This window comes from Myroides marinus, assembly GCF_900109075.1.
Lineage (GTDB): Bacteria > Bacteroidota > Bacteroidia > Flavobacteriales > Flavobacteriaceae > Flavobacterium > Flavobacterium marinum_A.
The window spans coordinates 1-57671 of the sequence record NZ_FNYS01000002.1 but is presented as its reverse complement, the minus strand read 5'-3'; the positions used below and the strand labels follow the sequence as shown (position 1 = coordinate 57671).

At 36.2% G+C, this 57671-nt stretch carries 55 protein-coding genes, 2 tRNA genes and 1 riboswitch (1 of these 58 running past the window's edge); of the genes, 18 read left to right on the top strand and 39 right to left on the bottom strand.

The annotated features are described in order from the left end of the window. The 8 genes from BMX53_RS02605 to BMX53_RS02570 form a co-directional block, all read right to left on the bottom strand. A protein-coding gene (locus tag BMX53_RS02605) for an SDR family oxidoreductase (RefSeq protein WP_074744489.1) crosses the window boundary here: on the bottom strand, positions 1 to 508 show its 5' portion. Its footprint begins 248 nt before the window's first position; only the first 508 of its 756 coding nucleotides appear in the window; its start codon is at positions 506 to 508; its stop codon lies off the left edge, out of view. A gap of 70 nt (positions 509 to 578) precedes the next feature. Continuing rightward, positions 579 to 1190, bottom strand: coding sequence for a DUF1684 domain-containing protein (locus tag BMX53_RS02600; protein ID WP_074744487.1), 612 nt, complete (start codon positions 1188 to 1190; stop codon positions 579 to 581). A 115-nt stretch (positions 1191 to 1305) separates the two neighbouring features. Next, positions 1306 to 1779, bottom strand: coding sequence for a Dps family protein (locus BMX53_RS02595; RefSeq protein WP_038987183.1), 474 nt, complete (start codon positions 1777 to 1779; stop codon positions 1306 to 1308). A 177-nt stretch (positions 1780 to 1956) separates the two neighbouring features. Then, entirely contained in the window at positions 1957 to 2421 is a 465-nt protein-coding gene (locus tag BMX53_RS02590; RefSeq protein ID WP_038987184.1) for a hypothetical protein, read from the bottom strand. A gap of 63 nt (positions 2422 to 2484) precedes the next feature. After that, positions 2485 to 3198, bottom strand: a complete 714-nt coding sequence (gene mtgA / locus BMX53_RS02585) for a monofunctional biosynthetic peptidoglycan transglycosylase (RefSeq protein WP_074744485.1) — start codon at positions 3196 to 3198, stop codon at positions 2485 to 2487. Positions 3199 to 3354: 156 nt separating this feature from the next. After that, positions 3355 to 4071 (bottom strand): 3-ketoacyl-ACP reductase, encoded by a 717-nt coding sequence (locus BMX53_RS02580; protein WP_038987186.1) that lies wholly within the window; start codon positions 4069 to 4071, stop codon positions 3355 to 3357. A 66-nt stretch (positions 4072 to 4137) separates the two neighbouring features. Beyond that, entirely contained in the window at positions 4138 to 4908 is a 771-nt protein-coding gene (locus BMX53_RS02575) for a DUF3050 domain-containing protein (protein WP_074744483.1), read from the bottom strand. Positions 4909 to 4991: 83 nt separating this feature from the next. Further along, the gene (locus BMX53_RS02570; RefSeq protein ID WP_038987188.1) at positions 4992 to 6170 is read right to left on the bottom strand and encodes an acyl-CoA dehydrogenase family protein; all 1179 of its coding nucleotides are present in this window, start codon (positions 6168 to 6170) and stop codon (positions 4992 to 4994) included. Between the two features lie 509 nt (positions 6171 to 6679). Here BMX53_RS02570 and BMX53_RS02565 point away from each other — a divergent pair. From BMX53_RS02565 to BMX53_RS02555, 3 genes are all read left to right on the top strand, one after another. After that, on the top strand, positions 6680 to 7777 hold the full coding sequence (locus BMX53_RS02565; RefSeq protein ID WP_074744481.1) for a TlpA family protein disulfide reductase: 1098 nt from the start codon (positions 6680 to 6682) through the stop codon (positions 7775 to 7777). A 184-nt stretch (positions 7778 to 7961) separates the two neighbouring features. Further along, entirely contained in the window at positions 7962 to 8588 is a 627-nt protein-coding gene (locus tag BMX53_RS02560) for a chloramphenicol acetyltransferase (RefSeq protein ID WP_074744479.1), read from the top strand. 1 nt (position 8589) lies between these two features. Then, positions 8590 to 9093, top strand: a complete 504-nt coding sequence (locus BMX53_RS02555) for an NUDIX hydrolase (RefSeq protein ID WP_074744476.1) — start codon at positions 8590 to 8592, stop codon at positions 9091 to 9093. 186 nt (positions 9094 to 9279) lie between these two features. On the opposite strand, the gene BMX53_RS02550 is transcribed toward BMX53_RS02555, so the two are convergent. The 14 genes from BMX53_RS02550 to BMX53_RS02480 all read right to left on the bottom strand — a co-directional run bounded on the left by BMX53_RS02550 (position 9280) and on the right by BMX53_RS02480 (position 27051). After that, positions 9280 to 10116 carry a DUF4349 domain-containing protein gene (locus tag BMX53_RS02550; protein ID WP_074744788.1) on the bottom strand — a complete coding sequence of 279 codons (837 nt, stop codon included), beginning with the start codon at positions 10114 to 10116 and terminating at the stop codon, positions 9280 to 9282. 495 nt (positions 10117 to 10611) lie between these two features. Next, the gene (gene metF / locus BMX53_RS02540; protein ID WP_074744472.1) at positions 10612 to 11568 is read right to left on the bottom strand and encodes a methylenetetrahydrofolate reductase [NAD(P)H]; all 957 of its coding nucleotides are present in this window, start codon (positions 11566 to 11568) and stop codon (positions 10612 to 10614) included. Further along, a complete protein-coding gene (gene metH / locus BMX53_RS02535; protein ID WP_074744470.1) occupies positions 11565 to 15296 on the bottom strand; it encodes a methionine synthase in 3732 nt (1243 codons plus the stop codon). Before metH ends, metF begins: the two co-directional genes overlap by 4 nt. Before the next feature lie 43 nt (positions 15297 to 15339). Further along, positions 15340 to 16536 (bottom strand): trans-sulfuration enzyme family protein, encoded by a 1197-nt coding sequence (locus BMX53_RS02530; RefSeq protein ID WP_074744468.1) that lies wholly within the window; start codon positions 16534 to 16536, stop codon positions 15340 to 15342. A 442-nt stretch (positions 16537 to 16978) separates the two neighbouring features. After that, positions 16979 to 19384, bottom strand: a complete 2406-nt coding sequence (thrA, locus tag BMX53_RS02525; protein ID WP_074744465.1) for a bifunctional aspartate kinase/homoserine dehydrogenase I — start codon at positions 19382 to 19384, stop codon at positions 16979 to 16981. Between the two features lie 12 nt (positions 19385 to 19396). Continuing rightward, a complete protein-coding gene (locus BMX53_RS02520; RefSeq protein WP_074744463.1) occupies positions 19397 to 20362 on the bottom strand; it encodes an alpha/beta fold hydrolase in 966 nt (321 codons plus the stop codon). 16 nt (positions 20363 to 20378) lie between these two features. Further along, entirely contained in the window at positions 20379 to 21518 is a 1140-nt protein-coding gene (locus tag BMX53_RS02515) for a trans-sulfuration enzyme family protein (RefSeq protein WP_074744461.1), read from the bottom strand. A gap of 1 nt (position 21519) precedes the next feature. Beyond that, positions 21520 to 22794 (bottom strand): O-acetylhomoserine aminocarboxypropyltransferase/cysteine synthase family protein, encoded by a 1275-nt coding sequence (locus tag BMX53_RS02510; RefSeq protein WP_074744459.1) that lies wholly within the window; start codon positions 22792 to 22794, stop codon positions 21520 to 21522. A 459-nt stretch (positions 22795 to 23253) separates the two neighbouring features. After that, complete coding sequence (locus BMX53_RS02505) at positions 23254 to 23961, bottom strand: tRNA1(Val) (adenine(37)-N6)-methyltransferase (protein ID WP_074744457.1); 708 nt, start codon at positions 23959 to 23961, stop codon at positions 23254 to 23256. 72 nt (positions 23962 to 24033) lie between these two features. Next, positions 24034 to 24390: a type II toxin-antitoxin system PemK/MazF family toxin gene (locus BMX53_RS02500; RefSeq protein ID WP_074744455.1), complete on the bottom strand. Its 357-nt coding sequence runs from the start codon at positions 24388 to 24390 to the stop codon at positions 24034 to 24036. A gap of 9 nt (positions 24391 to 24399) precedes the next feature. Continuing rightward, a complete protein-coding gene (locus BMX53_RS02495) occupies positions 24400 to 24618 on the bottom strand; it encodes a hypothetical protein (protein ID WP_074744453.1) in 219 nt (72 codons plus the stop codon). 107 nt (positions 24619 to 24725) lie between these two features. Then, positions 24726 to 25478 carry a GLPGLI family protein gene (locus tag BMX53_RS02490; RefSeq protein WP_074744451.1) on the bottom strand — a complete coding sequence of 251 codons (753 nt, stop codon included), beginning with the start codon at positions 25476 to 25478 and terminating at the stop codon, positions 24726 to 24728. Between the two features lie 21 nt (positions 25479 to 25499). Further along, a complete protein-coding gene (locus BMX53_RS02485; RefSeq protein ID WP_074744449.1) occupies positions 25500 to 26252 on the bottom strand; it encodes a GLPGLI family protein in 753 nt (250 codons plus the stop codon). 10 nt (positions 26253 to 26262) lie between these two features. After that, the gene (locus tag BMX53_RS02480; RefSeq protein ID WP_038987204.1) at positions 26263 to 27051 is read right to left on the bottom strand and encodes a GLPGLI family protein; all 789 of its coding nucleotides are present in this window, start codon (positions 27049 to 27051) and stop codon (positions 26263 to 26265) included. A 95-nt stretch (positions 27052 to 27146) separates the two neighbouring features. Here BMX53_RS02480 and BMX53_RS19370 point away from each other — a divergent pair, with 95 nt between their 5' ends. After that, a complete protein-coding gene (locus tag BMX53_RS19370) occupies positions 27147 to 27281 on the top strand; it encodes a hypothetical protein (protein ID WP_262492896.1) in 135 nt (44 codons plus the stop codon). A 198-nt stretch (positions 27282 to 27479) separates the two neighbouring features. Here BMX53_RS19370 and BMX53_RS02475 read toward each other — a convergent pair whose 3' ends face one another. The 3 genes from BMX53_RS02475 to BMX53_RS02465 form a co-directional block, all read right to left on the bottom strand. Beyond that, on the bottom strand, positions 27480 to 28013 hold the full coding sequence (locus BMX53_RS02475) for a P-loop NTPase family protein (protein ID WP_074744447.1): 534 nt from the start codon (positions 28011 to 28013) through the stop codon (positions 27480 to 27482). A gap of 67 nt (positions 28014 to 28080) precedes the next feature. Then, positions 28081 to 28611 (bottom strand): ribosome maturation factor RimM, encoded by a 531-nt coding sequence (gene rimM / locus BMX53_RS02470; protein WP_074744445.1) that lies wholly within the window; start codon positions 28609 to 28611, stop codon positions 28081 to 28083. A gap of 12 nt (positions 28612 to 28623) precedes the next feature. Continuing rightward, positions 28624 to 29151, bottom strand: a complete 528-nt coding sequence (locus tag BMX53_RS02465) for a 30S ribosomal protein S16 (protein WP_074744443.1) — start codon at positions 29149 to 29151, stop codon at positions 28624 to 28626. Positions 29152 to 29687: 536 nt separating this feature from the next. On the opposite strand from BMX53_RS02465, the gene BMX53_RS02460 reads away from it, so the two are divergent. The 5 genes from BMX53_RS02460 to BMX53_RS02440 all read left to right on the top strand — a co-directional run bounded on the left by BMX53_RS02460 (position 29688) and on the right by BMX53_RS02440 (position 36718). Beyond that, positions 29688 to 30305 (top strand): hypothetical protein, encoded by a 618-nt coding sequence (locus BMX53_RS02460; RefSeq protein ID WP_074744441.1) that lies wholly within the window; start codon positions 29688 to 29690, stop codon positions 30303 to 30305. A 267-nt stretch (positions 30306 to 30572) separates the two neighbouring features. After that, positions 30573 to 35093, top strand: coding sequence for a DNA polymerase III subunit alpha (dnaE, locus tag BMX53_RS02455; RefSeq protein ID WP_074744439.1), 4521 nt, complete (start codon positions 30573 to 30575; stop codon positions 35091 to 35093). 111 nt (positions 35094 to 35204) lie between these two features. Beyond that, a complete protein-coding gene (trxA, locus tag BMX53_RS02450; RefSeq protein ID WP_006257591.1) occupies positions 35205 to 35522 on the top strand; it encodes a thioredoxin in 318 nt (105 codons plus the stop codon). Between the two features lie 838 nt (positions 35523 to 36360). After that, a tRNA-Asp gene (locus BMX53_RS02445) sits at positions 36361 to 36437 on the top strand. Between the two features lie 204 nt (positions 36438 to 36641). Continuing rightward, positions 36642 to 36718 (top strand) — tRNA-Asp (locus BMX53_RS02440). Between the two features lie 162 nt (positions 36719 to 36880). Here the strand turns inward: BMX53_RS02440 and BMX53_RS02435 are convergent. The 8 genes from BMX53_RS02435 to BMX53_RS02400 all read right to left on the bottom strand — a co-directional run bounded on the left by BMX53_RS02435 (position 36881) and on the right by BMX53_RS02400 (position 45631). Further along, complete coding sequence (locus tag BMX53_RS02435) at positions 36881 to 37414, bottom strand: GNAT family N-acetyltransferase (protein WP_074744437.1); 534 nt, start codon at positions 37412 to 37414, stop codon at positions 36881 to 36883. A 273-nt stretch (positions 37415 to 37687) separates the two neighbouring features. Further along, complete coding sequence (locus BMX53_RS02430; protein WP_074744435.1) at positions 37688 to 38497, bottom strand: DUF4465 domain-containing protein; 810 nt, start codon at positions 38495 to 38497, stop codon at positions 37688 to 37690. Between the two features lie 53 nt (positions 38498 to 38550). After that, complete coding sequence (locus tag BMX53_RS02425) at positions 38551 to 39648, bottom strand: DUF4465 domain-containing protein (protein ID WP_074744433.1); 1098 nt, start codon at positions 39646 to 39648, stop codon at positions 38551 to 38553. Between the two features lie 26 nt (positions 39649 to 39674). Beyond that, complete coding sequence (locus tag BMX53_RS02420; RefSeq protein ID WP_074744431.1) at positions 39675 to 40640, bottom strand: PKD domain-containing protein; 966 nt, start codon at positions 40638 to 40640, stop codon at positions 39675 to 39677. Between the two features lie 14 nt (positions 40641 to 40654). Further along, the gene (locus tag BMX53_RS02415; RefSeq protein ID WP_074744429.1) at positions 40655 to 41791 is read right to left on the bottom strand and encodes a YncE family protein; all 1137 of its coding nucleotides are present in this window, start codon (positions 41789 to 41791) and stop codon (positions 40655 to 40657) included. Next, positions 41788 to 43857, bottom strand: coding sequence for a TonB-dependent receptor (locus BMX53_RS02410; protein WP_074744427.1), 2070 nt, complete (start codon positions 43855 to 43857; stop codon positions 41788 to 41790). Before BMX53_RS02410 ends, BMX53_RS02415 begins: the two co-directional genes overlap by 4 nt. Positions 43858 to 43969: 112 nt before the next feature. Continuing rightward, a riboswitch (cobalamin riboswitch) is annotated at positions 43970 to 44150 on the bottom strand. Positions 44151 to 44207: 57 nt separating this feature from the next. Continuing rightward, a complete protein-coding gene (locus BMX53_RS02405) occupies positions 44208 to 44648 on the bottom strand; it encodes a MepB family protein (RefSeq protein ID WP_074744424.1) in 441 nt (146 codons plus the stop codon). Between the two features lie 170 nt (positions 44649 to 44818). Beyond that, positions 44819 to 45631: a hypothetical protein gene (locus BMX53_RS02400; protein ID WP_074744423.1), complete on the bottom strand. Its 813-nt coding sequence runs from the start codon at positions 45629 to 45631 to the stop codon at positions 44819 to 44821. Positions 45632 to 45920: 289 nt separating this feature from the next. Between BMX53_RS02400 and BMX53_RS02395 the strand changes: the two genes are divergently transcribed. The 7 genes from BMX53_RS02395 (at position 45921) to BMX53_RS19220 (ending at position 51068) form a co-directional block, all read left to right on the top strand. Further along, complete coding sequence (locus tag BMX53_RS02395) at positions 45921 to 46346, top strand: hypothetical protein (protein WP_074744421.1); 426 nt, start codon at positions 45921 to 45923, stop codon at positions 46344 to 46346. Next, entirely contained in the window at positions 46343 to 46711 is a 369-nt protein-coding gene (locus BMX53_RS02390) for a BlaI/MecI/CopY family transcriptional regulator (RefSeq protein WP_038987221.1), read from the top strand. Before BMX53_RS02395 ends, BMX53_RS02390 begins: the two co-directional genes overlap by 4 nt. A gap of 3 nt (positions 46712 to 46714) precedes the next feature. Then, a complete protein-coding gene (locus BMX53_RS02385; RefSeq protein WP_074744419.1) occupies positions 46715 to 47917 on the top strand; it encodes a M56 family metallopeptidase in 1203 nt (400 codons plus the stop codon). Then, on the top strand, positions 47904 to 48719 hold the full coding sequence (locus tag BMX53_RS02380; RefSeq protein ID WP_083394378.1) for a hypothetical protein: 816 nt from the start codon (positions 47904 to 47906) through the stop codon (positions 48717 to 48719). The genes BMX53_RS02385 and BMX53_RS02380 overlap by 14 nt, the downstream gene beginning before the upstream one ends. 138 nt (positions 48720 to 48857) lie before the next feature. Then, positions 48858 to 49331, top strand: a complete 474-nt coding sequence (locus BMX53_RS02375; RefSeq protein ID WP_074744417.1) for an energy transducer TonB — start codon at positions 48858 to 48860, stop codon at positions 49329 to 49331. Positions 49332 to 49409: 78 nt separating this feature from the next. Then, the gene (locus BMX53_RS02370) at positions 49410 to 50204 is read left to right on the top strand and encodes an energy transducer TonB (RefSeq protein ID WP_074744415.1); all 795 of its coding nucleotides are present in this window, start codon (positions 49410 to 49412) and stop codon (positions 50202 to 50204) included. A gap of 60 nt (positions 50205 to 50264) precedes the next feature. After that, positions 50265 to 51068 carry an energy transducer TonB gene (locus BMX53_RS19220; protein ID WP_074744413.1) on the top strand — a complete coding sequence of 268 codons (804 nt, stop codon included), beginning with the start codon at positions 50265 to 50267 and terminating at the stop codon, positions 51066 to 51068. Positions 51069 to 51108: 40 nt separating this feature from the next. Here BMX53_RS19220 and BMX53_RS02360 read toward each other — a convergent pair whose 3' ends face one another. Continuing rightward, positions 51109 to 51639: a GNAT family N-acetyltransferase gene (locus tag BMX53_RS02360; protein WP_074744411.1), complete on the bottom strand. Its 531-nt coding sequence runs from the start codon at positions 51637 to 51639 to the stop codon at positions 51109 to 51111. 157 nt (positions 51640 to 51796) lie between these two features. Between BMX53_RS02360 and BMX53_RS02355 the strand changes: the two genes are divergently transcribed. After that, positions 51797 to 52933, top strand: a complete 1137-nt coding sequence (locus BMX53_RS02355; RefSeq protein ID WP_074744408.1) for a hypothetical protein — start codon at positions 51797 to 51799, stop codon at positions 52931 to 52933. Here the strand turns inward: BMX53_RS02355 and BMX53_RS02350 are convergent. From BMX53_RS02350 to ruvC, 5 genes are read right to left on the bottom strand one after another with little or no spacing between them, the layout of a single operon-like run. Further along, on the bottom strand, positions 52926 to 53294 hold the full coding sequence (locus BMX53_RS02350) for an MmcQ/YjbR family DNA-binding protein (RefSeq protein ID WP_074744407.1): 369 nt from the start codon (positions 53292 to 53294) through the stop codon (positions 52926 to 52928). The genes BMX53_RS02355 and BMX53_RS02350 overlap by 8 nt on opposite strands. A 2-nt stretch (positions 53295 to 53296) precedes the next feature. Further along, the gene (locus BMX53_RS02345) at positions 53297 to 53668 is read right to left on the bottom strand and encodes an MmcQ/YjbR family DNA-binding protein (protein WP_038987228.1); all 372 of its coding nucleotides are present in this window, start codon (positions 53666 to 53668) and stop codon (positions 53297 to 53299) included. A 3-nt stretch (positions 53669 to 53671) separates the two neighbouring features. After that, the gene (locus tag BMX53_RS02340; RefSeq protein ID WP_074744405.1) at positions 53672 to 54442 is read right to left on the bottom strand and encodes a cyclase family protein; all 771 of its coding nucleotides are present in this window, start codon (positions 54440 to 54442) and stop codon (positions 53672 to 53674) included. A 4-nt stretch (positions 54443 to 54446) separates the two neighbouring features. Then, complete coding sequence (gene hemW, locus BMX53_RS02335) at positions 54447 to 55580, bottom strand: radical SAM family heme chaperone HemW (RefSeq protein ID WP_074744403.1); 1134 nt, start codon at positions 55578 to 55580, stop codon at positions 54447 to 54449. Continuing rightward, positions 55580 to 56137 carry a crossover junction endodeoxyribonuclease RuvC gene (ruvC, locus tag BMX53_RS02330; protein WP_038987231.1) on the bottom strand — a complete coding sequence of 186 codons (558 nt, stop codon included), beginning with the start codon at positions 56135 to 56137 and terminating at the stop codon, positions 55580 to 55582. Before ruvC ends, hemW begins: the two co-directional genes overlap by 1 nt. 443 nt (positions 56138 to 56580) lie before the next feature. On the opposite strand from ruvC, the gene BMX53_RS02325 reads away from it, so the two are divergent. Beyond that, on the top strand, positions 56581 to 57528 hold the full coding sequence (locus BMX53_RS02325) for a hypothetical protein (protein WP_074744401.1): 948 nt from the start codon (positions 56581 to 56583) through the stop codon (positions 57526 to 57528). Positions 57529 to 57671 lie beyond the last annotated feature (143 nt).

Below are 57671 nucleotides of genomic sequence, written 5' to 3'. Positions count from 1 at the left end.
TGCTGATAAGTTCTGCAGCAAATGTCTTAGTGAAGGACTGTACTGCAGCTTTTGCAGCAGAGTACACACTAGAATTCTGCATTCCTACTTCAGTTACTATTGAGGTGTTAAGTATGATAGCCCCATTGTTAGACATAAGCGGTTGTGCCTGTTGTACTGTGAATAGCGTACCTCTCACGATTGTATCGAACATCTCATTGTAGTGCACTTCATCTATGTATTCTAAAGGAGCATATTTGCCAAAACCTGCATTGACGAAGACTATATCTAGATGAGTGACGTATTGCTTTAATTGACTAGCTAGAGTCATAATATCTGTCATTTTACCTGCATCTGACACGATACCTATCGTGTTACTACCTATTTCTTTAGCAGTACTTTCTACAGTTTCTTTATTCCTTCCAGTGATTACTACTTGAGCTCCTTCTTGATGTAATAATTGAGCAGTAGCCTTACCGATACCACTAGTTGCTCCAGTGATAAGTGCTATTTTACCTTTTAGTTTCATTTCTAATTGATTTAAAACTCAAAAGTATGATGACTCTTATCCCTTCACAATCCGTTTCTTGCTCTTGTTATTATTCGTACTTATAATCTTTCACTCCAGCATTGATATCCGCATTGATAAAGTTCTGTTCTGGCGGAATCGGGCAAGAGAACTTAGGATTATATACACAGTATGGATTATACGCTAGATTAAAGTTAAGTGTGATAGTATCCCCCTCAGGTATCTCTAAGTCTAGGTATCGACCACCACCATAAGTAGTCACACCTGATGTAAGATCTGTAAATGGTAGGAATAATCTATTAACATATTCAGGTTTGCCTTGCAGAGTTAAGTCTTGGAACACATCTACTTTAAATTCTTTACCCGAAAGAGTGAAGCTAACCTCCCCAAACTTCTTATAAGTAGGTCTTCTAGACGTAGTCGTAGGCATCTCAAAAGGCTTTTCGTCTGGTGTACGTACTAGTTTACCCTCTAAGACAAAATCTTCTGTTATAGGGAAGAAATCAAGCTCTTTAAATTTCTTTAAAGCATCTTTAGGTAGAGGAGAAGTATCAGAGTCACTAAACTCTTTGTTCATATTCTTTTGAAACAGGACAGCCTTTTCAGATTCATTAGCTGGAGTATTATTGCTACAGCTGATTCCGAAAAGAGCGATAAGCGCTACGGCAACTAATTTTTTCATAATAGATTGTTGTTTGAAGTAAAAGTAACAAAAAAGGTTTGCCCGAGAAAGGCAAACCTTGTTATTATCCCAGATTGAGCTAATGCACAACCTAAGAACTATGTTGTTTCACTAATTATCCTAAGTGTGAACGTAACATCCACGCTGTTTTTTCGTGAGCCTCCATCAGACCGATTAAGAAGTCTGCAGTACTCTTATCATTTGATTCTTCGATAGCATCTATATTTTGTCTAATGAAGCTAACGATGATTTCGTAATCTATTAATAACTCACTGATCCATGATTTACTATCAGTACTATCAGTAGATCTCTCTTCTGTTAAGTGAGTAAGTTTTAAGTAATCTTTTAATGAAGAAGGAGCATAGTGACCTAATGTTTTGATACGTTCAGCTACTGCATCCACATTTACTGCTAATTCAGTATATAATTCTTCGAAGTACACGTGTTTAGAGTGGAAGTCTACACCAGTTACATTATAATGAGCATTTCTAGCTTTAGTATATAAGATAAACTCATCTGCTAATAATTTAGATAATACTTCTGCATTGAATTGACGTGCGTTGTCTGTTAATCCGATATTTGTTTTCATAGTTTCTTAATTTTTATTACAATGTAAATTTACGAAAATGTATGATTAATTACATTGTACTACAATTGTTTATGTTTATAAAACTATCGAAAAGTTTTATTGAAAATCTATAGTATGACATAAGCACAAATAAAAAAAGGAGCTCTTTCGAACTCCTTTCTCTGTATTGCTTAAATACTATTTTTTAATTTTATCAGCTGCTTCTTTCACAGCGTCTTTTACTTCAGCAGCTTTTTCTTGAGTTGCTTCTTTAGCTTCTTTTACAGCCTCTTTAGCATCAGCTACTTTCTCTTGAGTAGCTTCTTTAGCTTCCTCTACTGCTTTACCAGTTTTTTCGCTTACCTCTTCGAATTTAACTTTAGCCTCATCCCAAGTTTTTTGAGCAGCATCTAGAGCTTTCTGAGCTTCTTCTTGAGCTTTTTTGTCTCCTTTTTCGATAGCCTCTTGTACTTTAGCTTTAGCCTCAGCTAGTTTAGTTTCAGCTTCTGCTTTCGCAGCTTCGAATTTAGTTAACTCAGGAGTTTCCTCAGTTGTAGCCTCAGTGTTTTCAGTTGCTGGAGCAGTTTCTTCCGTTTTAGTGTCCTTACATGAAGTAGCGAATAATAATCCTACTACTGCGAATGATAACAATACTTTTTTCATAGTAAATCAATTTTAGTGTCTATCAAAGTTAGAAAAAAATAGTTAAACTATTGTGTTTTTTACCTATTTTTTCTTTTTACCTTCTTTCGGCTCCTCTTTAAACTTAAGTGGTCCGAAGTTATTCACATATCTAGTGATGGTGTTTTTACGGCTATTAATATACGGTCCAGAGTTATTCGCTTTATATCTGCGCGGACTAGGTAATATCACTGCTATACCAGCAGCTTCTCTAGGACTTAAGTTCTTCGCATCCTTCTTATACCAGTATTCAGATGCAGCCTGAGCACCGTAGATACCATCACCCATCTCTATACTATTTAGATAGACTTCTAAGATTCTTTCCTTAGGCCAAATTAATTCTATCAGCACAGTGAAGTATGCCTCAAAGCCTTTGCGGATATAGCTACGCCCTGGCCATAAGAACACGTTCTTAGCAGTCTGCTGTGAGATAGTACTACCACCTTTTATCTTCTTGCCCTTCTCATTGTTCTTCATTGCCTTTTTGATAGCTTTAAAGTCAAAGCCATTGTGCTGGATAAACGTACCGTCTTCACTAGCGATTACAGCTTTCTGTAGATTGATACTTATATCCTCCATAGGTACCCACTTATGCTTTAGCGTTAGAGGTTTGTCCTCTTTGACTTGGTCATAGAGTCTGATAAACATCAGCGGAGTATAAGGTATTGGGACAAATCGAAAGAATACTACTGAGCAAATACTCAGTACAAAAAAGGCTAGGATAGCCTTAAGAATAAATCTAAATATTTTTCGTATCATGACGAAAGATTGATTTTAAAACGGAGCAAAAGTAATTAAAATTCTCATTCACAAATAAAAAATTATAGACAATAAAAAACTCGCTAGGCTAGCGAGTTTAGGTTGTAATCATAATAAGTAATAAGAAAAATAGACGGCTCCGTCTCTCCCCTTAAATTATTGAGGATTAGTCGTCCACAGCGATGCCGTTTTGACCATTGCTCTTCGTGGTAATCTCAATGTAGCTACGATAAGCTCTGCGAAGTCCTCTGGCTGTAGTATATGATCAGGGTTACCATCTGTAAGCCCTAATTCGATAGACATATCTGATGCGATAGTACTAGGTGTAAGTGTACATACTCTGATGTTGTTCTTACGCACCTCTTTCATCAGTGACTCAGACATCCCGATTACTGCAAACTTAGAAGCAGAATACGCAGACGTAGTTGCATTTCCGTTTAGACCAGCTGTAGAAGCTACGTTAAAGATATCTCCTTCGTTCTGATCGATTAGATGAGGTAGTACTTCTCTAGTCACATTATATACTCCCATCACGTTAGTTAGTAAGATCTCTTCCCAACGCTCAGCAGACATATCTGTAAATTTTCCGAACTCTGATATACCAGCATTGTTCACTAATATATCTACTCCACCTAATGTGTTTATTAAGTTAGCTACTTCCGTTTTTACCTTTGCTTTATCAGTCACATCGAATACAGCATAAGTTGCTTTAACTCCTAATGATTCTAACTCAGCTACAGTAGCTTGTAATGTTTTTTCGTTTCTACCAGTAATAGCTACGTTTATCCCTTCTTGAGCGAAAGCTATTGCTGTAGCTTTACCTAATCCTCTTCCACCACCTGTGATAATTGCGTTTTTACCTTTCAATTTCATGTTTTTTATGCTTTTACGTAAAGATATATAAATAATTGGGTATTTAGTATTTCCTTAATGTTAAACTTATTTTTTATCGATAAATTTTTCGATAGAGTTCCATAAATTGTATCGTTTCACTAGTGCCTCTTTAGATACTATCACGACATCATTCCACTTCTGTTGGTCATCACCACATAGCTCAGATATCATCTTCATCGCCATCGGTCCGTGCTCATCTCCATCTAGTTCGATATGACGTTCGAAGTAGTATACTAGCTTCGTTAGGTCTGTCTCAGGGAAGTTTTGTTGAAAACCTTTTAAGATCTCTGTGAACATAGAAGGGATTAAGTCTTCACGCCCAAAAGTAAAGGCAGCAGCTATCTCATGAGCTTTACCTCCCTCAATAGTCTTAAAGGTGAAGTTTAAGAATTCTTTTATTCCACTATCTAGGTTTGTTTTTTGTATTGCTTCGAAGATTGGTGTACCACTCTTAAGATCATTGATAAGCGCTGTGATAGCAGTAGTGTTAGCATTAGCTGTTATCATCGCGTCTAGGTACATCTCGAAGTGGCTTAGACGCTGTCCGTCATAGGCTAAGTCAGACTCTTCTGCTAGAACTATTTCATTAATCAAGTAACGCGTCTGAGGAAATTCTGATGCGAACCATGGTGTAGTAGTACAAGTCAATTGCTGCTGTAATGCTTTAAGCAGTGACATAAAATCCCATACAGCATATACATGTCCTTCCATAAAGGCGCATAAGTCTGGTATAGTCTTTATCTTGTTGTAAAGTGGATGTTGAAGTAACGCATTTCTTTCTTCAGCTATCTGTGCATTGATTTCTTGAATAGTCATATCTTCTAAATTTGTCACAAAAGTAAAAAAGCTTCACCGAAAGGCGAAGCTCTTTATATAAAGTTTATCTATTCTGATATTTATTACTTGAATGCAGCGAATCCTGTAACATCCATACCTGTGATTAGTAAGTGGATGTCATGTGTGCCTTCATAGGTCACTACAGACTCTAAGTTCATCATGTGGCGCATGATAGAGTACTCACCCGTAATCCCCATACCACCTAACATCTGACGAGCATCACGTGCAATGTCTAATGCCATAGCAACATTGTTACGCTTAGCCATAGATATCTGAGCAGAAGTAGCTCTTCCTTCGTTTCTAAGTACACCTAGTCTCCATGTTAATAACTGTGCTTTAGTAATCTCAGTGATCATCTCAGCTAGTTTCTTCTGTTGAAGTTGAGTAGCACCGATAGGTTTGTCAAACTGTATGCGCTCCTTAGAGTAGCGAAGTGCTGTATCATAACAGTCCATAGCTGCCCCGATAGCTCCCCATGCAATACCATATCTAGCAGAGTCAAGACATCCTAGAGGAGCTCCTAATCCTGACTTATTTGGCAATAAGTTCTCTTTAGGAACCTTCACATTATCGAATATCAACTCACCCGTAGCAGATGCTCTAAGTGACCACTTATTATGTGTCTCCGGAGTAGTGAATCCTTCCATACCACGCTCTACGATAAGCCCGTGGATGCGTCCTTCTTCATTCTTAGCCCATACTACAGCGATGTCTGCGAATGGCGCGTTAGAGATCCACATCTTAGCCCCGTTTAGCAGGTAGTGGTCTCCCATATCTTTAAAGTTAGTTAGCATTCCGCCAGGGTTAGATCCGTGGTCTGGCTCTGTCAATCCAAAACATCCGATGTACTCTCCAGTAGCTAACTTAGGTAGGTATTTATTGCGTTGTTCTTCGTTTCCGTATTTCCAGATTGGGTACATCACTAATGACGACTGTACAGAAGAGGTAGAACGAATACCAGAGTCCCCTCTCTCGATCTCTTGCATAATTAGTCCATAAGAAATTTGGTCTAATCCTGCTCCTCCATACTCTGTAGGGATATAAGGACCGAATCCACCTATCTCAGCAAGTCCTGGTATTAACTGTTTTGGAAATTCTGCACGTTGAGCGAAGTCCTCTATGATAGGGCTTACTTCTCTCTTTACCCATGCTCTAGCTGTATCTCTAATTAACTTGTGTTCGTCTGTTAACAAGTCATCTAATAAGTAATAATCAGGTGCCTGAAATAAATCTGGTCTCATATATCAATATCGTTTTTTGTGGTTGTATAACAAAAATAGACATTATTTCGAATTGACCAATTTTTACCCGGAAAAGAGAATATAAAAATTCAAATACACGTCGTTTTTATACAAATAATGCTTTATTTCTATCTTAATCTATAGTAGATGGTTTGGGTACGGGTTTAGTACGCTTTTGAAAACACCCTTCTAACCCAAGTAAACACTAGAAATTACCGAACACTATCAAAACAAACGTAAAACAAAATATTGCTAAGTATTGAATATTAGTTTGTTATGTGTTTTTTCGTTCTTCATATTAGTGCATTTTAACCAAATAAGGTCATTATCTCCAAATGAGGGCAGTTTCTTTAGGTAAGTGGGGAGGAGTGGTATGTATATTCATTGTATATAGCCTTTACCGTGTTTCTATATACTTTAGGTTTGATTTAATACTATTGACAGAATAGGGCAGTAATATACTTCTGAACCATGCGTTGTAGATTAGTAACAAACCAATCACTTAAATTATGACTAATAGAATAATTGTATTGATAACATTATTGTTGTCTGTAGGCATTTTTGCTCAGGATAAATTACATATCACTGGAAAGATTACTGGGATAGATAATAAGACTAAACTTAGTATCTCAGGAGGAGAGAAAGAAAAAGAGTTTTATCTAAAGGACGGAGTGATAGATGTAGAAGTAAGCTTAAAAGAAGCACCTACTTCTGTATCTATATCAGTGTATGATGATAATGATATTATACGCACTTATTTTTACTTAGGTAATGAATCTGTGACTATCGATGCTTCTATTGATGATTTTCCTAATGAGGTAGTTGCTAAAAACTCAAAGTATGATGGATTGAGATATGAGAACTACTTACTAAGTAAAGATCTTGATAAGAAAAGCAATGATATTGACGAGATTATAGAAAAGGAAATTGAAGAAGGGACTAAATCTGAAGTTGTATACGCGAAGTACAAAGATGAATTAGATACTATTAGAAAAGAATATGTTAGACGTCAGTATGAGTTTCTGAAAAAGCACATTAATACTGATTATGGTAGACGTTTAATCAGGTTTTATCAAGATCAATTTACAGTAGAACAGTTTAAGACTTTGTATAGCTTAGTAGACTCTGTAAATATGGATAGAAGTGAGATTAAGTTTTTAAAGGTTTTATGTGATTCTAAACAGTTGGAAATAGGAGATATGTATTATGACTTCACAGCATTAAATTTGAAAAATAAAGAAGTTAGGTTCAGTGACTATTATAATGGCAAGTATGTTCTATTAGACTTCTCTAATGTTTACTGTTGGTTTTGTGGCAAGGCAGCTCCTAAGACTGCTGTGATAGAAGAAGAGTTAAAGGATAAAGTAATGTATGTGACTTATCACACAGGTGATAATCTGCAAGAAGCACAGAAGTATTATGAGTTAAAAGGTAAGAAAGGAAACATAATTTGGAATAAAGAAGGACATCTTCATCCTGCTATGGCTATGTATCGAAATATGAGTACTCCATCTTATTTATTATTTAGTCCTGAAGGGAAGTTTATAAAAGAAATTAATGGTTTTAATGCTGATCTAAAAGCAATCATACTAAAAGAAATAGAGTAATTTAGATATACTAAGCGCGGATATCATCCGTGCTTTTTGTTTTATAGAGCGTCTTTGAGATAGATGTATCTCGGTTGTCCTTAAGCATTGATCATCTATTAAGTATCGATGGGACAAAAGTCTTATACCATCAAGAAGATTACGTATATTTTCGCTTTCGATTACTAAAACAACAAGAACAACTATGAGAACTAAAATAGAACTCTCACAATGGAATCGAAAAGAGCAGTATGCGTTCTTTTCTCAATTTACAGAACCTTTCTTTGGGTTGACTGTACAAGTAGATTGTACTATTGCCTATCAAAGTGCCAAAGAACACGGTCACTCATTCTTCTTAACTTATCTACACGATGCACTAAAAGCAGCAAATGAGGTAGAGGCTTTCCGATACAGAATAGTAGATAAAGAGGTGTATTTATATGATGAGGTACATGCTTCACCGACAATTAATAGACCGAATGGGACTTTTGGGTTTGCATATATGGATTACTACAGCGATGCAACAGTGTTCTTCGCTAAAGCAAAGGAGGAGATAGACCGTGTGCAAAAGTCATCTGATTTCTTTCCTGCGTCTAAAGGAGAGAATGTATTACATATCTCAGCAGTGCCTTGGCTTGACTTTACGTCTATGTCGCATGCGAGGCATTATGACTTCCCAGATAGTTGTCCTAAAATTTCGTTTGGTAAGGTGATGGATGAAGGTGGACGCAAGCGTATGGCTGTATCTATTCATGGACATCACGCACTGATGGACGGAGCACATGTAGGAGAGTTCGTAGATCGTTTTCAGCAACTATTAAACGAGAAGTAGGATGAGTAAAATCGTGATACCAGAGGGAATAAAAAAGATAGCAACACTATGTGTGCTTAGAAATGGCAACAACTTTATGCTACTTAAGCGCCTAAAAGAGCCTAATAAAGATACATACACGCCAGTTGGTGGTAAGATAGAACCTTATGAAACGCCTGAAGAAGGAGTTCTCCGTGAGACTTTTGAAGAGACAGGTATTCGTGTGGATAAAGTGAAGTTCTGTGGTATACTGACAGAGACTTCTCCTACCAAGTATAATTGGTTGAGTTATGTGTATGTAGCAGATATCGATGAGGTAACTCCTCCTGAGTGTAATGAGGGAACATTAGAGTGGATAGCTTATGAAGACTTGTTGAATGTACCTACTCCTAAGACGGATTGGTATATTTATCAGTATATCTTAGAGCAACAGCCTTTTGTGTTTCATGCGTTATACGATGGCGAGCTGAATCTGTTGGAGATGAAGGAAGAGATAGGAGGTTTACTATTATCGACTGAGAATTAATAGCTATTTGCTTGTGGCATTGAATTGGTGGAGTTGATTACTGTAGAGACGTAATACTTTACGTCTACCGCAGCGAATGTCGATTAGATATTCTGGCTTTATTTGCCACAATAGGTAAAAATATATTAATAGGTATAAGAAAGCCCTTCTGTTTAGGAAGGGCTTTTGTGTTTTTAGAGTGAACAATTACTTGTTACTATAGAATTTTTTAAAGGCAATTATAGCAGCAATAAGTAATAGGATAAATGGCCAAATGTTCAGTAACCCTGAGAAAAACCACATTAACCCAGACCAGCCTGTTAAGAAAGATTCTTTAAAGCCATATCCTTTGTCTTCTTCGATATGTACTGGCTCGTCTTGTTCGTAAAACTCAAGTGATAATGTACTGAAAGCAGCTCTGTTTCTCAAAACATTTAATCTTCCTTCTGAGGATTCAATGTCTGAACGTATCTTTTCTATTTCTTTTTCTACAACAAAGATCTCTTCCATTGTATTCGCTCTTTTTAGCAATTCCTTAAAGCGAGACTCCATTTCTTTCTTTGTTTTAATTCTCGCTTCTAGATCTACATATTGTTCTGTGATATCTATTGCTTTGATGTCCTTACTCTCAATCTGAAGAGCATTGTCTGTTACTCTGTCAAGTAATTTTTCGAAGTTCTCTGCAGGGACTCTGATAGTCACGGTGTATTGATCTATACCTGTTTTTGTGTTTACATCATCCTGGGCTAAATAACCATTATAGTCAGTTATGCATTGAGATATTAGTTTTCTGGATTCTTTTGCACTCGCAGTTTTAAAGCGGATAAGGCCCTCTTTGATTACTTTTCGGTTATCTGTGTTTTGAGGAGGCTGAGTTTGAGGTTCCTCTTTTGAAGTATCAGTAGATGAAGTTGTAGTCGCTTTTTCTGCTGTACTTGTGTATTCTGTTGTCTCTCCTGATGGTTCAGCATATTCTCTTTTTTGACCACAAGCAACACATATCATTAGGGTGATAATGATTAATAATAGGTTTGTTTTTTTCATAGCAGTCATTTTATTATATAACGCGATAATGATGTTTAAAGTGTTTATATGTAGTTAGATATCATTAATATTCGAAAGTTTAGATACTAAAAACTTAATGCAGTTTCAGGTAACAAATAATGTATAGTACTATTTCAATATACCTTCGGTAGGACACTACTAGGTGAATGGTTAGAGCATTCATGGAGAAAAGGTGTCTCTAGTCTAGTATTCACTACTTATTGTCCAAGGTTTGTCCAACAATCGAGATGTGGAACTTTATAGGTAAAAGAATAAAAGTTGTTCTGATTATAACTAAGTATTACATTCTTTACAGTAGGAATAGTAATGTTTTAGTGGTGAGAGAAGTGTTTTCTTTTTACTATGAATATATAAACGAAAACCCCTTTATCAAAATGATGAAAGGGGTTTTCTACAACCAAAAATTTATAAATAACGAGTTATGGATTCAGGTTTACAGTTTACAGTCAACAGTTGTAAACCGTTCACTGTAAACTAAATTGCTTTCTTGATAATCTTAATGATATTATCAGATTTACCCATCGAGTAGTAGTGTACGATAGGGATGCCTGCGGCGATAAGTTCTTTTGATTGCTGCGCACACCATTCTATTCCTATCTCTCGGATAGCAGTATTGTCTTTTGCCTTTAACACCTCAGCAACTAAGTCATCTGGTAGGTCAACTTTAAAGCGTTGAGGCAACAGGTTTAGTTGGCTTAGGGTAGCTAATGGCTTTAGCCCTGGTATGATAGGCACATCAATACCAATGGCTCTGCACTTGTCCACAAACTCAAAGAACTTACTGTTGTCAAAAAACATTTGAGTAACGATGTATTCTGCACCGTTGTCTATCTTTTGTTTTAGATATTTTAGATCGGTATCAAAGTTAGGTGCTTCCATGTGTTTCTCTGGATAGCCAGCTACTCCGATACAGAAGTCCGTCTTACTGGTATTCTCTAATTCAGGGTCTAAGTAAATACCTTGGTTAAGTTCTGCTATCTGAGTGACTAATTCAGAAGCGTACTTATTTCCTTTAGGTTCAGGTTTAAAGTAGGTCTCGTTCTTTACGGCATCTCCTCTAAGAGCTACAACATTGTCTATACCTAAGAAGTCAAGGTCTATAAGGAAGTTTTCGGTGTCTTCTTTGGTGAAGCCTCCACACAAGATGTGCGGTATGGCGTCCAACTTGAATCTATTTTGGATAGCCGAACAAATGCCGACAGTTCCTGGTCTTTTTCTGACAACTCTTTTTTCCCACAGTCCGTTGCCTGCTTCTTTGTACTCATATTCTTCGCGGTGATACGTCACGTCAATGAAAGGTGGTTCGAACTCCATTAGCGGTTCGATAGAGTCAAATATTCCTTGAATGTTTTGCCCTTTTAACGGTGGTAGTATCTCGAATGAGAATTGTGTTTTACCGTTTGCTTTTTGGATGTGTTCTGTTACTTTCATGATTCGTTCGTCGTTAATTTATTGTTTTGAGCTAAGTTGGGTGACAACCATCGCTCAGCTTCTTCTGTTGTTATATTTCTTCTATTGGCGTAGTCTTCTAATTGATCTTGCTCTATTTTCCCCAATCCAAAGTATCTACTCTGTGGATGGGCAAAGTAGTATCCTGAGACAGCAGCTGCTGGGAACATGGCATAGCTCTCTGTTAGCGTTACACCTATTTGTTCTTCCACTTGCAGGAGTTTCCAGATTGTTCCTTTTTCTAAATGGTCAGGACAAGCTGGGTAACCTGGTGCTGGTCGAATCCCTTGATAAGCTTCCTTAATCAGTTCTTCGTTGCTTAAGCGTTCAGCAGAAGCATAGCCCCAAATCTCTGTACGTACACGGTGGTGTAATAGTTCGGCAAAGGCTTCTACTAAGCGATCTGCTAAAGCTTTAACCATAATAGCGCTGTAATCATCAAGGTCGTCTTCGTATGTTTTAGCAATCTCATCTACTCCAAAACCTGTAGAAACAGCAAATAATCCGATGTAATCTTCTAATCCGCTTTCTTTAGGGGCGATGAAGTCTGCTAAGGCAATATTAGGTGCTTTGATATTTTTCAGCGATTGTTGACGCAGTGTTAATAAGTGGTCTAATACCTCTCCTTGTTCGTTGTAGACTTCAATATCATCGTCGTTTACTTGGTTAGCAGGGAAGATACCTAAGACACCTCTGGCGTCGAACCAACGTTCGTTTATGATTTTGTCTAACATAATTAGTGCATCGTCATAGACCTGTGTGGCTGTCTGTCCTACTATCTCATCTGTCAAGATCTCAGGAAACTTACCGTATAACTGCCAAGAGCGAAAGAACGGTGCCCAATCTATAAAAGGCAATAGTTCGTCTAACTCTACTGTGACTCTCTTCGTGCCTATGAAGTTTGGTTTGACGATGTCTTTTGCATCCCATTCGATCTTCACTTTGTTTGCTCTTGCTTGTTCTATGGTGATATAGCTCTTATCTCTGGCTCTACCTAAATAGTCGCGTCTTAATTGATCGTACTCCGCTTTGATGTTTTCCTTAAAGCTTGCTTCAACTTCTTTTTGCAATAGTTGGTTAGCAATAGTTACAGAGCGAGAGGCATCGTGTACATGTACAACACAGTTCTTATACTCTGGTGCAATCTTTACTGCAGTATGAACACGTGAGGTAGTCGCTCCACCGATCATGATAGGAATATTGCTATTAACCTTGTCCAACTCCTTAGCCAAGTGTACCATCTCATCTAAGGATGGAGTGATTAATCCACTTAGTCCGATGATGTCAACTTGTTCTTTTATAGCAGTCTCTATGATTTTCTCTGGTGGTACCATTACCCCAAGGTCTATAATCTCATAGTTATTACACGCTAATACTACAGCTACGATATTCTTACCGATGTCGTGTACATCTCCTCTTACAGTTGCCATTAGTATCTTACCTGCATTACCAACTGAGGCTTCAGCATTCTGCTTTTTGCTCTCTTCGATATAAGGTAGGAGGTAGGCTACTGCTTTCTTCATTACACGAGCAGATTTTACTACTTGTGGCAAGAACATCTTACCTGCTCCGAATAAATCACCTACTACGTTCATTCCATTCATCAAATATTGTTCGATCACTTGGATAGGTTGAGGTACACTTAGTCGAGCTTCTTCTGTATCTTCTAAGATGTAAGTTTCTATTCCTTTGACTAAAGCATGTGTTAGTCTATCCTGGATACTGCCTGAACGCCATTCTTCTACTTTGTTTTCGGTTGTTTGAATAGCACTTTCATTTTTAATACTCTCTGCAAAGTCAAGTAAGCGTTCAGTCGCATCAGCACGTCTGTTTAATAAGACGTCTTCTACGTGTTCCATTAAATCCTTGTCCACCTCATCGTAAACTTCTAACATCTCAGGATTCACTATCCCCATATTCATACCATGCTGTATTGCGTGGTATAAGAAGGCAGCGTGCATAGCTTCTCTTACTTTATTGTTCCCTCTAAAAGAGAAAGAAACATTACTTACCCCACCACTTACATTGGCATAAGGAAGGTTCTCTCTAATCCATTTGGTCGCTTGAAAGAAGTCTAAAGCATTGTTGTTGTGCTCTTCCATTCCTGTTGCTACAGGGAATATATTCGGGTCAAAGATGATATCCTGAGGTGCGAAGTTCACTTGGTTGACTAATATATCATAAGAGCGTGAGCATATCTCGATGCGTCTTGCTAAAGAGTCCGCCTGTCCATTCTCGTCAAAAGCCATCACTACTGTAGCAGCTCCATAGCGTTTGATTAGTTTAGCATGTTCGATGAATAGGGCTTCTCCTTCTTTTAAACTGATCGAATTTACAATAGCTTTACCCTGTACTACACGTAGTCCTGCTTCGATAATCTCCCATTTAGAGCTATCTATCATGATAGGTACTTTAGCAATGTCTGGCTCAGAGGCAATCAGGTTAAGAAAGTTAGTCATACAGTGTACACCGTCTAACAGTCCTTCGTCCATGTTGATATCAATAATCTGAGCACCTCCTTCTACTTGTTCTCTTGCGATGGCAAGAGCTTCGTCAAATTGTTCTTCTTTTATCAAGCGAAGGAATTTACGAGAACCAGTTACATTGGTACGTTCTCCTACGTTGATAAAATTTGCCTCCGCAGTAACATATAAGGGCTCTAATCCTGATAAAGCAAGAACAGGCTTTAGGTTGTACTGCTTAGGTCTTCTATCTTTTGCGTGCTCTGCTACTGCCTGTGCAATTAATCTGATGTGCTCTGGTGTAGTCCCACAACATCCTCCGATAATCTGAACTAAGTTTTGGCTTAAAAAGCTATCGATTAGTTCTTTCATTTCATTAGGTGTCTGATCGTATTCTCCAAAGGCATTAGGCAATCCTGCATTTGGGTGCGCAGAGATATTCACTGCTGCATGCTGGCTTAATTGCTTTACATAAGGCTCTAACTGTTCTGCTCCTAAGGCACAGTTAAATCCGATACTCAATAGTGGTATATGGGCAATAGATATCAAGAAAGCCTCTACTGTCTGTCCTGATAGGGTACGTCCTGAAGCATCAGTTATCGTACCTGATATCATAATTGGGATATCTATACCTCGCTCTGACTGTATCTCGTCTATGGCAAATAAAGCTGCTTTAGCATTCAATGTGTCAAATATAGTTTCGACTAATAACAGGTCGCATCCTCCGTCTAATAGAGCCTCGGCTTGCTGTTTATACGCTATGCGTAACTCTTCGAATGTGATAGCGCGGTATCCAGGATTGTTTACATCTGGAGATAGACTGGCTGTCTTATTCGTAGGGCCAATAGCTCCTGCTACATAGCGAGGTCTATCAGGGTTAATAGCTTCTACTTCGTCTGCTACTTCGCGTGCTATCTTAGCTGACTGATAGTTTAGTTCGTATACTAAATCTTCTAAGTGGTAATCCGCCATCGCTATGGTAGTACCAGAGAAGGTATTCGTAGATAAGATATCAGCTCCTGCCAAAAGATATTGTCTGTGAACTTCTTTTACAGCCTCCGGTTGAGTGATTGACAACAAGTCATTATTTCCCTTTAGAGGATGAGCAAAATCAGCAAAGCGCTCTCCTCTAAAGTCTTCTTCTGAAAATCGGTAAGCCTGAAGCATCGTACCCATTGCTCCATCGAGTACTAATGTTCGTTGTTTTAATAGGCTTCTGATATCAGTATGTATAAGTGTTGTTGACATAATTTATTAATTTAATCATTCTTCATTGGTGTGTAAAACAGGGTTATTGTTGTGCAACAGTTAACGCTTGTTCTAAGTCACGGATAATATCTTTCGTATTCTCTAATCCTACAGATAGACGTATCAGGTTGTCTGTGATACCTGTAGCTATTTTTTCTTCTGCAGGAACTTTACTATGTGTGGTAGAAGCAGGGTGTGTAACGATGGTTCTACTATCTCCAAGGTTAGCTGAGCGACTGCATAGCTGTAAGGCATTTAAGAATGCTCTACCTGCATCAAGCCCTCCTCTTATTCCGAAGGCGATAATATTACCTCCTTGCTTCATTTGTTTTTTTGCTATTTCATATTGTGGATGACTTGGCAAGAAAGGATACTTAATAAACTCCACTGCTGGATGTTGCTCTAAGTATTCTGCTATCGTCAAGGCATTCTCACAATGTCTATCTACTCGCACAGCTAAGGTTTCTAAGCTCTTAGATAGTACCCACGCATTGAATGGGGAGATGCTGGATCCTATGGTGCGAGCGAATAGATAGATCTTTTGTATATGTTCTTTATATCCTACTGTAACTCCTCCACATACTCGCCCTTGTCCATCTATCAGTTTAGTAGCAGAGTGTATCACTACGTGTGCTCCTAAAGTGATAGGATTCTGTAGATAGGGGGTAGCGAAGGTGTTATCTACTATAAAGATGAGGTTGTGTCTCTTAGCTATCTCTCCTAAGTACGCAAGGTCTAATACATCTACTCCTGGGTTAGTCGGACTTTCTGCAAATAGTATCTTGGTATTTGGTTTGATTAGAGACTCTACATCGTATACTTGATTTAGGTCAAAGTAACTCGTATCTACTCCCCATTCTGGAAACATACTGCTAAATAGTCCGCGTGTAGAACCAAAGATGTTAGAACAAGAAACAATGTGATCACCTGCTTTTAGTAAAGGAAACAAACTACAATACACAGCCGCCATTCCTGTAGCAAATGCATATCCTGCTTCTGCTTGTTCGAATAGGCATATCTTATCTACTAATTCTGTTTGATTGGGATTAGTGAATCGCGAGTAAGAGTATTGCTCTATTTCTTCTGCAAATACAGCTCGCATATTCTCTGCATCGTCAAAGACAAAGCTTGAGGTTAGGTATAATGGGGTAGAGTGTTCATTGTATTGTGTACGCTCTGTCTGTGTTCGTATGGCTTGTGTCTCAAAACAACAGCCTTCTTCATTGTTTTTTGTACTCATCTTTTTTTAGTTTACGGTTAACGGTTTACAGTTAACAGTGGTTAGTTTTTGGTTTACAGGTCTGTTTATTGTAATTCCTAGTCTGTTTGTTATCCTGACGAAGGAAGGATCGCACTCGAAGCTCCACAATCTAAATTCTGTCGTGCTGCAGACAGAAACTGAGATTAGTCAGTCACGGATTACAAATCCGCGACAACGGTTTACGGTTTACGGTTAACAGTGTTAGTTTTTGGTATTCAGTTATAAATCAAAATTAGTTTCCTATATAAAGCTTTTTTAAAGAGTTGATTATTATGACTTAATATGATTATTATAGTATTAAATGGTAGTAGATAGTGGGACAGTATGCTGGTTTACGGTTTACAGTTAACGGTTTACGGTTTATAGGTAGTTTATTAACCATCCACCGTTAACCAATCTGTAAACTGTACACTGTCAACTGTTAACCATTCACCGCCAATCTCAACACATCTCCAAATACCCCTCTGGCAGTTACAGATGCTCCTGCACCGGCTCCTTGGATAATGATAGGGTTGTCACCATAGCTCTCTGTGTATATCTCGAATATACTGTCCGAGCCTTTTAGCTGTCCTAATGCTGAGCTGGTAGGTACTTCGATTAGTTTAGTTTCTAATACTCCCTTGTCTTCTTGTAGATCACCTGATAGTTCCCCTACATAGCGAAGTACAGTATCTGGCGCTAAGCCTTGTTTGATCTTGTCGAAATAAGGATTTAGTTTCTCTAAGCTGTTTAAGAACGTTGGGGTATCTACTGCTTGTAAGTCTGTAGGAATTAAGTTCTGAATGTTTATCTCTTCGAACTCGTTTTGTAAGTCTAATTCTCTCGCTAAGATTAATAACTTACGTCCTACGTCATTACCAGATAAGTCTTCACGTGGATCTGGTTCTGTAAACCCTTTAGTGATAGCTTCTTTAAGTACCTCACTAAATGGTCTGTCTTGGATAGAGTAGTTATTAAAAATGTAACTCAAACTTCCCGAGAACACTCCTTTTATCTTAGTGATATTCTCTCCTGATAAGTGAAGTAATTTAATCGTATCAATCAATGGTAAACCAGCACCTACGTTAGTTTCGTATAAGTATTCTTTGTGGTTCGCCTTTAGTGTCTGACGCAACTCATTATAGAAACTATATGATATTGTGTTTGCAATTTTATTAGAAGAGATAAGGTCAAAACCATTCTCTACTAATGGAATATAGTTTTTGATAAATTCACCAGAAGCTGTGTTGTCTATCGCGATTAAGTTCTCTAAGTGATTTGCATTCGCGTAGTCTATTACTTCTTGTATAGTATAAGCTACGCTCTTGTCTTTTATCTCTTCTCTCCAGTTGCAGTTAATACCTCCATCGTTAAGCAATACTTTTTTAGAGTTACCGATAGCGAAGATGTTTAGGGCAATATTCTTTTTGTCTTCGATAGATTGGGCAGACTGTAATATCTGGTCTATTAAAGTACCTCCCACTAATCCGTGTCCAAAGACAGCGATATTGATCTTCTTAGCGATACCGAATATCTGTCCGTGTATTACGTTAAGTGCTTTCTTTGCTTCTTCTTTGCGTACGACTAAGCTTACGTTTTTCCCTGTTACTGTATTGTTGAATAGAATAGGAACAATCTTATTCTTTACTAATGCAGCATAAGGCTTGTCAAATGTGCTTAGGTTCTGTCCGATGATAGAAATAACAGCAAGGTCTCGGATGATAGAAATACTGTTCACATCACGAGTATAGAAGTCATTAGAGAACTCTCTGTTTAGAGCTTCGGCTGCCTTATCTGCATCTTTATCTTCTACGATAAAACCTAAACCACGCTCTGAAGAACCTTGTGAAATAACACCTACACTAATTCCTTCGTTTGCCAAGGCTGTAAATACACGTGCATCTACTCCTACGATTCCTAACAATCCTCTACCTTCGAACTGTACTAAAGCGACATTAGACTGTACCGATAGTGACTTAATTCCCTTATCTGTTGGTTTGTTAGAGATAAGAGTTCCTTTGTTTTCTGGGTTTAGTGTGTTTAATATTCGCAGAGGGATATTGTTTTCTACTAAAGGCAGTATTGTTTTCGCATGTAGAATAGAAGCTCCGAAGTTGGCCAACTCATTTGCCTCATCGAAGCGAAGTTCTTCTATCTTCTGTGCGTTCTTTACCCAATCAGGGTTAGCAGTATAGATACCATCTACATGAGTATAGTTTTGCAATTCATCTGCCTGGATGAAGTTCGCTAATAAGGCTGCAGAATAGTTACTACCATTGCGTCCCAGTGTAGTTGTTTCTCCTTTATCGGTAGATCCGATAAAGCCTGTTACTACAGCTATTGTTCCCTTATCTAACGCAGCGAAGTAGGCTTGTGTTTTTTGTTTAGATACCTCATCGATCGCTTGTGCACTTCCGAAGTTAGTATCTGTAATAAAGAATTGACGACTGTCTACAGCTATAGCTTTAATACCTTTTGCGTTTAGCTGAGCAGCTAATATTTTACTTGATATTAGTTCCCCTTGTGCTAACACTTGGTCTTTAATCTTTACGCCATAGTCTTCTATTAGAGAAACTCCTTCATATAATTTGCTCAATACTTCAAGCTCTGTATTTATATCTGCTTCGTTGTGATATGCTCTGTTTTTGAATGCTTCAAAAGCAGTCGTGTAATCTTGTTTAGTCTTTGCTAAGTCTAATATATTTTCAAGGGTATCTGTTGTATCTCCTATAGCAGAAACTACAATAGCGATAGGTCCTTCGTTTACTTTTGTTTTTATGATGTTTATGACGTTGTCAAAAGCTTGTCCTGATGCAAGAGATTTTCCTCCAAACTTTAATACTTTCATGATGTGCTGATTTTAGAATAATGGTTTTAATAAATTGTTTAATTGTTCGTATTCAATTAAGAAGGCATCGTGGCCGTGTATTGATTGAATCTCTTGGTATGTAATGTGTTTGCAATTGTCTTTAAGTAGAGCTACTGTGTATTCTTGCTCTGCCTTAGTGAACATATAATCCGTATCTACTGCGATGCAGTGTATCTTGGTATTTGTATGTTGACCGAAGGCTTTCAGACTTTCGTCTGTTACTTCCTGTCCTATGGTCTTTAGCAAGTGGTTCATTAGCTTATAAGCCTGTAGAGTAAAGCGACCGTTTAAGGTCTGTCCGTGATACTTTAACCAACTTTCTATAGCGTATTGACTCTCACTTTCTTTATACCCATTGGCAAACTTCTGCTGGAGCGATGCAGGAGTGCGGTAGAGTAACATAGCATGCATACGAGCGTCTTCTATCGGTTGAGAAGAGTTGTTTAGAATACTGTCTTGGATTAAGGCATTGCCTATTAACCAGTCTGATGCTTTACAACTTGTCGCTATTGGGATTAAGTGATCTACTGCTTGAGGTCTAATAAAAGTCATCTCCCAAGCGATGCTACCTCCTAAGCTACCTCCGATGATTGCATATAGATGATCAATGTGTAGTCGGTCTAATGCTTTCCAGAACACTTCAGCAACTACTTTTGTCGTTATTGCTTTGTAATCTTCGATGAGGTGAGCCTGTTGTTTGTTGTATCCATTGCCAGGGATATCAAAGGCAATCACTGTATATCGGTTGAGGTCTATTACTTTGTCATAACCCACTAAGCTATTCCACCATCCCTTATCACCTGCTACTTCACTATTTCCTGTTAAGGCATGGTTGACCAACACGATTGGAGCACTGTGTAAGGGCTGTCCCACTACCTGATAAGTAAAGTGAAAAGTATGTGTACTTCCGTTTGTCAAAGTATGGTTAGCGATAGTTATTTCTTGTAAGCGACTCATGGTATTCTATTGTTATTTATTGTGCTAATGCTTGTTTGATATCTTCTATTAAATCTTCTGTTTCTTCTAATCCTATGGACAACCTTATTAAGCTTTCTGTTATTCCTGCTTCTATTTTTGTCTCTTTAGGTACTGACCCATGAGACATCTCAAAAGGGTAATTACTTAAACTCTTTATTCCTCCAAGCCCTTCTGTAAGCGTGAAGAGTTTTAGGCTTTGGATAATCGTAAGTGCAGCCTCTTTACTGTTGTCTTTTAGGTCAAAGCTTATTACTCCGCCGAAGTACTTCTGTTGCTTCTTTGCTAACTCATGTCCTTCGTGATTCACTAATCCAGGATAGTATATCTTGTTTATCTTAGGATGAGTGCTGAGGTACTCTGCTATCTTTAGGGCATTCTCTGAATATCCTTTGTATCTCAGTAGCAAGGTTTCAATACCTCTGATGGTTAAGAAGCTGTCGAAAGGACTTAGTATGGCTCCAGTTGAGTTTTGATGAAACTTAATGATCTTGCCCAACTCCTCTGTCTTCGTGATTACTAATCCGGCTACTACATCTGAGTGACCCGCGATATACTTCGTAGCACTGTGAACCACGAGGTCAGCTCCTAAGTCTAATGGCTTTTGGGCTATCGGTGTAGCGAAGGTGTTGTCTACGCATAACCAAACTTTGTGTTTCTTAGCAATGTCTGCTATCGCTTGTATATCAGATATTCTCAGTGTTGGGTTAGTAGGGCTCTCTATCCAGATTAGTTTAGTATTATTGGTAATTGCCTTTTCTACATTCTCAACTATTGTTGTATCAACATAATGAGTCTTTATCCCAAACTTCGCATACACCTCATTTAGCAGTCTGTAAGTCCCACCATAGATATTCGCTACAGCTATTACTTCGTCTCCTTGGCTTAGTGTCTTGAATACTGCATCTATTGCAGCAAGCCCACTTCCGAAGGCAAAGCCCTTCGCACCATTCTCTAATGAAGCAACTAATTCTTCTAAAGCTTGACGAGTAGGATTATTAGTACGAGTGTAGTCAAATCCCTTGTTTACTCCTGGTGCCTCTTGAGCGAATGTCGTTGTCTGATAGATTGGTACAGCTATGGCTCCTGTGTGTGGGTCTATCGGAATGTGTTTTAGTATGTCTGTTTGGGTACTCATCTTATAATGTTTTAAATACGTTAGCTAAATCTGCTTTTAGGTCTTCGATGTTTTCTATTCCTACAGATAGTCTGATTAAGTCTGGTGCTACTCCTGTTGCTTTTTGCTCATCTACCGTTAATTGTTGGTGTGTAGTAGAAGCAGGGTGAATGATTAGTGACTTAGTATCTCCTATGTTTGCCAATAGAGAGAATAGTTTAGTGTCATTTGCTACTGTTTTGGCTGCTTCGAATCCTTTCTTTAATCCGAATGTTACCACACCACTCTGTCCTTTTGGCAAGTACTCTTTTGCTAAATCGTGGTAAGCACTTGATTTAAGACCTGGATAGTTTACCCATGCTACAGCGTCTTGTTTTTCTAACCATTCTGCTAAGGCTAATGCATTCTCACTGTGTTTTTGGATACGGATAGGTAAAGTCTCTAATCCTTGGATGATTTGGAAGGCATTAAATGGGCTAAGTGCTGCACCTAAATCTCTTAATCCTTCTACTCTTATCTTAGCGATGAAAGCAGCGTTACCTAATGCTTGGTGGTATATTAATCCGTGGTATCCTGGAGAAGGCTCTGTGAATTCTGGGAATCTACCACTTGACCAGTCAAAAGTACCTGCGTCGATTATCGCTCCTCCTAATGATGTACCGTTACCAGCGATGTATTTAGTTAGGGAATGTACTACGATGTTTGCCCCGTATTGGATTGGGTTAAGTAGAGCAGGAGAGGCTACTGTATTATCTACGATAAAAGGAATTTTAAACTCTTGTGCAATCTTAGCTACTGCTTTTAAGTTGATGATATCCAGTTTAGGATTTCCTAAGCTCTCTACGAATATTGCTTTTGTGTTCTCTTGAATATTCGTTCTGAAGTTCTCTATATTAGAAGGATCAACGAATGTAGTGTTGATACCAAAACGAGGAAGTGTAACATTGAATAAGTTGTATGTTCCTCCGTATAAGCTGTTAGAAGATACGATGTGGTCTCCCGCTTTTAGCAATGTCAAGAACGTAGTAGAGATAGCTGATGCTCCTGATGCTGTTACTACTGCTCCGATACCTCCCTCAAGTGCGGCTAAGCGTTGCTCGAGAATATCGTTTGTAGGATTGTTTAATCTTGTGTAGATATACGCTGGGATAGACAGGTTAAAAGCTCCTGCTGCGTGATCAGCATTCTCGAATACATACGATGATGTCTGATAGATAGGCACTGCTCTTGTTCCTGCTGTAGATTGTACATTGTGTCCTGCGTGTAATGCTTGTGTTGAAAAATTTAAATTGCTCATGGTTGAATATTTTTTAATGTTTTTGTTACTATTTTTTGTTTTGAATTAAGGGCATAAAAAAAGTCCTTTCGGCATTGCCAAAAGGACTTCAAGTATTTTAATCTCTTGTTTTAGATTATAACTAACTCGTTGACTTTAGGCAATAGGGCGGCGTGAACATCATCATGTTCATCATCATCATTGCCATCATCATTGTGTTAGTATTGTAAATCATGGTATTCTATATTCTGCTAATTATATACTGTTTGGTTTGGTGTAAAAAAAAAGCCCTCGCAAATGCAAGGGCTTTATATATGTTATTTTGAATTTAAGTTTATGCAAATAACAAGCCCTGCGGATTTCTCCACATCATCATGCTCATCATCATTGTATAAACTGTATTCATTTTTTCTTCTTTGTTTTCGTTGGTACAAATATCCCAAATAATTTTTGGAATAAACAAAATAAAAGTGACTTTTTTTAAAGTTTTAAATAAAAGTCTTTTACAAGTGCTTGAAATTCTGGTGTATACTGGTGCCTTTCTATTTCGATAATTAACTCGTCTAATGGTATTTGTTCTACTAATTGACGTGAAAAAGCAATTAAACTGCGCTTGATTTCAGCTTGTTCATTCCCTCGAACGCGAGTTACTTTGAATGGATAGATACCAAACTCAGCAGCTAAACGTATCATTGTATCTTCTTCTTTAGCTGGAATAATAACACTAAATACACCTTTCTCTGACAAGAAATACTCTACAGCCTCAATTAATAAATCAAAAGGCATAGCATCCTGAAAGCGAGCCGTGTCTCTCTGTTTATCATTCGTGTGGTAATCTTCACTATAAAACGGTGGGTTAGATATAATCAAGTCATATTCTTCTTCCATCTCATTGGCAAAAGTCTCTAAGTCGGCATGATAGCAGAATAGTCTATCTCCCCATGGACTGCTCTCAAAGTTTTCTACTGCTTGCTCATGTGCATGCTCATCTATCTCTACACCATCTATCTGCTCTGCCCCTGTGCGCTGAGCCATCATAAGTGCTAAAAGTCCTGTACCAGAGCCAATGTCTAATACACTGTAAGGATTGTTGTCTACAGGAGTCCACGCACCTAATAGTACCCCATCTGTACCTACCTTCATCGCACACTTATCCTGCTGTATAGTGAATTGTTTAAATTGAAACATATTGCTTATTCTTTTTTACAAAAGTACAAAAAGGAGGGTTAGTGACCTAGTATGATACTGAACAACCATGTCCTAATCTACTTCTAGTGTTATGCTAGAAATATGTTGTTCTATGATATTTTGGAATTTAGATAAGTTTTTAAGTGTGGAAATCTTCTTATGAATGATTGTTTTATCTAATAAAGCTAACTTTTTGGTATATATGTATGCTTTCGTTATTGGAGGTTTTAGTGGGGTAGTGAGATCATCATTGTCAAATTCAATACCGAATGAACCTCCTATGTGTTGTGTAGTAATCATCATTATGAGGTAATCATTACTTTTATTGACACTACTGTTGGATATTATAAGAGCAGGTCTGACTTTGAACCCTGTTAGGTCTGTGAAAGGGAATTTAACGAGTACTAAATCACGCTGCTTATACTCCATGATGCTTTATTAATAACTCATCCAGTATTCATCTTCTTCTATATCCCATTCTTTAGAGAAAGTATCAGAAGAGAGTGCAGTTATATTATGTTCTAAGTCTGACTGTGATAGTGTAGTTTCTAATATCAAATCTTCATTAAACACGCTCTCTACAGAAGAAGAAATATCTCTCTGTGAAGAATCCTGTAGTAAGGAACTAGCTTTTCTATTTGTGATGTTTAATGTCATTTGATAACTTAATTAAATGCTCTGCAAAGGTAAGTAAAAAAATAAGAAGCTGTAATATAGAATGTTACAATAGTTAAATATAACGTTCTATATTACAGTTTAATACCTTAAAAATCTCGTTCAATGGGGTTCTCAGTATCACCAACTTTTTTATTGAAGTAATCAGCCATTCCTTTGCTTAGAGTTGTCCCTTTTTCTTCCATAAGCTGAGTATATGTCTTACTTGCGGCTGTCTTACGTGCTTTAGTAGTTTGTGCCTTAGTATATTTTTCGTATTTCTCATCTGCTAGTATATCCCATATAATAGTTACTTTCTGACTGTCTACTAACTCGAAGACGAAGTGATTCTCACTATCCCAGGCTTTGACTACAAATCCTGGTAAGTTGACGAATTTGTAGGGACCACTCTGTACTGGGATGTCTTGAGTAAAGAGTACCGTCCATTGTCTCCCTCCATAGGTAGTAGTAGCCTCTTGTACCTTATAGTCATTCCATTGTTTGACCTCAGGGAGTATCGTCCACTTGATGCTATTTTTGTCTTCCTCATAATAGCTTAAGTCTAGACCTATCTTATCATAGAATGTAGTATTCTTATCTCCTGTATAAACCGTCCATTTAAATGAAGATTGATTATTCTTCTCAGGCATATCTGTCTTTAGTGAAGCCAAGTACTCATAGTTCTTCAAATCAGTAAAGCGAGTCTCTTTATCTCTTACATCTAGAATAGCTGCTCCATCTCTTACTACCTTAGCTGAGCCATTAGCGATGCTCGTTTTGTAGTTATATCTCATGACCTCTACGTCTTTACTCTGGGCTAGAGAAGTAGCTGTGATTAGCAGCATGAATAAGTACTTTTTCATTATATATTTTTTAGTGTTTTTTTAAAAATCTCGTTCTATAGGATTCTGAAGTTTACCTATAGTTATATTATAGCGGTTAGTGTGTTCCTTTCCTGCGCTAATACCTCTCTCTTCGAAAAGTTGATTATATGTTTTATTAGCTGTTGTCTTTCTTGCTTTTAGTGTCTGTTCTCTTGTGTATTTTACATACTTCTTATCTGTTAGGATGCCCCAGTTAGTTGTAGTCATCTTACTTGTAAGAAATTCAAAGACAAAGTGATTTTCACTGTCCCATGCCTTAACTACAAACCCTGGTAAATTGACAAACTTATAAGGTCCACTCTGTAAAGGTATTTCTTGGGTAAACCATACTGTCCACTCTCTCCCTCCATAGTTAGCAGTAGCCTCTTGTACCTTATAGTCATTCCACTGTTTTATTTCTGGTAGGATAGTCCATTTGATGGTATTCTTATCTTCTTCAGAGTAACTGTTGTCTAGACCTATGGTTTCATAGAAAGCAATGTTGTTTTGCTTTGTCAGCACGATCCAGTTAATAGATGGAGATGTTCCAGGTTGTGGTTTTTCTATAGGGGTAGCTTGAGTGTATTCATACTTTTTTAAATTCATAAATCGCGATTCAGTATTATAAATATCTAGAATAGCAATCCCTGATTTTATCATCTTTCCTTTGTCATTAGATATTTCTACCTGATATTCATACCTCATGACCTCTACGTCTTTATTCTGGGCTAGAGAAGTAGCTGTGATTAGCAGCATGAATAAGTACTTTTTCATTATATATTTTTTAGAAGTCTCGTTCAATAGGGTTTTGTACTGTTTTTTTCTTTGCTTTTAGTTCAGGAGGACCATTCTGTATAGTTATTCCTTTTTCACTTAGACTTTGTTCATACGTTTTGTTAGCATCTATATGACGCGCTTTATTAACTTGGTCTTTAGAGATCTGTTCATATTTTTCTAATTCTACAATGTCCCATATAGTCTCTGCTTTCTGACTGTGTAGAAGCTCGAATGTATAGTGATTCTCACTGTCCCATGCTTTGACTACAAGGCCTGGTAAGTTGACGAATTTATATGGGCCACTCTGTAAAGGTATTTCTTGAGTAAATAATACTGTCCACTCTCTCCCGCCATAGGTAGTAGTAGCTTCTTGTACCTTATAGTCATTCCACTGTTTTACTTCTGGTAGGATGGTCCACTTGATAGTGTTTTTATCCTCGCTATAGAAATTCTTTAAATCTCCTATTGTACTGTAGAAGTAAGTCTTCGCGTTATCTGTGTAGACAATCCAATTGAAACCTTTTCCAAAATTATGCGCAATTTCTAGTTTCTTTTCTTTTGAGTTGTTAGGATTGATTTTAGATTCCATCAGATGGTATCTATTGTAGTTCATAAATCTTGATTGATCACCATTGATATCTAATATAGCCTCCACAGTAGAAGTCTGATCAGATTTGTGAATTTCTGCTACTGTAGTCAGGGTATAGTTGTATCGCGTTACCTGTATTTTTTTTTGTTCTTGGGCTAGTGCAGTTGTAGTTGTGATTAGTAGAGCTAGTACTAAATTTTTTATCATTATAGTTGTTTTTTGGTTATTTGGTTTAGTAATGATAGTAATAAATTATGAATTTAACACGTTATATATTAGTGATTTGTAAAAATTAATTAGATATGAATAGCTTTAATTCTAGAGAAAACAGACCAACTGAGAATAATAATGAACCCCAAAAGAAGAGTAATACACTACTTACTATTGTATGTGGAGTCATTGCCTTAGCTCTATTCGGATGGTATACAGCTATGTAATCACTGAGCAAGAGAAACAGAAAAAACGTGCGGAGGAGTTAGAAGAACTAATCTTAAATCAATCTAAAAATGCTAAATAATGATTCTGATTTAATAGATGAATACTGGATATTAGAGGTAAGCTTATAATTCAGGAAACTACCCTAGAAGATACAAAGCTCCAGAAGAAGATGTTATTTGGAGTTAGGATATTTGGGATTAGGATAACTCCCACACCTTGTACAACCTCATCAATTCCTTAAAACTTCGGATATGGATAAATGTAGCAGGACTATTATTGATTAGTGCTATGTATTTGGGACTTTTTTTGGGAGCTTCGAATAAGATGTATTTGACCATCTTGATACTAAACTGACTCTTCGCACCATCTAAATTACCTGGACGATTATCCTTATGTGTTATACTCCTTTTGATATATCTGTACAATGCACCCATAGGAGAGAAGTCAAGCCAAATGATAGTAGTAGCATGAGCAAAGCGCTCAGGCATCAGATAACTATAGTTACCCTCTATCACCCAGTCTGTATGATTATCTAAGAAAGCCTGATGATCTGCAGCCATTAATTCTTTGTCTCTCGGTACCCAATCTGTGTTAGGGATATGAGCTATCTGATCTAAGTGTAATACATTTAGATTTAGTTTTTTGCCAAGAGCTTGTGCTAAGGTAGATTTACCAGACGAGCTAATACCAATAATACAGATGCGATTGCCAAGTTGGTCGATTGAAGTCATAGTTGGTAAAATTATAAAAAAAACCTCAAATCGATTGATTTGAGGTTTTCTATACTGTTTGGTGTGATTATCTACCTAAATAAATATCTAGTAATCCAACAGGAACATTAAGATAAAGCTTTTTGTTCTCTCTATCTACTTTGTGAATTAGCTCATCGATCATCGGTACTAATATCTCAGTACCATCTAGGTCTATTTCGAATAGAGGTTGGTAGTTACTATCATTCACTCTTTTTATTTTACCTATCGGACCTTCATTAGTATCTATTACCTCGAAGTCAGTGATTTCGTGGTAGTAGAACTTGTTTCCTTCCAATTTAGGAAGCATAGTCAGTGGTAGGTATATCTCTGAACCGATAATACGGTCAGCATCTTCTTCAGAGTCACATTCATCGAACTTAACTCTTAGGAAATCGCTTTTGTGTAATGAAGCTTCATTAATAAAAAAAGGAACCAGTTGTCCGTCGAAGTCGACGAATACTGATTCCAAGTTTTCGTATAACTCAGGTTCATCGGTGTCTAAATAAATAAGCACCTCCCCTTTAAAGCTAAATTTCTTCGCGATTTTGCCTAAATAGAAACAATCCTTTTTACGCATATCGCTAGAGAATTATGCTTGAGTTTCTTCGTTGCTTTCTTCAACTACTTCAGCAGCTTCTTCTACAGGAGCAGCAGTAGCAGCAGCAGCTTTAGCTTGAGCAGCAGCAGCACGTTTAGCGTTTACTTCTTTCTCAGCAGCTAATCTAGCAGCTTTGTCAGCAGCTTTGTTAGAAGATAATCCTTCTTTCTTAGCGTTGATTTTAGTAGCTTTCTCTTCTAACCAAGCAGCGAATTTCGCGTCAGCTTGCTCTTGAGTTAAAGCTCCTTTGTTAACTCCACCTTGTAAGTGGTGTTTTAACATTGCTCCTTTGTAAGAAAGTAATGTTCTAGCAGTATCTGTAGGTTGAGCACCGTTGAATAACCATTTAACAGCAGAATCAACATCTAATTCTACAGTTGCAGGGTTAGTGTTAGGATTGTAAGTTCCGATTTTCTCTAAGAATTTACCATCTCTTTTAGCACGTGCATCAGCAGCTACTACCCAGTAAAAAGGTTTTCCTTTTTTACCGTGTCTTTGTAATCTAATTTTTACAGACATAATTAATTTAATTAGTTGAGGTACCCGACCTCGTTAAAATTGAGGTGCAAAGATAGTATTTATTTTGATGTATATAGTTATTATCTTTATTTTTTTTGTTTCGTATCTGTTTGACTATCTGTGTGTTCTATATCAATGTTAAACAGACTTATTCATCTCTATTCCTTAGTAGATGGTTTGGGTACGAGTTTAGTACGGTTTGCAAAACAACCTCTCATCCCAAGTAAACACTAGTAATTACCGAACAGTATCAAAACAAAGATAAAATAAAATATTATTAGCATCTGTAAATCAGTTGTTTGTATTTTAATTCAATGAGCATTATATGTCAAAAAGTGCATATGAAGCCATTATCTCCAAAAGGGGGCAAATTTTAGTGAGGAATGGGTGTTTTATACATTGTCTCTGTTTGTTTACTGTCAATAAGTTGCATTAAAAAACAAAAAGTTAATTTTATATTAAAAAAAGGCTTTTTTGTGTCGGTGAAATACTATATTTTTGTAATCGCTGTTATTAAGAAAGATAGTTATAGAAATATGAAAAAGCTAATAGGTGCATTTTTACTGGTTTTAGGGTTAGGGTTTGTTGCGTGTGAGAACGAGACAAAGAATGGTGATCCTAGTATTATCGCTATGGTGAATAATGAGGAGTACACGATAAAGACTAATGCAAGTGGAATGAAATTCGAAACTTGGAGGCCAAATTATAATGAGTTAAAAGTAGCTAATGAAAATGTGTTCTTTATGAAGGCAGAGACAGATACTACTATGTTTGCTTTACGTGTTCCTTATACTTTATTTGAGAATCAGCCAGTGAGAAGTTTTGAATTTGGCGATGTAGTACAAGCAACTGAGGATAATAAAAATGTAGCTTTTGCTCAATATATTGTATACGACAAAAAAAGTAAAACTCAATTAGCTGTGTATAGAACAGCGGCAAGTATTAGCAATAGTGGTATCTTTAGTTATGCTGATGATAAGAAACAAGTGCCTGGTACTGTGACTGCAGAGTTCTTCGCTAATATGCAGAAAGAAAAGCCAGAAGGGTATGATAAACTTACCACTAAGCAAAAAGAGTACTATGAGAAATTACAGCCTATGAAATCATTTCAAGATGGGGTAATTTATATAATGCCTGTTTCTGCTGGTAAATAGTATATAATTACAATTGTGAATAATGCTTCTCTGAAGAGAAGGTGAGATATATTAAGACTACTCTGATAAAGGGTGGTCTTTTTTTTGTACATAACAATAAGGTAATGCGTGATGCGTTAAGCGTGATGACGTTACCAATAACCAAATATCAAGAGCCGTCAACCGAAAACTGATTACTGTAAACCGATTACTATATTCTGAAAGTTTTGTAACTTTGTTTTTTGATCTATTCTACCTTATTTAAGGCTAAAATTCATATAACCAAGTATGTACTTAATTTTTGATACCGAAACTACGGGACTTCCTAAGAGTTGGCAGGCGCCCATAACCGATACTGATAACTGGCCTCGATGTATACAGATCGCGTGGCAGTTACACGATGAGTATGGTAGGCTGATAGAGCATCAAGATTATTTGATCAAACCTGAGGGATTTAATATTCCTTATGATGCTGAGCGTATACATGGTATTTCTACAGAACTAGCAGAGCAGGATGGTATTTCTCTAATGGAAGCGTTAGAGAAGTTTAATATCGCGCTGTCTAAATCTAAGTTTATCGTCGGTCAGAATGCTGGGTTTGACGTGAACATCATGGGATGTGAGTTTTATCGAAAAGGGGTGAGTAGCCCTATGGCTGAGATGCCTGTGCTAGATACGTGTACAGAGGTAACGGCTGAGATGCTTAAATTACCTGGAGGTAGAGGAGGTAGATTTAAACTACCTACACTGACAGAGTTACATACATTCTTATTTGGTGAGTCATTCGCAGAGGCACATAATGCTACTGCTGACGTGGAGGCTACTACACGCTGTTTCTTAGAATTGATCAAGCATGGTACATTCTCTACTCAGGAGTTACAACAGGACGAGGAGTACATCGTGCGTTATAGAGAGGCTAATCCTGAACCATTTAAACTTATTGGTCTTAAGCATATCAACTTAAAAAAGGCGTCTGAAGAAATCCGCAAACGTTTAGCTAAGCTTGATGGAGGTGCTTCTGAGGAGGTATCTGATCACGAGAAGGAGTTGCTAGATCAGGCTAAGTTCGCTCACTTACACGTGCATACTCAATTCTCTATATTACAGTCTACTATCGCTATTAATAATCTAGTGAAGAAGGCTGGTGACTGTGATATGTCTGCTGTAGCGATGACAGATCACGGTAATATGATGGGGGCATTCCACTTCGTGATGGCTGTGAATAACCATAACAAGGGAATAGAAGCTAAGAATAAAGAACGTGCTGAGAATGGTGAAGAGCCACTGCAGACACTTACACCTATCGTAGGATGTGAGTTTTTTATCTGTGAGAATCACACTGATAAATCAAAAAAAGACAATGGATATCAAGTAGTATTACTTGCTAAAAATAAACATGGGTATCACAACTTAGCTAAGATGGCTTCTATCGCTTATACAGACGGGTTCTACTATGTGCCTCGTATTGATAAGAAGGTGGTGGAGCAGTATAAGGAGGATATCATGGTACTGACTGGTAACTTATATGGTGAGGTGCCAGGAAAGATATTAAACGTAGGAGAGCGCCAAGCTGAAGAAGCCTTAGTGTGGTGGAAAGAGCAGTTCGGTGAGGACTTATACGTAGAGTTAATGCGACATAATCAGGAGGATGAGAATCGCGTAAACAAGGCATTAATAGAGCTAGCACGTAAGCATAATGTGAAGCTAATAGCGACTAATAATGCGTATTATTTAGATAAAAAGGATGCGAATGCACACGACATTTTGTTATGTGTGAAGGATGGTGAGAAACAGTCTACACCTATCGGTAGAGGTAGGGGATATAGATACGGACTGCCTAATCAGGAGTACTACTTTAAGTCTACTGATGAGATGAAAGAGCTGTTCGAGGACTTACCTGATGCGATATATAATATACAGGAGATAGTAGATAAGGTAGAGCCATTCGTGCTGCACCGAGATGTATTGCTTCCTAAGTTTGATATTCCTGAAGAGTTCCAAGATGCTCGAGATTTAGAAGGTGATGGAACCGGGAAAAGAGGAGAGAATAACTTCTTAAAATTCCTTACTTATAAAGGAGCTGAGGCTAGATACCCTGAGGTTACAGATGATATACGTGAACGTCTAGACTTTGAGCTAGCAACTATCGAGAGAACTGGATATCCGGGTTACTTCTTGATTGTACAAGACTTTATCGCGGCAGCTCGAGAGATGGGGGTATCAGTAGGGCCTGGACGTGGATCTGCTGCAGGGTCTGCAGTAGCATATTGTCTTGGGATTACGAATCTAGATCCGATCGAGTATGATTTGCTTTTTGAGCGTTTTCTTAACCCTGACCGTGTATCGATGCCCGATATTGATATTGACTTCGATGATGAAGGACGAGGTCGGGTGATGGAATATGTAATCAATAAGTATGGGGCTAATCAGGTGGCTCAGATTATTACTTATGGTAAGATGGCGACTAAGTCGGCTATTAGAGATACGGCTAGGGTGTTAGACTTACCGCTATTTGAGGCGGATAGGATAGCTAAGCTTATCCCTGGTATGATGCCGTCTAAGTGGAATCTAAATCGATTCTTAACGGAGGATGAGAATGCTGTAAAAGCAGTGCTTCGCTCTGAGGAATTTGATAAAGTAAAAGAATTAATCGCACTAGCACAAGATGGTTCGCTAGCTGCAGAAACGATACAACAGGCGAAGATACTAGAGGGGTCTATGCGTAATACAGGTATTCATGCCTGTGGGGTAATCATTACTCCAGATGATATTACGAAGTTCGTACCAGTAACACTAGCTAAGGATTCAGACTTATATGTGACCCAGTTTGACAACTCGGTAGCTGAGAGTGCTGGTCTGCTGAAGATGGACTTCTTAGGGTTAAAAACGTTGACCCTGATTAAGGATACTATTAAGTTAGTGAAGTACCGTACAGGTATTGATATAGATCCAGATAAGATTCCTATCGACGATGTAAAGACGTATGAATTGTTCCAGAGAGGTGAGACGATAGGGGTGTTTCAGTACGAGTCTGCTGGTATGCAGAAGTATATGCGTGAGCTGAAACCAACGGTATTCGCCGATCTGATAGCGATGAATGCACTGTATCGTCCAGGGCCGTTAGAGTATATTCCTTCGTTTATTCGCCGTAAGAATGGTGAGGAGCCTATCGTATATGACTTAGATGCCTGTGAGGAGTACTTACAGGAGACTTATGGTATTACGGTATATCAGGAGCAGGTAATGCTTTTGTCACAGAAGTTGGCTGGCTTTACTAAAGGTGAGGCCGATGTACTGCGTAAGGCGATGGGTAAAAAGCAAAAGGATGTACTGGATAAGATGAAGCCAAAGTTCGTAGAACAGGCTTCTGCTAAGGGACATGATGAGACTACATTAGAGAAGATCTGGAAAGACTGGGAAGCTTTTGCTTCGTATGCGTTTAACAAGTCTCACTCGACGTGTTATGCGTGGATCGCATACCAGACTGCTTATCTAAAGGCTCACTATCCTGCAGAATATATGGCTGCTGTACTGTCTAATAATATGAATGATATCAAGCAGGTTACATTCTTTATGGAGGAGTGTAAGCGTATGGGACTTCAGGTATTGGGACCAGATGTGAATGAGTCATTCTATAAATTTACAGTAAACGATAACTATGAGATTCGCTTCGGTATGGGAGCTATCAAAGGTGTAGGGCAAGGTGCTGTAAATACTATCGTAGAGAATAGAAAGGATGGATTGTACACTTCTGTATTTGATTTAGCGAAGCGTATTGATTTGAGATCTGCAAATAAGAAGGCATTTGAGAATTTGGCTTTAGCTGGAGGTTTTGATTGTTTTAAAAATACGCATAGAGCACAGTATTTTCATATGGATCCTAGTGATAATGGGGTGTTCTTAGAAAAGGCTATACGCTATGGAGCGAAGTCTCAAGAGAATGATAATTCATCTCAGTTTAGCTTGTTCGGAGAGAGTAGTGAGGTGCAAATAGCAGAGCCGTTATTGCCTATCTGTGAGGAATGGAGTACGATGGAGAAGCTAGCAAAAGAGAAAGAGGTAGTAGGTATTTATATTTCAGGACATCCATTAGATGACTTTAAATTTGAAATGAGATATTTCTGTAATGTGAAGGTAGAGGAACTAGTGGATTTAACACCGTTCACAGGGCGTAATCTGATGTTCGGAGGTATGATTAGTGATGTGCAGTTCCGTACTTCGGCTAAGGGGAAGGATTGGGCTATGTTTAGAGTAGAGGGATATGATGAGAGCTTTGAGTTCCGTATGTTTAATGAAGAGTTCTTGAAGTTTAGACATTTCTTACTAAATAATACTTTTGTGTATGTGAAGATACTCGTGAAAGAGGGTTGGGTGAATAAGGATACAGGGGAGAAGAGTGAACCTCGTATACAGTTTATAGAAATGAAGCTATTACACGAAGTGATACCTACTTTCGCTAAGAAGCTGACAGTGGTTATGAATGTAAAAGATGTTGCTTCTAGACAGGCGGAGTTGATTAAGGATGCGTTTAGTCGTTATCAAGGAGATAGCTTTGTCAACTTTGAATTGTTAGAGATAGAACGTATAGTAAAAGAAACTACTACGAGTATGCCTAGACTGCGAGTAGATGAGGATGACGAGGAGACTGGAGGGGATAACTTCGAGATGGATGAAGCGATAGCTGTAGATGTACCTGAGTTTAGAGTTGTCAATAGAGTAGAGTTTTCTAGCCGTAATAGTAGGGTGAATATCACTGCTGAACTATTAGAGGAATTAGAAGCGTTACAAGTAGATTTTAAATTAAACTAGTAAAAGTGATACTTTTTGATAATGGATTAATAGATAAAAATAATTCCATGTATATAATAAAGTATAATAATTTTATTAAGTTTGTTGATATAATATAAAAAGCAAAGAATAATGGCATTAGAAATAACAGATGCTACTTTCGAGGAAGTAGTATTAAAATCAGACAAACCCGTAGTGGTTGACTTTTGGGCAGTATGGTGTGGACCTTGTAAAATGTTAGGGCCAGTAATCGAAGAGATCAGCTCAGAGTATGAAGGTAAAGCAGTAGTAGGTAAGGTAGATGTTGATGCTAACCAAGAATTCGCTGCTAAATTTGGAATTAGAAACATTCCTACAGTATTAGTGTTCAAAGATGGAGAAGTAGTACAACGTCAAGTTGGTGTTGCTCCTAAGAAGACTTATGTAGACTTCATCGAAGGATTATTATAATCCACGAGATATATAGTATTAAGGAAGACTCTCAGTAATGAGGGTCTTTTTTTGTTTATATCTATACTATATTAATGAAGCGTCCCAATAGTTGTGACCATAATAGACTATAAGTAGGCATTAGTGATCATAAAAACCATAGTTGGGAATAAAGAATGTGTGAGTAAGTAATTTTGTTTTCGAATTATAGTTCATACGTTCTTTGACATATTGTAGTTAAATCCACGTTTAATAGTAGTCTGATACTGCTGGTAAATTATACTATATAGCTCTTTTATTTTCTTTAATACTGTACTGTAGTATGGTTTTTTTATAAATGTAGAGCTATTTTGGAAGTAATTTAGCTATTCGTCTCTTGTTGAATTGGGGTTAAATTAGGAGAGAAAGATGGTGGGAACCTCTTTAAAGTTATTTTTTTGGAGTGAAGTTAGGCTTCATTCGTCGTTTTTTAGTTCAAAAAAAGGTATTGTTTTTATGTTATGACGTTCTTTTGGTCATAAAAATTGTAAGGATTCTATCTTTTTTCGGATTGTGTATAGGTCTTTTTTGAGTTAAAACTGTTTTTTATGAAGTGAAGTTGGGAAATAAATGACAGGTTTTACTTAATATTGACTGATGAGAAGCCTAAATTTTGCTGGGATTAACGGTGTTTTTATGCATTTAGTAAGGCAATGCAAGAGAAGGGATAAAAAAAATGAAAAAAAGTTTAAGTTTTATGTTGTTGATTTTCAGTTTTATCAAAAAACGAGTAGATAAAAGTTTGATTTTTTTTAAATGAAGGTTTGGAACTTTTGAAAATGGTTGTATATTTGCATCGCATTAAAGCAATAACGACGAAGGTTTGGTAGTTCAGTTGGTTAGAATACATGCCTGTCACGCATGGGGTCGCGGGTTCGAGTCCCGTCCAGACCGCCAGTTAAAAGGAGCCTCTCACAACGTGGGACGGCTTTTTTTGCCCTCTACTTTTTCGTGGTAGAGTTGGAAAATTTAGTTGTGTTGTTAAGTGCGAAAGCACTAAAGGTTTAGTAGTTAGACCAATGAAAAGCTTTCCTAGTGCGGGAGAGCTTTTTTTAATCAACTATTGAGTTTTAAAGTAACACATAGAAAGCATAGAATATTGGTTTGGTAGTTCAGTTGGTTAGAATACATGCCTGTCACGCATGGGGTCGCGGGTTCGAGTCCCGTCCAGACCGCCAATAAAAAAGAGCCTCTCATGAAGTTGGGAGGTTTTTTTTGGCCTCTAAAAGTTTATTGATAGAGGTACTAAAATTTAGTTGTGTTGTTAAGTGCGAAAGCACTAAAGGTTTAGTAGTTAGACCAATGAAAAGCTTTCCTAGTGCGGGAGAGCTTTTTTATTTTTATCTATATTGTTCTCTTCTCTGATATTTAAAGTATCGGAGAATCATCTGTAGAATTCCATTTTTAATATAGTCATCTTCAACAAATACATAGTCCATATAGATATATCCAGATATAGGAGTCTTAACGTAAGGTGTACATGGTGTGAAACCACATGCCTTGTAAGTAGAATTAGGACCTTCTAGGGATTTATGTGTAGTCAAGTATAGTGTGCGATAACCTGTATGCTTAGCAAAGCTTTTGGCCTGTAGACAAAGTTGCATACCTATACCTAAACCTTGGAAGTTAGGTCTAATGAATAAATTTCCTAGTTCGCAGTTGTAATCTGTCAATCTTGTAATTGTAATACAACCTGCAATTTGATTATTTGCTTTAGCAACGTATAATGTACCTCTAGGGGCTGTGTAGAGCATGCTAATCTCTTCATTTTGATTATGAATATTTATATCTGTACCTAGTGCTCTTCTGTGCTCTGTAAGCAATAATTCGATTTCAGATGTTATAGTATGTATCTGCGTAATCTCTATGTGCATGATGTGTTAATAATAAGTGTACACAAGGTATAAAAAAAGGACTACCATAATGATAGTCCTTTATATTATTTAGCTTAACTCTTTCTTGTATATAATCATACGTTGTCCTAAGGCTCTCTATTTGTTATTACCAATCTTAGTTGTTGGACTGACAGTGGAGAGTAATGAATGTTTAGTGGATCAGAGCGGCTATTTGTCCAGCAATTGACCTCGTATTGACTAATCAATGTCCTATAAAACAGTTTTTGGACTATGTATGCACAGTTGCTTGTTTTAGTTTGTTTTATACACTGTAAGGTTCTTAGCTGTAAAGTATGCTGGAGTATTAACTCCCCATTGGCCTTTATCAGATGAATCGATATAGAATACAAGGTGTTTTACTTTACCTAGTTTCTCTAGGTTTACTTTTTGCCAATTCATATTTACATTACCTTTTTCTTTTCTATAATCAATAAGGTAGTGCTCAATAGGAGCAGTTGTAACTGTGTTGTTCTCATCTAGTCCATAGATAATAACTTTAAAGAAGTCTCCTTTCTCGAATTTTTTAGCAAATTGGTCTCCTCTTTCGGTAGAGTGATATGTATAAGGGCTAAGAGCTAATTCTATAGACTGAGGAGTTGTAGAGTCGGTTAAAGTAGCTACTGTGTTAGCCCCGTCAAGCTTTATAGGATCTCCAATCTTTAGTCCATTAGGCAAACCTTGTGTATTTGCAACTAAGAAAGGTGCACTATTGTCAGCCATAGTACCATACATATAAGTAGGGAACTTGTCTTTATGGTCTGTCTTATCTGTGCTGTTAGATACTGTGAATCCGTTCCAATATTTGCTTTCTCCAAAAGTGTTTACAGTATGTTTAAAAATAAATGAAGTAACAGCTAGAGGTGTATTTTCTGTAAAAGTTTCTTTCCAAATTTTCCCATCTTTAGTATCTAATGTCAATGGAACTGATGATAAATCAAGAGTAGTTCTTTCTTGGTAGATAGTACTGTTGTCATCACTAGAACAACTAGTGAATGTAGTAGCAGTAAGTAGTGTAAGCCCTAGTACGAATGAGGTGCTTAATCTTAAGAATTGTTTTTTCATAGTAATTGTCAGAATTAGTGAAAAAAGACAGCATTATAGCTGTCTTTTAATGTTTAGTTTTTATCTATTTTGTCTACTGTTAGACCATCCATACAGAAATAAACTGCGGTATTAGGACCATAGTCACCTGCATCCGTTGTTTCCATTTGGAATACTAAATAACTAACTTCTCCTAATGATGATAAGTCTACTTTATTCCAGTCTTTAGACATTATTAGTTTATCTCCTCTAAAGTCTGCTAAATAATGTGTTACTGGCTTAGGATTGATTTTATTATTCTTATCAACTCCATAGATCATAACTTTAAAGTAATCTCCTTTTTCAAATTTTCTTGCAAATGAATCACCTGTTAGATTTCCATAATATGGCCAAGGGTGATTAGAGATGTTTATATCGACAGCTTTGTAACTGTCTTTTCCATTACCAATCTTTATCCAGTTAGAGTATTGTTTTTCATTAAATGTGCCAGCTGTCGCTTGCCAATCTTTCATGTAGTATGACCAGTATCCTATAATAAAAGGGCTACCTTCTCCTTTTAGTCCACCTTTAGCCATTGAGCCCCATTGATTTTCTATAAAACCAGCAGAACCATCTTGATTATAGTTTTTATCGTCGTTTACATTTGATACAGTAAAACCATCCCAAGTAGCAGGATATTCAGATGTGTGAGAGAAAGTAAATATTTGATGTTGTAGTAAGACTTTATCAGTGTATGTTTTACTCCATATCTTTCCTCCTTGTGCATTAAGACCATCAGTTAAGTTGAAAGTTGATAAATCTAATGTTACATAGTTGTAGTTATAGCTCTTACTAACGATTACGTTATAAGTATAGTATCTATATGAACTACCATTTTGTTCTGATAGTACTAGGTTATATGTACCAGGTGTATTAAATGTATATTTTAATACTTGTTGTGTAGAAAGTACTTGTTGAGTAGCATTATTAATCCATCTATAAGAAGCTCCATTATTGTTTAGTTTTGGATCAATAGTAACTTCGTCAAAAGTAACAGACTCTACGTTACCACTAAATGTAGGTATTGAATATGGAACATTATCATCATTAGAACAGCTTGTGAAAACAGTAGCTGTTAATAAGGTAAGCCCTAAAAATAGTATAGAGCTAAATTTTAAAAGGTGTTTTTTCATAATATATTGGTGTTAATTAAGTTGCGTTATCTGGTAGGAACTTTGAATTTAGCTTTGTGTAGGTCTATTACTCCAGATACTTCTGTAGATGTTTCTCCTAACCATCCAGCCTCTTGATCCATAGCTGTATAAACTTTGATAAAATCAACTCCTGGTAGTTGTACAGATTTACCATTTTTATCTACTGCCCAGTTAATATCTATAGCAGCATCTATGTGACTATTAACTTGATTGTCAACATAACCATATTCGTATTCTGGAAGTATCCAATATGTTCCATTACCACTAGTATCAGTTGCATTATTTGGTAATTTGGCTCCTTTAAACGTTAATGAAGTTTCTTTTATCCAAAGAGGATAGTAGCTTTGGTCATGGAATCTGTTTTTAGGTTTGTAACCCTTATCTCCTTGATTATTTTTGTATTCAATGTAATTGTCGAAATCACCTTTTTTAGCATCTAGATCAGCAGAAGGTTTGTAGAATGTCATTTCATAGTTGTGAATAGTTTTAGCGTTACTATATTCACTTCCTTTAATTTCGTACCATTCATCTTCGTCAGGTTTTCCGTTTTTGTTTTTATCATGAGCGACCATGATAATACCTGGTTCAGAACTGTTTTTGAAAGCATTACCTAATACAATAAAATCTCTTCTACCGTCTACGTTTTTAATTGTTTGATCGAATCCCATAACGATGTATCCTCCAAAACCTCCTAAAGAAACCATTGATAGTTTATTACCAGAGATAGCTTTTAAAGCTTTTTGGTTCATTATTTCTTGCGTATCACCCTCTTCGTATTTAGGTAGCTCATTAACGAATTGACCTGGTGCTGGTCGAAAATCTAGTACTTTAGTAACATCACTATAAGTATAAGAAATCGAGTCAACAAGTTCTTCTGCTGCTGGAGAATCGTCACTAGAACAGCTATAAAAAGTAATAGCCGAAAGACATAGAGTAGCTAATAAGCTTAACCTTAATTTGGTTGTTTTCATATTTAGTTATTGGTTTATTTTTTAATAAATGCTATATGGGCAGGAATATTACCGCCTGTAGTTTTCCACTTTAGTATTCCTTCTGGAGAGTAGCAATAGACAAAACCTGTTCCGACATAATCTTGAGCATCTGTCATAAAGATTTCTTTAGTTTCAGGATTTACAGCAATACCGTAAGGTATTTGGATCTGTTTATCTGTACCGTCTTTAATAATATTATTAGTAATGATTTGCTTAGTTAATGTGTTTAGTATACCGTAGCTTACTGTGTTACCACCTGTATTGTGTTTAAATGAAGTAGCGTAGTAATATATCTTATCGTCATCCATTGTCATATTAGAGACTGGTATGTCTAGCTTTTGTTTTACTTTATCAGTATTAGAATCTATCACATATAGATTAGGTTCAGTATTATAATAATCACCTCTAGATGATACATATATGTCACCTGCTTTATCTATCTGCATACGGTGTAAGTTAATAGCTACATCAATCTTCTTGGTTTCTGTAAATGATGGTATGTCTATCACAGAAACTGTAGTATCATAGTTAGGTACACGGTAACCTCCAGAGTTAGCCACATAAAGTTTATTACCTTTAATAACCATTTCTTCAGGTTGATAACCCACAGTTACTCTTCTTGTAACTTCTAGGGATAATGTGTCAATCTCTGCTACGAATCCACGTTCTGCATTAGGGTTTATTTCTACCTTACCTGAGTAAGAACTAACATAAGCTTTACCATCTTTAAATGCGAGGTAGCGACAGTTAGGTACGTGTATTTGTTTAATATGTTTGCCAGTCTGCACATCGAATACTTCTACGAAGTTAGATACATTGATTGTCGCATAGACTTTTGTTCCATATATCTTGATATCATTTCCTACATCCCCTAGTTCTTTTGTAATATGAGGATTGCGTTCAGAAAACACATCTCTGGTATAAAGACCTGTTTGGTATTCGAACATATCAATAGAAGCTCTATTCATTCCCATATTACCTTCGTTTAGTAGGTAGAAACCACTAAATCGCTCGGTAGGAACTGGTATAGATACTTGTGAACTATCGGATAAGAATATCATTTCATCCTTACGACAACTGTTTAGTGTCAATAAGGCTATAAGTATAAAGAGTATATTATTTAGTCTCATATGTCAAAGCTTAAGGTAAAACGGAAGTTGCGTCCAGGCATAGGGAAGTTGCTTACTACTTCATAGTATTGGTTAGCGATATTATTAGCTTCTACGCTAACTCTAAACTTGTACTGTTGCCATTTAAAGTTTTTAAGCAATGACACATCATGTGTATACCAAGGCTGAATCTCATTGCGTTTAATATTGTTCTTATTACCATTATAACGCTCGCCTACGTAGATGAAACTGTAGTTAAGAGACCAATCTTTATAATCAAGACTTACAATAGAAGATCCTGAGTGCCATGGAGCATATGGTATCTGATCTCCATAATAGGAAGGTTTACCATATAGTGTTTCACTTTTATCTTTAGCAATAGTGTGTTCATAAGTTAGGTTAACACCTAATTTTAAATCATCAAGTAGATTAACTGTTGTACCTAAGTTAGTCTCTATACCATAGTTTTCTACCTTACCTAAGTTCGTCATCATCCATCTCATCATACTAGATGTAGGAGTAGCTATAATCTTATCAGTAATATTAGCATAGTATGACTCTACAGATAAGTGTACTTCATCGATTAGTGAATTACTGAACTGCTTGTTATAGGTAAAACCTAAGTTGACTTGTCTAGAAGCCTCAGGTTTTAGATTTGCAGTTCCTAATTGTGTATAGTATAGATCGTTGAAAGTAGGTAGTCTATAGATGTACTTATAAAATGAGTGAATGATAAAGTTCTCGTTATCCCAAGGCTTATAGCTTAAGAACACAGAAGGAGCCCAAAACTGTCTATCAGGAGCTTCATAATTATAGCGAACTTTCTCTTTAGTGAATGTACCCAAGATATTAGCTTGTGCCTTTACTTTCCCAAGATTAACAGATGTAGCAAGAGAAGTTAAGAATGTATAACGTTCAGGATAAGAGAACAAAGTACCCTGTCCTTTACGAGTTGCGTTTAGTTTGTTGTACTGAAGGTCAGTAGCTAGTGATACATCCCATATATCAGTAATCTTATATAGATGTGCAGCTGATATGTAATACTCTTGTTGGTAATAAGTATTGTCAAACTGAGGATTGTAAGTCACCTCCTCTCCTTCGAAGGCAACTGTCTTACGAGATAAGTAATGCATCTGATCATACGCATATTTACCTTTCAGTTGGAACTGGTATTTGTCAGAAACAAATCTAGTCCACTCTCCTTGAGCCATAAAGTTCTTGTCACTTTGACGTTCATTTATGTTCTCTGTTTCTAGTGTGATATCACTCTTCTTAATTACAGCTCCTGGTAATCCTCTATCAGATTGATAGTAGTATAGATTCGCTTGCCAAGTATCTTTGTCTGTTTTACCAAACCAAGTATTCTCTATACGATATGCTTCGATATCACTATTTTGTCTGTGGCCTATAGTATCATAAGCTACAGAGCCATCTATATTATGGCGTTTTTGTCTAAACTTATAATCCCCATTAGAGTACATATATTCAGCACTTATAGAAGTACTGACATTATCTGAGACTTTAATATCTGTACGTACAGAAGGATTGACTAATTGTATAGAACCTGCTTTATATTTTGCAGATACATTGATGTCTTTACCTTCTTCGAAGATTGGTTTCTTAGTTTGTAAATAAACAGTAGATGCAGAAGCAAACTCTTTTGCAGATTGGAATATAGCACTTCGTTGTCCGTTGTATAGTTTTACTGTTTCTATATTGTCTAAGGAGAACTTACCTAAGTCTACGATACCGTTTTGAGCATTACCTACCTGTACACCATTATAGAATACACCTACGTGATGCGTACCCATATTACGGACGTCCACGGTCTTAAGCCCACCCATACCACCGTAATCCTTTATCTTAACTCCTGCGAAGTATCTTAGTGCATCTGCAACACTATAACTATTTAAGCGTTGAAGTTTAGCGCCGTCTAAAGTTTGAACAGGGATTAGGTCTTTAAATACTTCTTTCTGTATCACTATCTCTTTAAGAGAGGTAATGCTATCTTTATGCGTCTGAGCATGGATAGTACTAGATGTAATACATAACAGCGTGGTTAGCGCTAGTAATTTTGTCTTTGTCATAATAGTTTTTGGCTAGTTGTTTTGACTTCTTGAAGAGCATAAACGTGCCAATAAGCATTGATAACAATGACTTTTGTGTAGAACGTTTAATGCTTCATACCCCGAAAACATCAAAACTTATTTTAGAATGGCAGGTATTCTGACTTACTCCTAACGAATATCCTTCCCATCAATATGACAGTGGATAACTAGATTCGTTATTGTTTTATGAGCTTACAGCAGCGGGTCTGTTTAGGATTCACACCTAATTCCCTCTTCGTATCAATATGATAACCAGTCTGGTTACAAATATATAAAAAAAGGTTAATGGAAAGTATTTATTCTATTAACGGTAATTTATTATAGAATCTTTAAAAATTATAGTAAAACGGAAGGTGAGATTGATAAGTTTTCAATGCTTGTTTGTTCATTTCTACTTCTAAATTTGGATAAACTCTCATTCCTCTTTTGCCCTCTTTTAGGTTAGAAGAGATTATTTGAAGTTCTACTAATACTGATTTTGGGTAAACAAAACAACCACTACCAGTACCAATTACGAAGTAGTCAAAGTTATCATCAATGTGGTAAGGAGTTGTGATATTATCCTCATTACGTTTCCATATAGCTACGAACAAACCTATTTTCTTAGGAGTAACTTTCGCCTCTCTAAATACAATTTTAGCACTACCAAGGGCGAAAGTACATGCATAGTACTCATTCTTCTCTATACTCCATGTGATATCAGTGATTGCTGTAAGCTCATCATTTTTAAGAGCTTTATTTAGTAGCGGTATATAATTATGAGGTATCATAACGAGAATTATTTTAGTAAAAAGAACAATACATTAACTCGATGTAAAAGTACATATATTGAATAGTACTAAACAAATATCTGTTCAGTTTACCAATTCTTAAAGCATCTATAAGGCCAAATAAAAAGTCCTCCATGAGTTGGAGGACTTCATACGAACGCTATAAATAACTATTCTTTAATTTTTTTATATACAAAAGTTTCTGTGATTACACTATCATCTACAGTCTTCTTGCTAGATGTCGGATAATTGTCACTATTGTATTCATATTGGATATTACCTTCTTCTCTAAGCCCTAATTTATATGTGCTGATGTTATTTACAGGAGCATAGTAGTATATGATGTCAGTTGCCATAGTTCTGTTTAGATCTAGCTGTATATTGATAGGTATATTTCTAAACGGGTTTTTATAACTATCATAAGTATAAGACTCTGATACATTAGGATTGTTGTTAGTAGACACACCAGCTAGATTACCTTCATTATCATATCTAAAATGAGTTTTTCGTTGTACAGAACTAGACGGCGTCAAAGCTTCATTTATCTGTTTTTTCTCATTGTGTAAGAATGTTACCTCATAACTATCAGTTTTGTTTGAGAGCTTAGTCATCTGTTGTTTGTGGTCGTATTCAAACACTAATACTGTACTTTTTCTATCTTGATCATTTACTTTTTGTACACTGACTAACTGCTTATTATTGTTGTAAGTGTAATTATAAGTCGTAGTACTAACCTTTTTAGAGGTATTGCCTTCTAGAGACTCATATTTAAGAATGTGCTTCTCTACTTTGTTGTCCTTATCATATGTAAAGTTGGCAGTGTAGATATTCATACCGTTTTTAAAAGTCTCTTTAACTACATAGGAACTCAAAACAGTTCTTTCTTTAATTTTTTCGGTGGTAGGTGTACTAGAATCTGAACTACAACTTATTGTGGTGAAAGCTGCTAAAGTCCATAATAGAATAGGTATAACTTTTTTCATAATGTATATGGTTGTTAATTATGCAAAAATAACACAAATATTTATTGTAATTGAATTTATATGTGGTTATTATGTGTTATTTTATCATTAATGTCTTTTATTGTTTATTTTTTTGATAAAAGTAATGTATTGTTTAAAAATGATAATAAATACAAGAGAGAGACTGTTTATTTTATATGTCTATATAGTTGATAATCTGTTTTTAAAGCAAATTTTTTTAGTAAAAGGTATTGTATAATTTATTTAAATATTCTACGTTTGTAGAACAGCATCTACAAATAACTTATCTATGAGACATATATCAGTATTAATTGCACTAATTTTAATTACTTTATTTTCCTCGTGTAAGGTCAATCAAAAAGTAAATGGAGAGAAGGTAGGTAAGTGGGTATATAAGACTACTATTAACGAGAAGACAGATATACATAAAGGAAGATATAAGAAAGACGGTTTTCAGAAGGGAACTTGGAGGTATAAGTATGATGGCAAGTTGTATAAGAAAGAAGAGTTTAAAGATTCAACAGCTGTTGTAACGTATTATCACCCTAATCGCAAGGTTGCTTCTATAGGCAATATTATATTTGTTAAAGAGAAGAAAGGATTACATTATTACTACGTAGGATCTTGGTTTATATATAATCCTAAAGGAACCCTAATCGAAGTAAAGCATTATTCAAAAGGAGTATTAGAACATCACACAATAGTTAGACAATGATAAAACTACCACAGACAGAAGAACAATTAATGGAATACATCTGGGAGATGCAACAAGCATTTACTAAAGATCTAATGGATAAGTACCCAGAACCAAAACCCGCACAGACTACTCTAGCTACCTTGTTAAAGCGATTGACAGATAAGAAATTCATTAGTTATAAGTTATATGGTAATTCTAGAGAATACTATCCTTTAGTACAAAAAGAAGACTACTTCGAGAAGCATATTAATAATATCGTAGAGAACTTCTTTGATAATTCCGCTTTGCGTTTTGCCTCTTTTTTTACTCGAAAGAGTAAGATGAGTAAGAAGGAACTAGAGGAACTAAAAAAAATAGTGGACGAACAGCTCAAAAAACAATAAACTATGCTACTATACCTAACCAAACTAACACTCATTCTAGCAGTAGCTTTGACCACCTATAAGCTGTTGCTAGAAGATACTATGGCACATCGTTTTAAGAGATATTATCTATTAGCATCACTTGTTTTGGCTATTGTATTCCCTGTTTTTACTATTTCGACTACAGTCAAGATCAACTCTATTAATCAGACTTTAGTTGAGCTTAGTGAAGTTGTTATAAAACCTCATACAGAGATAAAGTCATCATCATTCGACTGGAGTATTGTGCTCATCACGATTTATAGCATTGGTATATTGATTACTCTAATTCGTTTGATTAGCGAAGTATATAAGATTGAGAGATTAAAGAGCAGAGGAACAGTTATAGAGTTTGAAGAGATGAAAATAGTACTGCTAACACATCTAAGCAATGCCTTTTCTTTCAGACAACACATTTATCTGCCTATAACAGAAGAGTTGACTCTATCTAATAAAATCCTTATTCACGAGAGAGCTCACGTAGAACAACGCCATACATTAGACATCTTATTTATCGAGATATTAAAGGTTGTCTTTTGGTTTCATCCCTTGTTTTATTATTACAAGACCTGTATCGCCCTTAATCATGAATTCTTAGCAGATAGTAAAAGTATTGCATCTAAAGAGGAAGCAAATGCATATTTAGAGTTATTATTAAATCAAACCTATAAGCAGAGTGAGTTAAACATTACTAGCTCCTTTAATTTTAACCTGACTAAGAAGCGCTTTGTGATGATCACTAAAGAGAATAAACCAGTTTATAATATTAGTGCAGCTCTTTTGTCAAGTACTTTGTTTGTAGCTATAGGAGTATCGACTATTAATACACAGGCAGCTACACTATCAGTTACTACAGATAAGAGCGAAGTATATGTAGCTACAGATATACATGCTAGATATGAAGGAGGTATGTCACAGTTTACACAAGATTTCATTAGTCGCTTCGAGTTACCAAAATCAGCAGTTTTGGATAATCAATCGATGGTTATTGTACAGTTTACTGTTCAGACAGATGGTTCTTTAGACAACATTCAGGTATTAAGAGACCCTTTAGAAGTAGGGGCACAAGTAATCTCTATCTTAGAAACTTTACCTAAGTGGACTCCTGCAAAGCATAAAGGAGAAGTAGTGGCTTCTACATTTACGTTACCTATCAAATTTAAAACAGCTAACCATGATACACCTTAATATTGGCCAATATCAAAGGCTAAAAAATAGTGTTATAACGCTACTTTTTTTATTTATTGGAATTAATAAGACAATCGCTCAAGAAGGTGTTTTCTCAGATTACAACAACTTTCTTGTGATTAGACCTGTTGAACTACTTGATAAGACCACTATACTCACACAGGATATCAAATCTGTAGATACTAGTCTAAAAGGAGCTGAGTATATAAACAAACAACCCTTGTTTTGGAACTATCTCTTAGTTAATTATACAGAGCCAGAACATTATAAGTCATTAGAACATATTAATGATACTGTAGCACTACAGCAAGCTTATATTCCATTAGTAACTATAGATGCGAGCTTTGCCCCTTTAGTGACTGATTATGTTGATAAAGTAGTTGTAAAGACTGTAGTTAGAGATACCGTTTCTATGAATGAAATAGTAAATATAGCAGTTAAGTTTTTTAGTATTACTAGGATTACGGAGAAGGGCGAGTATGTAGGGAAGATATGTGTTGGAGTAAATGATATCAAAAATACAGAGACTAAACGCAAACCCTATATAGAAGCATTTACTTTTAACGCTATCTGGAAGAATCGTAATAATAAACAGTATAATTTACACCCATATTTTATCGATGCTATAACTAAGATTTATGCACTTAATTTAGGAGTTAATAATGAAGATAGACTTCTGCGTGCACAGGGAGCGCTTTTTATACAGATGCTCCAGTCTGATCAACTTATTAAATTACTAGAAGATGAGTACAATTCAGATAAAGATATTCTCCCGTTTATATTAAAACCTAGATCATCATAAACTATTACAGCCTAATAAGGCTGTTTTTTTATACCTACATGAATTGATAATTTGTACTTTTAACCCATATTATACAGAGATTCTTTAAGTTCAATAAGAGGACAATGTATAACTTAGGTTTAACCAAAATAGGAACGTATGAATACAAGATTTTTTACTCTCGTAGCACTATTATTAGTCGCATCCATCAGCTATGCACAGGACAAAACAGTTATACCTAAACACACTCTTAAGCCAGCTACTGTATGTGCTAGGAGCAATATAGACACACTAGAGTTCACCCATAATAAAGAGTTTCGACCAGCACAGTGTAGGATAGAAGCACATCAGTTATCAGTTGCACTAACTAAGCACTTTTACCAAGCTTTTCCCGAAAGAGCACTAAAGGATGATATCAATGTAGTTTTTGAATTACAGATAGAAGCAGATGGTACAGTATCTAGTGTGAGTATACTTCGCAGTCAGTTGAAGTCAGAGGAGAATGATAAGTTAAGAGAGCTTGTATCTACAGTTACATCTGATAATTGGATACCAGCTAGTTATAAAGGGAATAAGATAAGTTCATCACATACATTACCTGTTATTTTATTAGTTAAGGTCAATGATATTTAATGTCAATGTTTAATGATATTTTTTTTAGTGAATTATAAGTAATAATTTGGAATTCTTATTATAAAAAACACACTACAAATGCCTATCACAACTAGAACTAAACTATTAATATCTGCTTTAACGCTATCTTCTTTTCTTCTTGGAGAAGTAGAGGTTGTGGCTAAAGAAAGTACTAATAATATTGAGCAACAACAAGCTGTAAATAAAACACCTGCTAAGTACCCTGGGCACTTTATGAATGACTTTGTCAAAGGGTTTTATAAACAGTTTAAAAACACAAATTCTGAAGAATCAGAACTTACTTTCACCATTAACTTTACTGTTACAGATTCTGGAGTTATAGAGAATATTACTATGCCAGGTATTAGTGATCCTAATATCATAGATGAGAGTACTACTCTAGTTAAGTCGTTAAAGAAATGGAGGCCTGCTACAGAAGAGGGTAAGGCTGTAGCTGCTCGTTATTCAGTTCCTTTTTATATCAATCTATCAGATGTTAAGTCAGGCAATGCTAAGCCTGTTTATTATGCTAAGAAAGAAGATAGTCTTTTTCAACAAGCATCTTATCCATCAGGAGTACAAGGTTTCTGGAAAGAGTTTTATCAAAAACACGGACCTATGGATACTGCTAATTTCCTTGGTGATAGAGTGAAGTTTGCTATTACTGTAACTATTGAAAAAGATGGTACATTAACTAATCCGGAGATAAAAGGGATAGAATCTAAAAAGCATCAAGAAGCATTTGTTAAAGACTTTATGGATGTTATAAGTAGACTAAAAAATTGGTATCCTGCTATGTATGATGGTAAGCCTGTAAGAAGTAAAATTACTATTCCATTCGTATTTAAGGTTAGCGTATTAGAAGAAGGATAATATAAAAAGGGAGCTATGCTCTCTTTTTTTGTATCTTAAACCAATGAAAAAAGAAAGTAAATGAAAACTGTATTATTAAGATCATTCGTTGCTCTACTGTTCTTCACATTAGGAGCACAAAGTACCTTTGCACAAAAGAGAAGTAAGAAAGCTAAAAAAGAACAAGTAACTACTGTTCAGAAGAAAGATACTGTAGCTATTTATGCTGGAGATTTTAAGGAAGACTTCTTAAGAGTATTCTTTAAGGAGAGCGGTAAGATAGTTTATAGTGGTACAGAGTTTAAGTTTGTTCTTAGTCTAATACTTACTGATACAGGAGTAGTAGAGGATGTGATAGTCTTAGGAGTTGATAATACCAATGTAAAAGAGAGAATGAAAACTATCGCTAAGAATCTGGGTAAGTGGACACCTGAAGTAAAAGCAGGACAAGATATAAGATCACAAGTGACTGTTCCATTTGCTATTAAGGAGAGCGAGTTTATTATGAATCCAGCAGAGTTAGATAGGCTATTAGCAGAAAGTAAAGAAAGGAGTAAAGAATCTGTTTATTCTAATGTTGATACTAAAGCGACCTATCCAGATGGGATGAGTGTTTTTGTACAGCAGTTTGTAGAACTCTTTACGCCTCCTATTTTTGAAGGAGATAAGCTTAGGTTTGCTATTACTTTTATAGTAGAGAAAGATGGTACAGTTACAGATATAAAGTTGTATGGTATATCTAGTCCTAATCAAGCAGAACTTTTAAAAGAAATAACAAAGGCCTTTGTTAGTATGAAGAAGTGGATACCTGCTATTAAAGATGGTAAGCCAGTGCGAAGTCAGTTTACACTTCCTCTGACATTACAGAATGCATCAACTGAGTAAAATAAAAAAACCTCACTATAGTATTTATAGTGAGGTTTTTTTATAAAGTTATCTCATATAAGACGTGTTCTAATAGAGGGTGATCAGCAGGTACTAGAGGGTGATTGAAGTTTTTGACATACGTCATACCTATTTTCTGCATCACGTTAGCCGAACGCAGATTGCTTGTTGTTGTGAAGGAGTAAATCTTATCTAGTCCCAATGTTTCTTTTCCAAATGCTAGACAAGCTGTAGCAGCCTCAGTCGCATATCCTTTACCCCAAAACTGTGGTAACATACGCCATCCTATTTCTACTCCAGGAGCGAAGTCCACATCGAAGGTAATGTCTAATAATCCAACAAAACCGATAAAGCTACCACTGCTTTTTTCTTCTACAGCGAAGAACCCATATCCATTTTGATCTATTTTATTCTTAATACGGTTATAAGCTTCAGTTGACTCTTCAGGAGTTAGTTTCTTTAAGAAGAACTCCATTACCTGCTCATCTTGATTCATCGCTATAAAGGCAGTTAAGTCACTGTCTTTATATTGGCGTATGATTAGTCTATCTGTCTCTATAAATGTTTTCATGAAAGTGTTTAAAGTACAAAAATATAAAAAATGAATAACTTAGTTTAATAAGCAAAGGTCAGGTACAATAAAAAAGGATATATGTTGTATTTGTTGTTGTTTTTTAGTTAATATTGTTTTAAATATTGTTTGTATTATTTCTTTTTAACTTTTTATCATGAGTAAGTGTTTTTTGTTTGTTTTGATTATTATATCTTTTGTTGGATGTAAAAGGGAGAAGGATTCTTTTGAAAATATTGAAGAAGTATATACTCCTAGTGTTATTAAAGTGGAGGGCGTTGAAGATGAAATAATTTTTGAAGAAGAGTCATATAGTTTAAAGGCTTTTTTTAATGTTTATCCCGAGCCTATTGGATTTATTCATTTGGATGATATCACTGTAGTTTCAAAGGTAAGCAGTGATACTCTAAATATTAGTTATCAATATCCTACGACGCTCTATAGAGATTTAGTATATGCAAAAAAAATAGATGATCATGAAGTGTATTATCATGATAGTGTTATTTTGGCAGCTTCTTTTTTAAAAGAAGTAGTGAGGTTACAGTATTTATTAGATGCTGTACCTCTTGTTGTGCGTGAAGAATCTTCTTATTATATAAGAAATACTAATAAGCAAGTTAATAATAAGGTTATTCCTATCAAAGCAGATAAAAGAAAGTATGATTTAGAATCTTATTACTTTCCAGAACATGATAAATTGGTAGATATAAAAGGAGCAGTTGCATTTATAAGGCTTTTTGAACGCTTTATTCAGTATAGAAATAGCAAAGAAATTGATTGGTATGCTTTTTTTAGTAATAACAAAAAACTTTTTTATTCAATACTTCCTGATGAACGTTTCGAAGAGGTTTATTTTAGTCTTAGAAGATTAGAATATAGTTATGAAGAACTTTCTAATAATAGTGAAGTAGTATCAGAATTATATTATTCTCTGATGGTTGATGAGTATAGTATGTTGTATCCAACATACAAAGATTTAAATATTGTGAACCCACAGAATGTCTTTAATGATGATACTATGATCCCATTGAAGATAGGAGGTAGAGCTCTGAGAAAACCTAAAGAGATTGTTAAGGAGTCTCTAGATTTAGAATTTATGAATTGTCATGTTAATGACTATGATTATTTTTTAAAACGAAGTCATCCTGAGTGGTATTATACTTTTTGGATACGTAGAGCAATAGAGGGGCATGATAATGAAATTTATAGAATAATACTTGAAATAATTAGTGATTACGAGACTGATGAACTAAAAGCTTTGTGGAATAAAAAATTAAATGAAATAACTAATTAATACCTTCTATTTCCTCTTTAAGTTTTTTTGTTAGGCTGTTGTACACCAATTCGTATGAGTGATCTATCAGATCCTTCAGTAGAGCCCATTGTACCCCACCACCTAATTGCACAGAGTTCCAGTGTTTTTTGCTCATGTGATACCCTGGAGTTATTTCATTGTAGTCAGCGCGCAACTCTTCTGCACGCTCAGGATCACACTTTAGATTGATGAAGCAGTTACCCTGTTCCCACTTCGTAAGGTTGAGTAGTAAGTATATCTTTCCACCCACTTTAAAAGTTAGTGTCTCCTCGTCAAAAGGGAAATCCTCTACTGTACCTTTTTTGTTCAGACAGTAGTCATATATTACATGTACATCCATTGTTATAGTGGTTTTTTAGCTAGGTTAATTAACTCTTTTCGCGTTAGCGTATCATATACTAGATCATAAGATAAGTCTATCCATTCTATAAGTTGACTTGGAGAGAATGCACCTCTTAAGTATACGGTATTCCAATGTTTTTTATTCATTGTATATCCATAAGTAATATCCTCGTATTCCTCACGCAACTCTTGTGCAAGTTCCGGAGGGCACTTAAGAATGATATTTCTATTTCCTTCTTCCCAAAAGTGGATAGCTATCATCGCAAATATCTTACCGCCAACCTGAAAGGTCATTAAGTTCTCATCGAATGGGAATCCACTCGTTGCATAAGGCTTAGAAGAACAATACTCGTATAATTCATCTAACTCCATAACCTAAAGTATTTTGTATAACACAGGTTTGCTCGGACTGGCATCATTCACAAAAGAAGCCAACTGTATATTCACGAAATACCAACCGTCCTCTACCTCATTTGGGATATAAACCATCTCTGTGATAGTAGCATCTAATCTAGCATCATTATTTAGATGACGTGTATCTTTTACATTCCAGAACGCCTTATGAGCTAATAGTTTTCCTTCATCTTGCTCTCTATCCACACTAGGTAGATCGATAAGTAAGTGATCTACTCCCTGTTCTTTAAAGAAAGAAGCAGTCTTATCACATAAATAAGGAGGATTAGTATGAGAGTATTTCTGATGTGTTTTAGCTAGCTCATTAGGTAGCGTACGTATAACTACAGCTTTTTGGTTATTCTCTACCCATACATGCTTTACCTGATCTAAAGTGATGACATAATCCCCATTGTCTTGTAGTTGTGGAGCGATAGTGATTAGTTGAGCGAAGAAGAAATATGTCTTCAGGCTATCATTCACACTATAGAAGTCATAAGTGATATGCCCTAAGCACTCCGTATGTGTACCATGAGCATGAGGATTAAATGCGACATTATTAAAGTTAGTCGACGATTGTCCCTCACTTACTTTACCTATCCAGTCATGCATTACTACAGGTGCTATCTCAGGTTTATCTAAATACCATGCGATAGGATTATCTTCTGTATTGACTAGTGGAATAGATATATCTATCGGTTTCATTAGATCGATGTGATAATCTGTTCCTGAATAGGTTATCGTTGCCTTCATTGTTTTATTTCAAATCTAAGTAAAATAAATCAGAAGCTATACCATCACTTAAGAATTTTCCTTTATCCGTTATTGTCAGTATATAACTCTCTTTCTTCATCAGTCTCTCTTCTATAAACGAAGAAGATAATCGAACTAAGTAATCGTAATATACCTCACCGAATTCTCTCTTCACTCGATTTAGGTCAACACCCCAGATCGTTCTAAGTCCAGTCATGATATACTCATTATAACGATCAGTTAAGCTTAGCTCCTCTATTTCTAAAGGAAGTTTATCCTCAGCGATGTCCTTTATGTACAAGCTATTATTAGCGATATTCCAACTTCTGTGTACTCCGTCAAAGCTGTGAGCAGAAGGGCCTATACCTAAATACTTTTTACCTAACCAATAAGCCGAATTGTTTTTTGAGTAATACCCTGGCTTAGCGAAGTTAGACAGTTCGTAGTGTATATATCCATTTGCTCTCAATGTCTCTATTAACAACATAAAATGTTGGTGAGCCACCTCTTCTTCAGGGCTAGGGATAACTCCTTTCTTAATCAATTTATTCAGAGCAGTTCGCTCTTCTACTGTTAGTGCATAACAAGAAATATGTGGAATGCCTAAATCTAAGATGCGTTGTACATTGGATAACCAACGCTCGTTACTCATATTTGGAATACCGTATATCAAGTCTATCGAAATATTGTCAAACAGAGTAGTAGCAATCTCCAGACACTGTATAGCCTCTGTCGAATTATGAGCTCTATTCATCATCTTTAAGTCTGCCTCTTCGAATGATTGAATACCAATGCTCAACCTATTTACTCTAGACTCAGCCAGCTTATGTAGGGTAGCACTGTCTAGATCATCAGGATTAGCCTCTAGTGTAATCTCTGGAGCGTCTATTACCTCAAACAGATCATATACAGACTGAATCATAGCATTAATCTCATCTACCTCTAAGATACTCGGAGTACCTCCACCGAAGTAGATAGTTTCTATAATCTCACCCTCTAATTCATCCTTGCGTAAGAACAGTTCACGTTTAATGCTATCTAGCATATCTTCCTTCTTCTTTAGCGAAGTGGAGAAATGAAAGTCACAGTAGTGACACGCCTGCTTACAGAACGGAATATGTATATATATACCAGCCATTATTTCTTTACTCTATCTTGATTTTGTTTGATGAATGCATCCCATCCGCTATAACTCTTACCGATTACTGTCTTACCACTGTTAAAGTGGTGACATACCGCAGCAGCCAGACCATCAGTACTATCTAGATTCTTAGGTAATTCTTTAAGTCCTGGTAACAATTGCTGAAGCATTTTAGCTACCTGTTCTTTACTCGCATTACCACTACCAGTGATAGCCATCTTTATCTTTTTAGGTTCATACTCCGTAACAGGAATATCACGAGATAATGCAGCTGCCATAGCCACACCTTGAGCACGACCTAACTTTAGCATAGACTGTGGGTTTTTACCTAAGAAAGGTGCCTCGATAGCAATCTCATCAGGGTGAAAAGTCTCTATCAGTTCGATAGTACGGTCAAAGATCAACCTTAGACGAGTATATCGATCCTCATATTTAGCCAATAGCAATTCATTAAGCTGAAGGAACTCCATCTTTTTATTCACCACCTTTATTACTCCAAATCCCATAACGGTAGTACCTGGGTCTATGCCTAATATAATCTTTTCTATTGTCAAAATGTTTATGCTTTAATTAATGGTTTACAGTTAATTGTAAACAAATACCGTTGTCGCAGATTTGTAATCTGTGACTATTATCTATATTGTGTGACACGCATAATAATGTGTTTCTACATTATACTATGGACAACATATCCACATCAGTACGGGCGTAATATATATCCACGATAATTATACGTTGTGGTAGACGTAAAGTATTACGTCTCTACATTATACTGCGGATAACATATTGTTAGTTAACGTCAACCGTTAGCCGTTAGCCGTTAACCGTCAACCGTCAACCGTCAACCGTCAACAAAGTTAAGAGTTCTTGATTTAAAGTACACCTTAGTTATTGCGAATCGTTATCGCATATTTACAATCCGAGTACATGAATATATTAACTAACTCTATAGTAATTAGTAATTAAAAATTAGCAATTAATTATTTACTTTGCACCGATGAAGATTCTATCAGACAAAACTAAGCAATATCTCGTACTTCTAATTAAAATATTAGTTGTAAGTGCCGCTTTTTACTATATATATAATCAGCTTTCTAACGATGAGACCTTAGACTTTCATATTCTTAGTGAAGTAGTTAGCAAGCCAGAGAACTACCTAGCCATCTTTGCACTGATGTGTCTGACCTTCTCTAACCGTTTCGTCGAAATACTTAAATGGCAAAACCTATCTTCCTTAATTAAACCCGTATCTGTAGGACAAGCTGCAAAGCAAGTACTAAGTGCACTAACACTTGGGATATTCACCCCAAATGGAATAGGGGAGTACGCAGGTAAAGCGCTTTATTTTGAAAAGAAAGACGCCCCTCGTGTTATCTTCTTGAATATGGTGTGTAATGGAGTACAAGTCATCTATGCTATCGTGTTTGGACTAATCGGACTGAGTATCTTAAACCAGTTTCACGAGATTATCCCGAATACTTACTTATACATCGTTTATGGGATTATAGCAGTAGTGTTTACGTTATTATTTTCAATAAGAAACTTCGCTATCAAAGGCTATTCCATACAGACTATAGTCAATCTGCTGAATGAAATACCAAAGAAGAAACACCGTAAGAACCTATTTTTAGCACTGCTTAGATATGCCTCATTTACACATCAATACGTGATATTATACTACCTATTCGGAGTAGATATCCCTTATTTTGAACTACTATGTGCCGTATCAGCGATCTATCTAATGGCTTCTTCGTTACCCAACTTTCAGTTCTTAGAGTTTGCTGTTAAAGGAAGTATAGCGATGTTTATTTTCACAGCTCTAGATGTTAATCAATGGGTAGTCGCGTTAGTAGCAACACTTATTTGGTTACTAAATATCGTATTGCCAATCAGTATTGGAAGTTACTTCGTATTGACATTTAAAGTGAAAAGAAACGAGGAATAATTGTCAATTGTCAATGAGGAATGAGGAATGAAGAATGAGGAATGAGGAATGAGGAATTGAGCTATTTTATTCTAATGTTGTTTGAGGTAAAGTATAATGTTCGCTGCGCAAAGTCTCCCGACTTTGAGCTATTTTATTCTAAT

Bases quoted from the DNA above. Each gene is read 5' to 3' on its own strand.
- BMX53_RS02600 (WP_074744487.1), bottom strand. From the start codon at position 1,190: ATGAAAAAATTAGTTGCCGTAGCGCTTATCGCTCTTTTCGGAATCAGC.
- BMX53_RS02595 (WP_038987183.1), bottom strand. From the start codon at position 1,779: ATGAAAACAAATATCGGATTAACAGACAACGCACGTCAATTCAATGCA.
- BMX53_RS02590 (WP_038987184.1), bottom strand. From the start codon at position 2,421: ATGAAAAAAGTATTGTTATCATTCGCAGTAGTAGGATTATTATTCGCT.
- mtgA (WP_074744485.1), bottom strand. From the start codon at position 3,198: ATGATACGAAAAATATTTAGATTTATTCTTAAGGCTATCCTAGCCTTT.
- BMX53_RS02580 (WP_038987186.1), bottom strand. From the start codon at position 4,071: ATGAAATTGAAAGGTAAAAACGCAATTATCACAGGTGGTGGAAGAGGA.
- BMX53_RS02575 (WP_074744483.1), bottom strand. From the start codon at position 4,908: ATGACTATTCAAGAAATCAATGCACAGATAGCTGAAGAAAGAAATGCG.
- BMX53_RS02570 (WP_038987188.1), bottom strand. From the start codon at position 6,170: ATGAGACCAGATTTATTTCAGGCACCTGATTATTACTTATTAGATGAC.
- BMX53_RS02565 (WP_074744481.1), top strand. From the start codon at position 6,680: ATGACTAATAGAATAATTGTATTGATAACATTATTGTTGTCTGTAGGC.
- BMX53_RS02560 (WP_074744479.1), top strand. From the start codon at position 7,962: ATGAGAACTAAAATAGAACTCTCACAATGGAATCGAAAAGAGCAGTAT.
- BMX53_RS02555 (WP_074744476.1), top strand. From the start codon at position 8,590: ATGAGTAAAATCGTGATACCAGAGGGAATAAAAAAGATAGCAACACTA.
- BMX53_RS02550 (WP_074744788.1), bottom strand. From the start codon at position 10,116: ATGAAAAAAACAAACCTATTATTAATCATTATCACCCTAATGATATGT.
- metF (WP_074744472.1), bottom strand. From the start codon at position 11,568: ATGAAAGTAACAGAACACATCCAAAAAGCAAACGGTAAAACACAATTC.
- metH (WP_074744470.1), bottom strand. From the start codon at position 15,296: ATGTCAACAACACTTATACATACTGATATCAGAAGCCTATTAAAACAA.
- BMX53_RS02530 (WP_074744468.1), bottom strand. From the start codon at position 16,536: ATGAGTACAAAAAACAATGAAGAAGGCTGTTGTTTTGAGACACAAGCC.
- thrA (WP_074744465.1), bottom strand. From the start codon at position 19,384: ATGAAAGTATTAAAGTTTGGAGGAAAATCTCTTGCATCAGGACAAGCT.
- BMX53_RS02520 (WP_074744463.1), bottom strand. From the start codon at position 20,362: ATGAGTCGCTTACAAGAAATAACTATCGCTAACCATACTTTGACAAAC.
- BMX53_RS02515 (WP_074744461.1), bottom strand. From the start codon at position 21,518: ATGAGTACCCAAACAGACATACTAAAACACATTCCGATAGACCCACAC.
- BMX53_RS02510 (WP_074744459.1), bottom strand. From the start codon at position 22,794: ATGAGCAATTTAAATTTTTCAACACAAGCATTACACGCAGGACACAAT.
- BMX53_RS02505 (WP_074744457.1), bottom strand. From the start codon at position 23,961: ATGTTTCAATTTAAACAATTCACTATACAGCAGGATAAGTGTGCGATG.
- BMX53_RS02500 (WP_074744455.1), bottom strand. From the start codon at position 24,390: ATGGAGTATAAGCAGCGTGATTTAGTACTCGTTAAATTCCCTTTCACA.
- BMX53_RS02495 (WP_074744453.1), bottom strand. From the start codon at position 24,618: ATGACATTAAACATCACAAATAGAAAAGCTAGTTCCTTACTACAGGAT.
- BMX53_RS02490 (WP_074744451.1), bottom strand. From the start codon at position 25,478: ATGAAAAAGTACTTATTCATGCTGCTAATCACAGCTACTTCTCTAGCC.
- BMX53_RS02485 (WP_074744449.1), bottom strand. From the start codon at position 26,252: ATGAAAAAGTACTTATTCATGCTGCTAATCACAGCTACTTCTCTAGCC.
- BMX53_RS02480 (WP_038987204.1), bottom strand. From the start codon at position 27,051: ATGATAAAAAATTTAGTACTAGCTCTACTAATCACAACTACAACTGCA.
- BMX53_RS19370 (WP_262492896.1), top strand. From the start codon at position 27,147: ATGAATAGCTTTAATTCTAGAGAAAACAGACCAACTGAGAATAATAAT.
- BMX53_RS02475 (WP_074744447.1), bottom strand. From the start codon at position 28,013: ATGACTTCAATCGACCAACTTGGCAATCGCATCTGTATTATTGGTATT.
- rimM (WP_074744445.1), bottom strand. From the start codon at position 28,611: ATGCGTAAAAAGGATTGTTTCTATTTAGGCAAAATCGCGAAGAAATTT.
- BMX53_RS02465 (WP_074744443.1), bottom strand. From the start codon at position 29,151: ATGTCTGTAAAAATTAGATTACAAAGACACGGTAAAAAAGGAAAACCT.
- BMX53_RS02460 (WP_074744441.1), top strand. From the start codon at position 29,688: ATGAAAAAGCTAATAGGTGCATTTTTACTGGTTTTAGGGTTAGGGTTT.
- dnaE (WP_074744439.1), top strand. From the start codon at position 30,573: ATGTACTTAATTTTTGATACCGAAACTACGGGACTTCCTAAGAGTTGG.
- trxA (WP_006257591.1), top strand. From the start codon at position 35,205: ATGGCATTAGAAATAACAGATGCTACTTTCGAGGAAGTAGTATTAAAA.
- BMX53_RS02435 (WP_074744437.1), bottom strand. From the start codon at position 37,414: ATGCACATAGAGATTACGCAGATACATACTATAACATCTGAAATCGAA.
- BMX53_RS02430 (WP_074744435.1), bottom strand. From the start codon at position 38,497: ATGAAAAAACAATTCTTAAGATTAAGCACCTCATTCGTACTAGGGCTT.
- BMX53_RS02425 (WP_074744433.1), bottom strand. From the start codon at position 39,648: ATGAAAAAACACCTTTTAAAATTTAGCTCTATACTATTTTTAGGGCTT.
- BMX53_RS02420 (WP_074744431.1), bottom strand. From the start codon at position 40,640: ATGAAAACAACCAAATTAAGGTTAAGCTTATTAGCTACTCTATGTCTT.
- BMX53_RS02415 (WP_074744429.1), bottom strand. From the start codon at position 41,791: ATGAGACTAAATAATATACTCTTTATACTTATAGCCTTATTGACACTA.
- BMX53_RS02410 (WP_074744427.1), bottom strand. From the start codon at position 43,857: ATGACAAAGACAAAATTACTAGCGCTAACCACGCTGTTATGTATTACA.
- BMX53_RS02405 (WP_074744424.1), bottom strand. From the start codon at position 44,648: ATGATACCTCATAATTATATACCGCTACTAAATAAAGCTCTTAAAAAT.
- BMX53_RS02400 (WP_074744423.1), bottom strand. From the start codon at position 45,631: ATGAAAAAAGTTATACCTATTCTATTATGGACTTTAGCAGCTTTCACC.
- BMX53_RS02395 (WP_074744421.1), top strand. From the start codon at position 45,921: ATGAGACATATATCAGTATTAATTGCACTAATTTTAATTACTTTATTT.
- BMX53_RS02390 (WP_038987221.1), top strand. From the start codon at position 46,343: ATGATAAAACTACCACAGACAGAAGAACAATTAATGGAATACATCTGG.
- BMX53_RS02385 (WP_074744419.1), top strand. From the start codon at position 46,715: ATGCTACTATACCTAACCAAACTAACACTCATTCTAGCAGTAGCTTTG.
- BMX53_RS02380 (WP_083394378.1), top strand. From the start codon at position 47,904: ATGATACACCTTAATATTGGCCAATATCAAAGGCTAAAAAATAGTGTT.
- BMX53_RS02375 (WP_074744417.1), top strand. From the start codon at position 48,858: ATGAATACAAGATTTTTTACTCTCGTAGCACTATTATTAGTCGCATCC.
- BMX53_RS02370 (WP_074744415.1), top strand. From the start codon at position 49,410: ATGCCTATCACAACTAGAACTAAACTATTAATATCTGCTTTAACGCTA.
- BMX53_RS19220 (WP_074744413.1), top strand. From the start codon at position 50,265: ATGAAAACTGTATTATTAAGATCATTCGTTGCTCTACTGTTCTTCACA.
- BMX53_RS02360 (WP_074744411.1), bottom strand. From the start codon at position 51,639: ATGAAAACATTTATAGAGACAGATAGACTAATCATACGCCAATATAAA.
- BMX53_RS02355 (WP_074744408.1), top strand. From the start codon at position 51,797: ATGAGTAAGTGTTTTTTGTTTGTTTTGATTATTATATCTTTTGTTGGA.
- BMX53_RS02350 (WP_074744407.1), bottom strand. From the start codon at position 53,294: ATGGATGTACATGTAATATATGACTACTGTCTGAACAAAAAAGGTACA.
- BMX53_RS02345 (WP_038987228.1), bottom strand. From the start codon at position 53,668: ATGGAGTTAGATGAATTATACGAGTATTGTTCTTCTAAGCCTTATGCA.
- BMX53_RS02340 (WP_074744405.1), bottom strand. From the start codon at position 54,442: ATGAAGGCAACGATAACCTATTCAGGAACAGATTATCACATCGATCTA.
- hemW (WP_074744403.1), bottom strand. From the start codon at position 55,580: ATGGCTGGTATATATATACATATTCCGTTCTGTAAGCAGGCGTGTCAC.
- BMX53_RS02325 (WP_074744401.1), top strand. From the start codon at position 56,581: ATGAAGATTCTATCAGACAAAACTAAGCAATATCTCGTACTTCTAATT.